Below are 57,287 nucleotides of genomic sequence, written 5' to 3'. Positions count from 1 at the left end.
TTGGTCATCTGGTGGGCATGATCAGCGGCAGCAGCGTGTACCGCAAATCGACCTTCCTGCTTGATTCGCTCGGTAAGCAGATTTTGCCAGAGTGGCTGACCATTGAAGAGCATCCGCACCTGCTGAAAGGCCTGGCATCCACGCCGTTCGACAGCGAAGGCGTGCGCACCCAATCGCGTGACATCATTAAAGATGGCGTGCTGCAGAACTGGCTGTTGACCAGCTACTCGGCGCGCAAGCTCGGCTTGCAGAGCACCGGCCACGCAGGCGGCATCCACAACTGGCGTATTGCCGGTCAGGGCCACAGCTTTGACGACCTGCTGAAGCAGATGGGCACCGGTTTAGTGGTAACCGAGATGATGGGCTCCAGCATCAACGGCATGACCGGCGACTATTCACGCGGCGCATCCGGTTTCTGGGTGGAAAACGGTGAGATTCAATATCCTGTGAGCGAGATCACAATCGCTGGTAACCTCAAGGAGATGTGGCTCAATATGGTAACCGTCGGTAACGACATTGAAACCCGCAGCAATATACAATGCGGATCGGTGCTGCTGCCGGAGATGAAAATCGCCGGACAATAAGAGTCATCGCTTTCTGAAAGCAGCCCGCAAGGCTGCTTTTTTTTGGCCCGACAATAATAAAAGGACATACCAATGCGTAATAATCATGTGATTGCAGTGTTGTCGTTATCGCTGTTGTTCTCCTCGGCTAGCGTGTTTGCAGCCGATTTAGAAAAAGATATGGATACGCTCAAGGATGGTCTGAGCGTGGTGAAGAAAACCTCTGACGCGCAGGAGATGCATACCGCGTTGGGCAAAATGCGTCAGGCGGCAACGGATGCTAAGCAATCCACGCCGGAAAAACTGGAAGGTCAGGCGGCCGATAGCGCGCAGATCAAGGATTATCACGCCGGTCTGGATTCGCTGATTGCCCAGATCGATGTGGTCGATCAGCTGGCGCAAGCCAACAAGCTGGACGAAGCCAAGGCCGAAGCGAAGAAACTGGAAGATATTCGCAACGCCAACCATAAGAAATTCCGTTGATAACCCGGCCAGCCCAGCGGCTGGCCTTATTCCTCTTTGCCTTATCTCCGCTTTAATCCGCATAACTCCATCAATTCTCGCATTTTGTGACCGCTTTCGCACACTTCGTGCGTCCTGAGATCTGGCGCACACTCGCCCGCAGGATTTCCACTTTGAGGTGGAAAAGTTGCGACTCAACAGCCTCAAGGCGAAAGCGTACTTTCTTATCAACGAGAAATATCTGTAATTGTCCGCTGTAAACAGGAGTAACAAGGTGAGGAGTGAAGCTGTCCCGCTGAAACAGAGCACGCCGGAAGCGATCCAGGCGCTGGCGGATAAGGTGTTAAGCCAAATTGCAGCGATCTACGCCGCACATCACATCGAAGCCAACGCCGTGCAGCAGCAGATGCTGGCTTCGCATGTCCGGGCGATGGCATCGCGCTCTTTAACGGGTGAAGCGCTACCGGAAGTAGAAGCTGAGCTGTTTGAAGATATCTCGCCGGAAACCATGGCGCTGGCGCAGCAGGTGGTGGATCTGTTTGGCAATCTGCCCAAAGAGGAAGCCTGGTTGTTGTCCGTCCATATCGAAGTGGCGAAATCGAACGAAGCATAAATTGCGAGGAATTGAACATGGTAACTGTAGTGATTGGCGATCGTCTGGGTAAAGGTCAGAAAGTAGCAGCGGGCATCGAGAAAGCCGGTGGTCGTGCGGTGGTGGTGCCAGGCGTGGCAGCCGACATGAAGCTGGGTGACGTGATGAAAGCGGAAAATGCCGACTTCGGTATCTCCTTCTGCGGCAGCGGCGGCGCCGGTGCAATTACCGCGCAGAACAAATATGGCTACAAAGCCAAACACGGGATGCGTTCGATTGACGAAGGCGTTACCGCCATCAATGAAGGTGCCACCGTGCTGGGCTTCGGCTTTATGGATAAAGAAGAGCTGGGTGAGCGTCTGGTGCAGGCCTGGACTAAAAAACACGGCAGCTAAGTATGAAACAGCAATACGAGACGCAGGTAACGGTGCAGGGCAAAGGCGACAGTAAAGCAAAAGCCTTTGCCGATGCGCTCAGCAAGGTGCAGCAGCAAGTGCTGCGCACCAGCCAAAAGATTCTGTTGCGCATTGAACCCATAGATGTGCGGGTGCTGCGCGCGCAGGAGAGCGTGCGCAAGGAAAAATTCTTGTTCTTCTTCCTCGCGCGTGAGCGACGGAATTACAGCGTTGAGCTGGACATTACCGTTAGCGTCACTGTGATCGACACCGACAAGGTGGACTTCATAGCGACTTAATAAAAACGACAACAAGGGTACGACGACATGTTTTTAATCATTTTGTTTAAGTCGTTAATCATTGGCGGATTGGTTGGCGTCGGGGTGGGAGCGGGCGCAGCGCGCATGTTCCACGCACCGACCACACAAGGTATGGGCGCGTTCCGTACCTTGGGAGAACTCAATTCCTGTGAAGGCGATCCGGCATCGCACTTCTCCTTTGGTCTCGGCTTCTTCTTTAACGCCTGGGCATCATCCGTGGCAGCGGGTTCCTTCACGCAGGACGTCGATCACCGCATTTTGCCGAACTGGGGCGCGGCGGCACTGATGGTGAAAAACCGCAACGTGGCGGAAACGCTGCACAACCCGAAACGCATGGCGATTGCCTGCGGCATCATCGGCATGATTGTGGTGGCCTTCCTTAACAGCACGGCATCTGCGGTTCCGGCGGCGCTGCAGGTTACCGCAGTAAAAGTGCTGGTGCCGGCGGCTAACCTGCTGGTGAATACCGTGATGCCAGTGATCTTCTGGCTGGCAGCGATTGATGCCGGTAAGAAATCTGGCTTCTGGGCCACCATTTTTGGCGGTCTGGCGCAGCTGATCATGGGTAACGCCGTACCGGGTTTGGTGCTGGGCATCCTGATTGGTAAAGGTGTGGAAGAGAGCGGCTGGAACAAAGTCACCAAGGTGATGATGTTTGCCATCGTGCTGCTGTTTGCCTTGAGCGGCTTCTTCCGCGGTTTCGATCTGAAACTGCTGCAATCCTTCCAGCTGGGTATTCCGGGCTGGCTGGATATGATCCACAACAGCGTCAGCGGCAAATAAGGAGCCATCAGCATGAACGAGAACGAAAACAAAGGGTTCTGGTACGCCGACTGGTCTTTCCCGATTTTTGTTGGCCTGCTCTCCTCCGGCGTATTTGCCGGTACGCACATGTATTACCTGTACGGCATTGGTGCTTTTAACGAAGTGGCATTTGTCTCGATGCTGCGCTCCGGTATGGAAACCGGCGTGTATGGCGCAGTGGCGGCGTTTGGTGCCAGCTTCCTGTTTGCACGCATTATCGAAGGTTCGCTGGTGGGGATTCTCGATATCGGCGGCGCGATCCAGACCGGCGTCGGCCTCGGCGTGCCTGCGCTGCTGCTCGGTGCCGGCATTGTGTTCCCGGTCGCCAACTTTGCCGCATCGCTGGCTACGGGTTTGGTGGTGGGCTTAGCGATAGGTTATCTGATCATCCTGGCGCGTAAGTTCACCATCAACCAGAGCGACTCAACCTACGGCGCAGACGTGATGATGGGCGCGGGTAACGCATCGGGCCGTTTCCTCGGGCCGCTGATTATCCTTTCTGCCATGGCGGCGTCGATTCCTATTGGTATCGGTTCGCTGGTGGGGGCGCTGCTGTTCTACCTGTGGAATAAGCCTATTACCGGCGGCGCGATTTTGGGCGCGATGGTGTTGGGTGCGATGTTCCCAATCTCACTCTGATACTGATGTGCGGCCATATGGCTGCACATATCCGTAGCGGCGTCATTTATTGCGCGATAAATCGCGCCGCTACGAAATGAGCGTTTGTACGTGAGGAGTAAGCATGTTTGATCTGATTCTGCGCCGCGCACGTCTGTGTGACGAACTGCTGGTGGATATTGCCATCCAGCACGGCAAAATTGCCGCCGTCGGCGAGGTGAGTGGCCCGGCACAGCAGGAGCGCGATCTCGCCGGACGTTACTATGTCAGCGCTGGCTGGATTGATAGCCACGTGCACTGTTATCCCCAATCCCCGATTTATCACGACGACGCCGACACCATTGGCATGGCGCAAGGCGTCACCACGGTGGTGGATGCCGGCAGCACCGGCGCTGACGACATCGACGACTTTTATCAGCTCACGCGTTCGGCTACCACCGAAGTACGCGCGCTGATCAACATTTCACGCACCGGCATTGTGACGCAAAACGAGCTGGCCGATATGGCGCAGATTGATGGCGATGCGGTGGTGCAGGCGGTGAAACGCCGTCCCGACTTTATCGTTGGCCTAAAAGCGCGCATGAGCAGCAGCGTGGTGGGTGAGAACGGCATTCAGCCGCTGGTGCGGGCCAAGGCGATTCAGCAGGCAGCCGGCAATTTGCCGCTGATGGTGCACATCGGCAACAATCCGCCGGTGCTGGAAGAGATCGCCGATCTGCTGACCTCCGGCGACATCATTACCCACTGCTTTAACGGCAAGCCGAACCGTATCTTGTCACCGCAGGGCGAACTGAAAGCAGCGGTGAAAAATGCCATCGCGCGCGGCGTGAAGCTGGATATCGGCCACGGCGGCGCCAGCTTCAGTTTTGAGGTGGCGCGTCAGGCGATTGCGCAGGGCATTCTGCCCGACACCATCAGCTCCGACATTTACTGTCGTAACCGCATCAACGGCCCGGTGCATAGCCTGGCGCACGTGATGTCGAAATTCTTCAGCATTGGCATGACGCTGCCGCAAATCGTCGAGTGCGTCACCGTTAATGCCGCTGCTGGCCTGCGTCTGGCGGGCAAAGGGCGCTTAACCGCCGGTTATGACGCCGACCTGACCATTTTTACCGTCAAAGAGGAAGCCTGCCCGTTCGTTGATGCTGAAGGCGAACGGGTATTAGGTGAACAACATATTCTGCCGCTGGCCGTGGTTATCGCCGGTCACTGGCATCTGACTGATGAAGGGAAAGCGAATCATGTCTTCGATTTATGAAAAATATGACCTGAAACAGGTCATCAACGCCTCGGGACGCATGACCATTCTCGGCGTCTCCACGCCGTCTGCAGATGTGGTGGATACCGTCAGCTACGGTCTGAATCACTATTTCGAGATGAAAGATCTGGTCAACAAGACCGGCGCTTACATCGCCAAACTGCTGGACGTGGAGAGCGCGGTGGTGGTGTCGTGCGCCTCAGCGGGCATTGCGCAGAGCGTGGCGGCGGTGATTGTTAAAGATAACGACTGGCTGCTGGAGAACCTGCACGCCGCGCCGCTCAGCGTGCCGCACGATATCGTGGTGCCAAAAGGGCACAACGTGAACTTCGGTGCGCCGGTTGGCACGATGGTGGCGCTGGGCGGCGGGCGTTTGATCGAAGCCGGTTACAGCAATGAATGTTCGCCAGAGCAGTTGGCGGCGGCAATCACGCCGACCACGGCGGCGCTGATGTACATCAAATCGCACCACTGCGTGCAGAAAAGCCATCTTAGCGTGGAGCAGGCAGCGGTAGTGGCGCGCAAGCACGGCATTCCACTGATCGTTGATGCGGCAGCGGAAGAAGATTTGCAGTGCTACTACCAAATGGGCGCGGATCTGGTGATTTACAGCGGCGCCAAGGCGATTGAAGGGCCGACCAGCGGCTTAGTGATTGGTCGTACGCAATACGTTGAGTGGGTGAAACGCCAGAGCAATGGCATTGGTCGCGCGATGAAAGTCGGCAAAGAGGGCATTCTCGGGTTGACGCAGGCGATTGAAAACTATCTGGTGCAGCCAAAAACCACCGGCGCCGAGATGGTGGCCAACATGACGCCGTTTATCGACAACCTCAACACGCTGAACGGCGTCACCGCCCGCGTGGTGTGGGATGCCGCCGGACGCGATATTGCGCGTGCCGAGATCAAGTTTGATGAAGCGGTCACCGGCTGGCCGACTGGCGAACTGGTGCAGGCGTTGAAAACTGGCGACATCGCCATCTATTTCCGTGGCTACAAAGCCAACGAAGGCATTATCGAAGCCGATGTGCGCAGCGTTAGCGCCGATCAGCTGCACATCATCTTTAGCGCTATTCAGGCGTTGATCAGCGGAGGAAAACGCGCATGAGTCTGAACCCGAATTTCTATCAGGATCGCCTGTGCCTTAACGTGCTGGCCGGTTCGAAGCAGAACGCCAAAGCGATCTGGCAGGCGGCTGAAGGTCATGTGCTGGTGGGCGTGCTGTCAAAAAACTACGCCAGCAATGAAGAAGCCATTGCCGATATGCGCGAGTATGCGGCGCTGATCGACAATGCGTTATCCGTGGGTTTGGGCGCGGGCGATCCGAACCAGTCGGCGATGGTGAGTGAGATCTCGGCGGTGCTGCAACCGCAGCACGTCAATCAGGTCTTCACCGGCGTGGCGACCAGCCGTGCGCTGCTCGGCCAGAATCAAACCGTGGTAAATGGTTTGATTTCACCGACCGGCACGCCGGGCCTGGTGAAAATCTCCACCGGACCGCGCAGCTCGAAGAACGCCGACGCGATTGTACCGATCGACAGCGCCATCGCCATGTTGCAGGACATGAGCGGCAGCTCGGTGAAATACTTTCCGATGGGCGGCCTGAAAGCGGTAAATGAGTATCGCGCGGTGGCGGAAGCCTGCGCGCGTCACGACTTCTGGCTGGAACCCACCGGCGGCATCGATCTCAATAACTTCGAAGAGATTGTGCGTATTGCGCTCGATGCAGGCGTTAGCAAAGTGATCCCGCACGTTTACAGTTCGATTATCGATAGCGCAAGCGGCGACACGCGCATTGACGATGTACGTCAGCTTCTGGCAACGTGCAAGAAACTGCTGTAACAAATGAGTAACAGGTGAGGCTCCGTGAGATTTCCCAACCAGCGTCTGACTCAGCTTTTCGCTGCGCTGCAAAATGAAACGCTGCCGCAGGATGAGCTGGCACGTCGCTTTTCCGTTTCAACGCGCACGGTGCGCACCGATATCACCGCGCTGAATGCGCTGCTGGAACAGCATGGCGCGCAGTTTGTGCTGGCGCGCGGCGCGGGATATCAACTCAAAATTGACGATGCGGCGCGCTTTGGCCGCTTACAGCAAGAGAGCGCGACGCCACTGCGCGTGCCGCGTACCTCACAGGAGCGCGTGCGCTATCTGCTGACGCGCTTTCTGACGGCGGCGTATTCGATCAAGCTGGAAGATCTGTCCGAAGAGTGGTTTGTCAGCCGCGCCACGCTGCAAAGCGATATGGCAGAAGTGCGCGAATGGTTGGGCCGCTATCACCTTAATATCGAAACCAAACCGCATTACGGCATGAAGCTGTTTGGCAGCGAGGCGGCGATCCGCACCTGCTTAACCGACCTGCTGTGGCAGATCGATCAGGAGACGCCGGACAGCCCGCTGCTGACGGTGGAAGCGCTGCACAGCGGCATTCTGGCGCAGCTCGAACCTTTGCTGCAACAGTGCTTCGCCCAGCACGCCATTCGCCTCAGCGATGAAGGCGACCGCTATCTGCAAATCTACTGCGCGGTGGCGGTGCGACGCATCAGCGAAGGTTTCCCGCTCAACGATCCGGGTGCGGAAGATGTGGGCGAGGAAGTGCGCGAGGCGGCGCACGATCTGATTAACATGATGCGTCCGCTGGTCGGCAAACCGATTTCACAGGCGGAAGAGAACTGGCTGCGGGTCAACATCGCCGCACGCCAGATTCAGGCGCTGGCACCGAGCACCATTAACGCTGACGACGCCGATGCGCTGGTCGATTACCTGCTAAATTACATCAACACCCATTACAACTATCGGCTGCAGCACGATGAGCAGCTGCGTGCCGATCTGCTCACCCATATCAAAACCATGATCACGCGGGTGCGCTACCAAATCCATATCCCCAATCCGCTGTTGAGCAACATCAAACAGCACTATCCAATGGCCTACGATGTGACGCTGGCGGCGGTGACCAGCTGGGGTAAATACACCCCTTACACTATCAGTGAGAACGAGATCGGTTTCCTGGTGCTGCACATTGGTGTTGGGCTGGAGAGGCATTACGACGTCGGCTATCAGCGCCATCCACAGGTGCTGCTGGTGTGCGACAGCGGCAACTCCACGCTGCGCATGATTGAGGCGCTGCTGCTGCGCAAATACCCGCAATTGGTGGTGACGGCGCGGCTGTCACAGCGCGACTATGAACTGCGCGAGCATATCGATGAAGACTTCGTGATCTCCACCGCGCGGCTCAGCGAGAAGAATAAGCCGATTGCGGTGATGTCGCCATTCCCAACCGAGTTCCAGCTGGAGCAGCTCGGCAAGCTGGTGCTAGTGGATCGCACGCGCCCGTACATGCTGGAGAAGTACTTCGACGCGCAGCACTTTATGGTGCTGGATAAGCCGATGGCGCAGTCAGAGTTGTTCCGCCTGCTGTGCGATCAGTTGGAGAGCGAAGGTTTTGTCGATGCGGATTTTTATCCGTCGGTTGAGGAGCGCGAAGCGATTGTCAGCACCCTGCTCGGCGAAGGCATCGCGCTGCCGCATTCACTCGGACTGCTGGCGCAGAAAACCGTGGTCTACACGGTGCTGGCGCCGCATGGCGTGAGCTGGGGCGAGGAGACAGCATCGGTGATTTTCCTGCTGGCGATCAGCAAGAGTGAATACGAAGAGGCGATGGCGATTTACGATCTGTTCGTCACCTTCCTGCGCGAAAGAGCGATGACGCGGCTGCGTGATTGCGCGGATTTTGTCAGTTTCAAAGCGGTGGCGATCGATTGTTTGAGTCGGATGTAAGGGTTGTGCGTGCTGTCCCCCATCCCGGCCTTCCCCCGCAAGCGGGGGAAGGAGATGCAGCTTCATCACTAACATGTGGCAGCATCTTCCTCCCCATGCAGCTTCATCACTAACATGTGGCAGCATCTTCCTCCCCCATTTATGGGGGAGGACCGAGGAGGGGGACTGCGTGCACAATCTACCCGCGTTTCGCCAGCAACCTCGGAATCTCACGCAAACACCAGGCTTTGGCTTCGCCCATGCTGTCGCGGCGCCACGCCATAATAATGTCCACTTCGCGCGTATACTCGGCGCTCACCACGCGTAAACGACCTTCGGCGATATCCTGCTCCACCATCGGATACGGCATGGTCGCCACACCCAAACCGGCCAGCAGCGCGCGGCGTTTATCATCCATGCTGCTTACCGTCAGACGCTGCTGCTTATCCAGCAACTGCACCGTCAGCACTGGGCGCTCGCGCGCGGTGTCCGCCACCGCGATGCCGCGATACTTCACGCGCGTCACTTCTGACAGCGGCTCAGCTTCCTGATGAATCGGATGATCCGGGCTGGCAACGTAGACGCTCATCGTGCTGTACAGCTTGCGGGTGTTGATTTCGGTTGAGGCGCGGAAGTGCATATCCGGGGCAATCACGATATCGGCGCGGCCCTGTTCCAGCCTTTCCCAGGCACCGGCTAATACTTCCGTGATCAGCGAAATCTGCGTATTGGCTTTTTCTGACAGCTTCTCAACCAGCGGGAATAAACGCTCGGAAGGCACCAGCGCCTCGGCAACAATGGTGAGATGCGTTTCCCAACCGCGTGCCAGCGCTTCGGCATCGGTGGTGAGCTTGTCGGCGGCTTCCAGCAGCACGCGGCCCCGTTCCAGCAGCATACGGCCCACGTTGGTGAACTTGGTGCGGTGGCCGGAACGGTCAAACAGCACCACATCCAGCTCCTCTTCCAGCTTCTGCATGGTGTAACTCAGCGCGGAAGGGACGCGACCCAGTTCATCGGCCGCAGCGGCAAAGCTGCCACGACGGTCAATAGCATCCATCACACGTAAAGCTTCAAGGGTTAACGCGCGGTCTTTTGCCATGCCGATTCTCTGTCAGTAAATTTGAACATGCCAGGCAGATTAACTGGCTTACAATCCGGCGTCCAGACTTTTACCATAATCCCATCAAGCCTGCGGTCGGTTCTCACCGCAGCGCGTCGGAGGATTATCATGATGACAACCCGCTGCGCGTCCGCATGTGGCCAGGCCGATTTCGGTTGGTTGCAGGCGCGCTACAGCTTCTCATTTGGCCACTATTTCGATCCAAAATTAATGGGCTATGCGTCGCTGCGCGTACTCAACCAGGAAATTCTGGCCCCGGGCGCCGCATTCCAGCCGCGCAGTTATCCGCAGGTCGATGTGCTGAATCTGGTGCTGCAAGGTGAAGCCGAGTATCGCGACAGCGAAGGCAATCATCTGGTGGCGCGTGAAGGCGAGGCGATGCTGCTTTCTGCGCGTCAGGGCGTGAATTACAGTGAAATTAACATCAGCAAAGATCGCCCGTTAACCCGCATGCAACTGTGGCTGGCGGCCTGTCCGGAACGTGAAAACCCGCTGTTGCAGAAGCTCGACCTGCCGCAACAAACCAGCGTACTGATCGCCTCGCCCAATGGCGCGCAGGGCAGCCTGCAGCTGCGCCAGCAGGTTTGGGTGCATCAGGTGACGCTAGCGCCGGGCGAGCAGTACACGGTGAAATTGCACGGACCGCGCGCTTACCTGCAATCGATCCATGGTTCGCTGGATGTGCAGGCCAGCAGCGCCAACCAGCAGCCGCTAGGCTGCGGCGACGGCGCGTTTCTCAGCGATGAGAACCAGATTAGCCTGCAGGCCAGAACGCCGCTGCGCGCGCTGGTGATTGACCTTCCCGCCTAACCCTCACGCACAAAAAAGGGCGACCGAAGTCGCCCTGATGCTTTGCTGTAACGCTTATTTGAGAATGGTGAAGGCCGTAGTCACGTGCTTCACGCCGCTCACCCGGCTGGCAACATCGGCCGCCGCCTTCGCTTCTTCTGCAGTAACCAGTCCCAACAGGAACACTTCACCGTTTTCGGTGGTCACTTTGACGTTGGAGGATTTCACCTGATCGCTGCCCAGCAGCTGCGAGCGGATTTTGGTGGTGATCCAGGTATCCGATGAAGAGGTGCCGAGGCTGACTTTCTGTCCATTACGGATTTCGTTATACACCTCGGTGGCCCCATCAACGCCCATGGCGATCTGTTTGGCACGGCTTGCCAGATCCGGGGTTGGCGACTGGCCGGTTAGCAGTACTTTGCCCTGATAAGCGGTGACAACCACGCGCGCCTGGTTTTTGATCTGTTCATCTTTTGCCAGTGCGTTCGAGACGCGCAGCTCCAGCGTACCGTCATCGACCTGCGTGCCCACGGTGCGCGGATCAGTGGCGGTTTTGGTGGCGACGGCAGCGCCGCCGGCAACCACGGCAACACAACCTTGCAGCAGCATGGCGGTTAAGAGAATGGCGACAGCGTTCAATGCTTTCATTTGAGCTCCTTCAGTCATTCCTGGTGTGGGAATAAAGTGTTATCAATCAAATCGCACAGGCAGTTCAGCGTCAGCATATGCATTTCCTGAATGCGCGCACTGCGATGAGATGGAATGCGAATTTCCACATCATGCGGACCGAGCAGGCCCGCCAGCTCACCGCCGTCGTGGCCGGTTAACGCAACGATGGTCATATCGCGGGTAACCGCAGCTTCAACCGCTTTGACGATATCGCGGGTGTTGCCACGGGTGGAAATGGCCAGCAGCACATCACCAGCCTGACCAAGCGCTCGAACCTGCTTGGCGTAGATTTCATCGTGCAGACGATCGTTACCAATCGCCGTCAGCATCACATTATCAGCGCTCAACGCCAGCGCAGGCAGGCTAGGGCGCTCTGTCTCGAAACGGTTAATCATGCTGGCGGCAAAATGCTGGGCATTCGCCGACGACGCACCGTTACCGCAGCTAAGGATTTTGTTACCGTTCAGCAGCGACTGCACCAGCGTCATCGCGGCGCGGGAAATCGCATCGGGCAGCGCTTCGGCTGCAGCGATTTGGGTCTGAATACTTTCGGTAAAACACGCTTTAATTCTGTCCTGCACAAGACCACCTGGTTCTATCCATCGGCATTAAAGGCATCGGGCAGCCACTCCAGCTCACGCCCGGTAATGGCAATGATGTCAAAACGGCAATTCACCGTATCAAAACTGCCGCCACGCGCCAGCAACCAGAGCGCGGCGGCACGCAGCAGCTTTTGTTGTTTCTGGCGCGTTACGCTGGCGGCGGCACCGCCGTAGCGCGCATCGCGTCGATAGCGCACTTCAACAAATACCCAGCAATCGGCGTCGCGCATAATCAGGTCAATTTCCCCGCTGCGACAGCGTACATTGCTGGCAAACCACTGCAGCCCGGCGCGCTCCAGATAGCGACGCGCCAGTTGTTCCTGCTCAGCGCCAATGCGCTGGCGGTTTACTGCACCGGAACGATCTGTCCCTGACGATACTGGTTCCATGCCAACTTCCTGTTGATCACGCAATCCGTGTCGGCGTTCAGCTTGCCGGTGTTGCCATCAATGGCAAAGCCAGGCACCTGACGCATCTGGTTAAAGTTATTCGCCAGCGTCCAGGCGTCAATGCCCATCGCGTAGAGGCGAACCAGCGAATAATCGTTGTTGAACGACTTCGCCGCCTGCTGCATTAAGCCCGGATTGCTACCGGACAGCAGCGGAATATCGCTGAACTGCAGGCCATCCATCTCCAGACGGAAGTCCGGGCCTGCACCCGCCTGCGCACTGCGTGAGCTGGCGTACAGCGCGGTATTGTTGCGGCTGCTGGTGCGCATCGCAATCATCGGCTTGATCAGCTGCAGCTCATCCTGGCTGGCGACGATGTACACCGCATCAACGCTACCGCTGCTGGCATCGGCCGTTGGCGCCGGTGCGCTGGTTTGCGGTGCAGGAATCGTCAGGCCAGCAATCGCCACGCTCTGCGATTGTGCAGGCTCAACGTTGAGCGGCGTGCCGCTTAACGCGATACCCGCACCGCTGTTGATGCCTTGCTTGAGTTCGCCGACGCCGCCAAAACGCTGCTGCAGCACGGTTGAGCCACCCAGCGTTTGCCACTCTTGCGCGAACGCTTTGCTGATACGGTCGCCATAACTGCTGCGTGGCACCAGCAATAATGGCTGGCGTTTGCCTTGCTCGTAGATATGGTGCGCGGCATCGCGTGCTTCGTCTTCAGGAGAAAGCGCAAAGTAACAAATATTCGGATGGTTCTGGATCTGTTCTGGCTCGTTCAGGGCCAACACGTTAAGCGGCGTGTTGCTATTGGCGACGGTTTCAACGTCATTTTTTAGAAGCGGGCCGACCACCAGCGTGGCGCCATCTTGCTGCGCCTGCTGCATCACCTGCGCAATCGGCTGGCTACTGGTGTCATACACTTTCACCTGCGCATTGCTGTTGCCCTGTGGGGCGGCGGGTTGTGCGGCTGGCTGTGACTGCTCGGTTTGCGGCGGTGTGTTACCTGCAACGGCGGGGCTGACCACGCTATTGGCATCCGCTGGCGGCTGTGCGCTGGCATCGGCTGTATTAGCCTCAGGAGCGGCTTGCGGTGCCGGTGCATTGAGCACGCCATTGCGCGCATCGGTGAAGCCTTTCTGAATCGCATTGGCAAACACCTGCGCCTGGCCGTTAAGCGGCAGCAGCAGCGCGATGGTATTGGTCGACGCTTTGGTGAAGTTCTGCACCTGGCTGAGCTGGGTTGGCAGTGTCTTCGCGCCTGGGTTCTGCGGATAACGCGTCTGCCAGTCCTGAATCGCCGCTTTCAACATTTGTGGGTCCTGGCTGTTTGCGCGCCAGGTATTCAGCAGATCGAGCCAGCCCTGCAGGGTATTTTCATCAGCATTGATCACCAGGCTGTTGATCTGATCCTGGGTCATCTGCGTCAGCGCTTGCCAGGTTGCATCGATATTGCTTTGGTGATCGGCACCTTTCAGCAGCGGCTCCTGCGCTATATAGGCACGCAGCAGCGAGAGTGAAGGGCGATTCTGTGCCGCCGCGATTTGCAGCGCGTAGTAACGCACCTGCTGGTCCTGCGACAAGCCGCCGCTTTTCACCTGGCCCAGCAGCTGTTGCGCACCGGTGTAATCCTGCTGCCCAATCTGCATCTGCGCGCGCAGCAGCAGCAGTTCTTGCTGTTGCACTTCGCTTAACTGCTGCGGCAATTGATTGAGCTGATTCGCCGCCTGCGGATACTTTCCTTCCTTCAACAGGGCACGGATGGCAAGTAATTGCCAGTCGGTCTTGCTATCATCGCTGCTTTGCTGCACCTGCTGCAGATAATAGTCAGACCGGCCAGTCGCAGGACCCTGAATATTGACGTTAGAGGTTTGTTGCGGTCCCTGACCACTACAGGCGGCTAAAATCAGCCCAGCGAGAAGAACAGGTACTAAGCGTCCTGCTTTATGACGTACGACTTTTGAAGGAAGCATACTGTATCCAGTGATGTTTTTTTCAAGATGCTCAATATTAAATCGGCAATTCGGATGAAACAATGAAACAACTCGATCGGGCAGAGATTTCTGCCAGCACGCTCTATATCGTTCCTACCCCGATCGGTAACCTGGGTGATATCACTCAACGAGCGTTGACGGTGCTCTCAAGCGTCGATCTAGTCGCAGCGGAAGATACACGTCATACCGGGCTGTTGCTACAACATTTCGCCATCAATGCGCGACTCTTCGCACTTCACGACCACAACGAACAGCAGAAAGCTGAGGTGCTATTAGCTAAGCTGCAAGAGGGCCAGAGCATCGCGCTGGTCTCCGATGCCGGCACGCCGTTAATTAACGATCCCGGCTACCATTTGGTGCGTCGCTGCCGTGAAGCTGGTGTGCGCGTGGTGCCGTTGCCAGGTGCTTGTGCAGCGATTACAGCATTAAGCGCGGCGGGGTTACCGTCCGATCGTTTCTGTTACGAAGGGTTTCTACCGGCCAAAAGCAAAGGACGTTGCGATGTGCTGCGTGCGCTGGGTGAAGAGCCGCGTACGCTGATTTTCTATGAATCGACCCATCGCCTGATCGATAGCCTGCAGGATATGGTCAGCGTGTGGGGCGGCGAGCGCTACGTGGTGCTGGCGCGTGAGATCACCAAAACGTGGGAATCTATTCAGGGCGCACCGGTCGGCGAGTTGCTGGCGTGGGTGCAGGAAGATGAAAATCGTCGTAAAGGCGAGATGGTGCTGATTGTTGAAGGCCATAAAGCGGATGAAGAAGCGCTGCCGGCGGAGGCGTTGCGCACGCTGGCGCTGCTGCAAAAAGAGCTGCCATTGAAGAAAGCCGCTGCGCTGACGGCGGAAATTCATGGGGTGAAGAAGAACGCGCTTTATAAGTACGCGCTGGAGCAGCAAGAGGCGTGACAAACGCTGGCAAATCGCCTATTATCCCGCGCCGAAGCTGACCAGACAGTCGCCGCTTTGTCGTCGTCCTCTTTCGGGGGGAGACGGGCAAAGGGGAGGAAAGTCCGGGCTCCATAGGGCAGGGTGCCAGGTAACGCCTGGGGGGCGCAAGCCTACGACCAGTGCAACAGAGAGCAAACCGCCGATGGCCCAGTAATGGGATCAGGTAAGGGTGAAAGGGTGCGGTAAGAGCGCACCGCGCGGCTGGCAACAGTTCGTGGCACGGTAAACTCCACCCGGAGCAAGGCCAAATAGGGGTTCACAAGGTACGGCCCGTACTGAACCCGGGTAGGCTGCTTGAGCCAGTGAGCGATTGCTGGCCTAGATGAATGACTGTCCACGACAGAACCCGGCTTATCGGTCAGTTTCGACTTTTTTAAACACAAAACCCGCTTCGGCGGGTTTTGTGTTTTCTGAGGCTTGTGCGTGCTGGTCCTCAGCCTAACCTTCTCCCGCCTGCGGGAGAGGGGACCAATCGAGCGATCTTTCAAACCGCAATAAACAGTTCCCTCTTCCTCTGGGAGAGGGTTAGGGTGAGGGAATACACACACTTTTAATTAAACGCCTCCACGTAAAGAAATGAAAATCCCTGAAAACATTACTGCCGCTATGCCAGAATAAGCGCGTGTTTAACTACTGAGGACAAATTTAATCCACACTGACGAGAAGCAACAACGTGGATAAGTTGTAATTTTATGGACAAAATGTTTGCGTCAAATAAGGCTCCACTCTCCTCCTCTCTCTCTGAATCAAACTGCTCAATCTGCGATCAGCACTGGCGCTTCGCGCTTTAGTTCCGTTCTCTCCTATTCTGACTTTTTAATTTAACTTTGCTAACACGCCTATTTTCGCGTGGGTGGCGTTTATTTCTCGTTCAGGAGAGAAATCATGCTGTATTGGATTTTATTAGCGCTGGCGATCGCCGCGGAAATTATTGGCACCGTCTCAATGAAATGGGCCAGCGTAAACGGTGGCAACGCCGGTTATATTTTTATGCTGGTGATGATCGCACTTTCTTATATTTGTTTATCCTTCGCCATTAAACGTATTGCCCTTGGCGTGGCGTATGCCATGTGGGAAGGCATTGGCATTCTGTTTATTACGCTGTTTAGCGTGCTGTTGTTCGATGAAGCCTTATCCGCCATCAAAGTAGCCGGCCTGCTGACGCTGATCCTCGGCATTGTCCTGATCAAATCCGGCACGCTGAGCCGCAAGGAGCTGCGCCATGGCAACGTTTAACTGGCTGCATATCGCGTGGCTGGCGCTGGCCATTGGCCTGGAGATCGTCGCCAATATCTTCCTGAAATACTCCAACGGTTTCCGCCGTCCACTGTTTGGCGTGTTATCGCTGGTGGCGGTGCTGGCGGCGTTCAGTGCGCTGGCGCAGGCGGTGAAAGGCATCGATTTGACGGTAGCCTACGCGTTATGGGGCGGGCTGGGATTGGTCGCCACCGTGGCGGCAGGCTGGATTCTGTTTGGCCAGCGTCTGAGTCGGGTTGGCTGGCTGGGCGTGGGGTTGTTGTTGATAGGTATGGTGCTGATTAAGTTTGCCTAAAGTACCCTCTCCACGTTGGGAGAGGGTAAGAACATCAACCCCGGCCGTGTGGCTCATCCCAGTCAAAGGCTGGACCCAGCGAGATCACGCCGCTTGGGTTGATGGTTTTGTGGCTGCAGTAGTAGTGATGGCGAATGTGCGGCAAATTAACCGTGTCAGCGATGCCTGGCATCTGATAGATGTCGCGCAGGAAGCCGCTCAGATTACGGTAATCACTGATGCGGTGACGATCGCACTTAAAGTGGGTGACGTAGACCGGATCGAAGCGCACCAGTGTGGTCCACAAGCGCAAATCGGCTTCGGTAAGTTGGTTGCCAGTGAGATAGCGGTGTTGGCCAAGAATCTGTTCGAGACGCGCTAACGAATGGAACAGCGCCGTTACCGATTCATCGTACGCCGCCTGCGAAGTAGCAAAACCGCTTTTATACACGCCATTGTTGACCGTGTCGTAAACCCAGCTGTTCACTTCATCAATTTTGTCGCGTAGCTGCGCCGGATAATAGTCACCCGCGCGGGCACCTTGCGCATCAAAAGCGCTGTTGAGCATGCGCATGATGTCGGCAGATTCATTACTAACGATGGTTTGCTGGGTTTTATCCCACAGCACTGGCACGGTCACACGGCCGGAATAGTGCGCATCGGCGTGCAGATAGATTTGATAGAGAAACTCTTTTTGATACAACGCATCGCCGGTGGCGTCAGGGAAGCTGGCGTCAAAGGTCCAGCCGTTCTCCAGCATCAGCGGATGCACCACCGAAACTGAAATCATCTCCTCCAATCCCTTGAGTTTAAGCATTAACAGCGTGCGATGCGCCCACGGGCAGGCAAGCGAGACGTAAAGATGATAGCGACCACGCTCAGCGGCGAAGCCCGCTTTGCCGGTTGGACCGGCGCTGCCATCGGCGGTAACCCAGTTACGCCAGACGGCTTCTGTGCGCTTGAAGCGGCCACCGGTTGACTTCGTATCGTACCAGGTATCATGCCAGACACCGTCAATCAGCTGTCCCATAAGCCCTCCATAATAAAAAGGGGCGAGGAAAATCCCCACCCCTGCAATTCAGTATATGTGTTCTCTAACGCTTGTGCTGCTTAGCGTGCGGTCGCTGGCTGAACGCGCTGACGAATCAGTCGGTCAATGCTGTAAGCGCCTGGACCTACCAGACCCAACACCAGGAAGCCACCGGCGATGGAGAGGTTTTTCATGAACATCAGCTGGTTAACACCTTCCGCGAAGTTGCTGTGGAACAGGAACGCGGTCAGCAGAGTAAAGCCAGCGGTGAACAGGGCGGTAAAGCGCGTCAGGAAACCGAACAGAATCGCCAGGCCGCCACCGAACTCCAGCAGAATAACCAGCGGCAGCAGGAAGCCTGGGACGCCCATTGCCTGCATGTATTGTGCGGTACCGGCGTAACCGGTGATTTTGCCCCAGCCTGCGGTGATAAACAGAATGGTCATTAGTACGCGTGCTACCAGCAGGCCTGAGTCTTCGAATTTTTTCATCATCTACTCCAACAAGGTTTTTGTTGCAGGTTGTTGGCCTGCGGGTTTTGAATCCCCTTGAACCGGTTGTTTCAGTTCACTGGGCTGATGGAGGAAGATGATAATCGCAGGTTGAAAGAGTTGTAAGCGAGATAAACTGTCAATGTTGTTCAGTAAATTTGAGGGGGAGTGAAACCGAATCAATTCGATCCGGTTTTAGAGAGAGAGAAGCTAGCGGGTATTTAAAGTCGATTTGATCATGCGCCAGGTGCTCCAGACGCCGAAACCGCGCTTGGCCCAGCGCAGCAGACGATTGGGGCTGCGAATCGACCAAATGGCCAATGCACTGCTGCCAATCGCCAGATAACGACGCATGCCAATGATGGTTAACCAGCCGCGATCGTACTGCGCGGTGCTGGTCAGCCAGTCGCGGCTGTCGGCGCTGAGGTCAAGCCGCTGCTGCTGCACCTGATTGAGCAGTTCGTGAATGCGTGCTTCACGTTCGCGGCGGCTCATGAGCGATGCTCCTCCAGCAGTTTACGATCGGTATCCAGCTCTTTACGCGTATGGCGCAACAACGTTGACTGACGCGATTTGTATAACGTCCACAAACCGAAGATGAGCGCCAGAGCAAATAGCACCGCCGTAGTGATGGCAATCGCCATCAAGCGATATTGTGCGTCCACCGCCCAGATGATCAACACCATCAGGCTCATGAGACCGAAAGCGGTAAACAGCATAGTAAGGCCCACCATCATCAGCATCTGAATCAGGTTGGCCTTTTCCTCTTCCAGTTCCACAATTGCCAGTCTGACGCGCGTCTCGACCATGCTAACCAGCGTGGTAACTACCCGTTGACCGATGTTAAAGACCCCTTTGCCGGGGCCGTGGCTTTGCTGACTATCACTCATCATTAACGCCGTGAGATTAAAATGCCGATGAGAATACCTACCGCTGCACCGATACCCACGCCGTGCCACGGATTGTCGCGCACGTATTCGTCCGCTTTTTCCGCTGCTTCACGCGTGGTTTGTGCAATACGTTCGCCGGAATCGCCGAGACGTTCACGGGAGCTTTCAATAGCGCCGCGCGCTTTATGACGCAGTTTATCCAGCTCACCTTTGGATTTATCTGCTGAGCTGCTCAGCACTTCTTCCAGGGTATCAGCCAGATTTTTCAATTCAGCGCGCAGATGTTCAGATGTTGTTTCTTTAGCCATGGAAATCTCCTTTTACAGCATTGAGTTAAGTCCGATTAATAAGGTTCAGCTTCAAGCTTTTTCAGTTCGTGCTGCGCATCGAGCAGCTTACGTTCGCGCTTCTCAATTTTGTCCTTGTCGCCATCCTGACGCTCTTCTTTCAGCTCACGCTCACGTTCGGCGATTTTGTGCTTCTGCTCAGCGATGCGTTCGCTATGTGCAGATTTCAGCTTCTCATCGGTGCAGCCTGCGCGGACTTCGGTCAACGCGCGCTCCAGCCCGGTAACGCGGCGCTGGTTGTCGTGCTGTTTCGCCATATCGATCTCGCGTTGAATATCCTGCTCTTTTTGTTGGCAGAGCGATTCAGCCGCCAGCAGCGAACCCGAGAGTGAAAAAAGAATAGCACCTAGCAGTAATTGATGTTTCATCAGGTTGTGACCTTCCATTGTTGATGACCTGCCCGAGAGCAGACAGGAGAAGCTTCCCAGCATGTCTTAGGCTTACGCTATCTCTAAGGATAGACAGCAGACGAAAAAATTCAAAGAAGACGCGGGGATAGCGAGGATTAGCTCACCGCCTGGCTTAACGTCAGGCGGTGAAATTTAGCTAAAAATTGGGCGACTGGCGTCAGGATATTGCTGCGAAGCCTGCGGGCCAGCGGCGACGACAAAGCCTTGTGGCAACAGGCGCTTCAACACTTTTTGCGCCGCCAGGCTCTGTTCTTCATTCTCAAAATGAATTACCAGCGCATCGCCGGAGGGCGTAATACTTTTGATACGCACGCCCTGCGCAGAAAGTTGCTGATAAAGATAAAAACCATCGGGCAGATTGGTGCCGCTGTTGGCGACGCGGATCTGCACCACGGTTTCATGCTGCATCAAGGTCGGAATGAAACAGATCGCCAGCAGCGCCAACGCGCCACCCAGCGCCCAAGGCAGGAAACGCCTTGGGAATCCACGGAATGTGATCATGACTGTGAATTCCCGCTACGCGCTGACTGACGTTTACGCCAAATAACCACTAAAGAACCGACCAGGCCAACCACCAGCAGCACCAGCGGCAGCAGCATCAGGCACAACATCAGCTCATCTTCGTAACGACGGAAAATCGGCGTTTTACCCAGCGCGAAGCCCAGCACGGTAAGGATCAGCACCCACAGGAAGCCACTTACCCAGTTGAAGAACTGGAAGCGCGCATTACTCAGGCCAGAAAGCCCGGCGATGGTAGGGAGCAAGGTGCGAACGAAGGCAATAAAGCGACCCACCAGCAGTGCAGACAAGCCATGGCGATGGAACAATCGGTGGGCGCGTTGATGATATTGCGCGGGCAAGTGTGAAAGCCATTTTTGCACGGTAGGCGTATTACCGAGCCAGCGACCCTGAATGTAGCTCACCCAGCAGCCGAGGCTGGCGCCGGTGGTCAGAATCAGCAGCGTCAGCGGGAAACCCATGGTGCCTTTAGCAATCAAAACGCCGACCAAAATCAGTAAACTATCGCCCGGCAGAAAGGCGGCGGGCAGCAATCCATTTTCCAGAAACAGAATCATGAACAACACGCCATAAATGGCCCAAACCAACGTCGGGTCGGAGAGCATTTCGTAATCCTGCTGCCATAAGGCATGCAGCAATGCTTGCAAAATATCCATCAATCATTCCTGAACATCATTGTTAAACGTGCCCGTGAGGGGCTTAGGCGCAGACTGGCGTTGGTTATACATTTTAGATAAGCAGCCTGAGCAGGAGTTTCCGGATCCTTCCAGAATTGATTGTTAAATCAGCGACTTTTTAAAGCCCTGTCGCAAAGGGTAATAAAAGGGCGATAACTGTAACAAAAATAACGTTATCCAGACAGGGGAAAGTGCCTGCCGCACAGGAGTTTTACCTTTAGACGCAGGTGGTCAAAAGGAGCTTTACATGAGCTGACACTATTGCAGACTAACTGACTTTTTCAGCAACAAAACGCCTGAAAAATAAGCAGGATCAGCGTGGGTTTTCGCTACCTTCAGGCAGGATGACCGGATTTTCAGCAAACATGTAACGATCAACGTTAAATTCAAAATCGTCGGTGGTGGCGTTAAACAGCATCTGCTTAGTATTTTCCAGATGTTGCCACATTGCCAGCTTACTGGCGGCGGGATCTTTGCGGATCAGGGCTTTGAGAATCTGGTCGTGATCGTCACACCAGCTGGTGATATTTTTGGCATCAATATGTTCGTGCAGCTTTAACCAGTAAGGATTGTGCAGACGGTGCAGCCACATCTTCTCGACAATCGCTGCTAAGGCGCTGTTCTGCGTCGATTGCGCAATGCGCACGTGAAACTCCATATCCCACGCCGAATCGCGCGAATGATCTTCCTGACGCGCTTTCTCCTGAATTGCCATCAATGCCACGATATCCTGGCGTGTCACCTGCGTGGCGGCAAACTCAGCCACGTTGCTTTCAATCAACTGGCGCGCCTGCAATAACTCGAAGGGGCCGAAATTAGCGAACTCCAGCTGGCTGGACGTTACCACGCGGTTCTGTTGCTGGCTGCTGATGACGTGAATGCCGGAACCTTTCCGCACCTCCACGTAACCTTCCACTTCCAGCATGATGATCGCTTCACGCACCACGGTACGGCTCACCTGCATCTCTTCCGCAATCAGACGCTCGGCAGGCAGTTTGTCGCCGACCCGGTAGTCGGCAGCTTCAATGCGGCGTTTGAGTTCGCTGGCGAGCTGTTGATAGAGGCGTCGTGATTCGGTCAGGTCCATTGCGCGGTCCGCTGTGGGAGAAAGTTGAGTTGTTATACCACTTCAGCCGCACAGAGGAAATGGGCTGGCCGATGCCAGCCCGAGAAGGTTAGGTGCGTACTGCAGCGGACTGCACCGCAGGCTGATCGTCGAGTTCAGAAACCGGCTGGTTTTTCAGCACCGTCCAGATAACCACCGCGCCTAGCAGATCAAACACCGCCAGCGCCGCGAACAGCGGGCTGAAGCCCAGCGTATCGGCCAGCGCACCGACCACCAACGCAAACAGGGTGCTCGCCGTCCAGGCCGCCATGCCGGTTAAGCCGTTGGCGGTAGCCACTTCGTTACGGCCAAATACATCCGAAGAGAGCGTGATCAGCGCGCCTGAAAGCGCCTGATGGGCAAAACCACCGACGCATAACAACCCAATCGCCACATACGGGCTGGTGAACAACCCAATGGTGCCTGGCGCAATCATTAACACCGCGCCCATGGTCACCACCAGTTTGCGTGAGACGATGAGATTGACGCCAAACCAGCGCTGAAACAGCGGCGGCAAGTAGCCACCGACGATGCAGCCGAGATCGGCGAACAACATCGGCATCCAGGCAAACATGGCGATCTCTTTCAAATTGAAGCCGTACACCTTAAACATAAATAACGGAATCCACGCGTTAAACGTTCCCCACGCGGGTTCGGCGAGGAAACGCGGCAGCGCAATGCCCCAGAACTGGCGATTGCGCAGGATCTGGCGTGCCGACATCTTCTTATTATTACCGGTTTGATGCTGCAACTCCTGGCCGGCAATGATGTAGTGACGCTCCTCATCGCTCAGCTTGGTTTGTTGTTTAGGATGCTTATAAAACACCAGCCAGCAGAGGGCCCACACCATGCTCAGCACGCCAGTAATAATGAACGCCATTTGCCAGCTGTGCGCCATGATCGCCCACACCACCAGCGGCGGCGCCAGCATTGCGCCAATTGACGAGCCCACGTTGAAATAGCCCACCGCCACCGAACGCTCTTTGGCAGGGAACCATTCGCTACTGGCTTTCAGGCCTGCGGGAATCATTGCTGCTTCAGCGGCACCCACCGCGCCGCGTGCCAGCGCAAAGCCGCCCCAGCTGCCCGCCATCGCGGTTGCCGCACAGAAGATTGCCCACAGCACGGCAAACACTGCATAACCAATTTTGGTGCCGAGCATGTCCAGCACATAACCGGCTACCGGCTGCATGATGGTGTAGCACGCCGAGTAGGCGGCGACGATATAAGAATATTGTTGCGTGGTGATACCCAACTGCGTTTCCAGCGTGGGCGCAGCGACGGCAATGGTATTGCGCGTCAGGTAACCGAGCACGGTGCCCAGCGTCACCAGCCCAATCATGTACCAGCGTAGCCCTTTGATCTTACGCATTATTAACCTCGTCCAGTCTGTCGTTGCGGTTTTACCGCTGTAGTTATCTGGAGCGGGAAGACGTGAACAGTGCTGTTCACTCCCGCAGTTCCTTGCCTGTGCCATTAATCCCGTTAGCAACGGAGCGAGAGGTTAACTTGTTATACCGCTTTAAAAGTTGAATGCCATCACATAAACCTTGCGGCCAGTGTGTGTTAGGGCGAAAGATCGTTAATACAGCCATTTAACGCATTATCCGCAACATAATCGTCCATATACCCACAGTGAAACTGTCATTATTGTGAGTCGGATCGCAAACAATTTTGCCGCCCGTTTAAATTGGTATGATAACTTTTAGTTAAAAGCCATCTGGCTACAAAATGAGGAAGCAGGTATGTCGCGTTTTATGAGTGAGGATTTTCTACTCGACACCGAGTTCGCCCGTCGTCTGTACCACAACTACGCTAAAGATCAGCCGATTTTCGACTATCACTGTCACTTACCGCCGCAGCAGATTGCCGATAATTACCGCTTCACCAACCTCTATGACATCTGGCTGAAAGGCGATCACTACAAATGGCGTGCGATGCGCGCTAACGGCGTGCCGGAAGCGTTATGCACCGGCGATGCCAGCGATCGTGAGAAATTTAACGCCTGGGCACGTACCGTGCCGCATACCATCGGCAATCCGCTCTATCACTGGACGCACCTCGAATTGCGCCGCCCTTTTGGCATTACCGATGTGCTGCTGAATGAGCAGAGCGCAGATCGCATCTGGCAGCAGTGCAATGAACTGCTGGCGCAGGACGCCTTCAGCGCGCGCGGCATCATGCAGCAGATGAAGGTGAAAATGGTCGGCACCACCGACGATCCGCTCGACGATTTACAGCATCACCGCAAGCTGGCGCAGGACAGCAGCTTTGACGTCAAAGTGCTGCCGAGCTGGCGTCCGGACAAAGCCTTTAACATTGAGCTGGAGAGTTTCCTGCCGTGGATTCAGCGCTTAGCGCAGGTCGCGGATGTTAACGTGCAGCGCTTTGACGATCTGCGCCGCGCCTTAAGCCAGCGACTCGATCACTTCGCCGCGCATGGCTGCAAAATTTCCGATCACGCGCTGGATGTGGTGGTGTTTGCGGAAGCGGATGACGCCACGCTGGATGGCATTCTGGCGCGCCGACTGCAAGGTGCAGCGCCTTCCGCTGAAGAGGCGGCCCAGTTTAAAACCGCCGTGCTGGTGTGGCTCGGCAGCGAATATGCGCGTCGCGGCTGGGCGCAGCAGTATCACATTGGCGCGCTGCGCAACGCCAATCGCCGCCAGTTCGATAACCTCGGGCCGGATGTGGGCTTCGATTCGATTAACGATGCGCCGCTGGCGATTCCGCTGGCGCGTCTGCTGGATGCGCAGAACCGCAATAACGCGCTGCCCAAAACCATTCTTTACTGCCTCAACCCGCGCGACAACGAAGTGCTGGCGACCATGGCAGGCAATTTTCAGGGTGAAGGCGAACCCGGCAAGATGCAGTTTGGTTCGGCGTGGTGGTTTAACGATCAGCTGGATGGCATGCAGCGGCAGATGACGCAGCTGGCGCAAATCGGCCTGCTGAGCCGCTTTGTCGGCATGCTAACCGACAGCCGCAGCTTCCTCTCTTACACGCGTCATGAATATTTCCGTCGTCTGCTGTGCCAGATGATCGGCAATTGGGTGGCGCGGGGCGAAGCGCCTGAAGACGAGGCGTTGTTAGGACAGATGGTACAGAACATCAGTTTCAACAATGCGCGCGATTACTTCGGCATTGAGCTGGGAGCCTGATAATGCAGCGACTCAACCGTCACGATTTTCCTGGCGCGCACTACAGCGAGCGCGTTATCCAGTTTGGTGAAGGCAACTTCCTGCGCGCCTTTATCGGCTGGCAGCTCGACTGGCTTAATCAGCATCACAATACCGATGCGGGCGTGGTGGTGGTGCGGCCGCGCAACCGCGTGGTGGAAGAGACGCTGAATCAGCAAGATGGCTTATACACCACGCTGATTCGCGGACTCAATGCGGCGGGCGAGCAGGTGAGTGAAGCCCGCCTGATCCGCAGCGTGAATCGTGAAATCCAGCCGTATCAGCAGTTTGATGCGTTTCTCGCGCTGGCACGCGCACCGCAGATGCGCTTTGTCTTCTCCAATACCACAGAAGCCGGCATTGCCTTTGCGGAGCAGGATCGGCTGGACGACACGCCCGCCTCATCCTTCCCCGGCAAGCTGACGCAGCTGCTGTGGGCGCGCTTCAACCATTTTTCCGGTGCCAGCGATAAAGGTTGGCTGGTGGTGCCCTGTGAACTGATCGATTACAACGGCGACACGCTGCGTGAGCTGGTGCTGCGCTACAGCCAGCATTGGCAGCTGCCGCCGGCGTTTGCCCGCTGGGTGCAGGATCACTGCGCGTTCTACAACACGCTGGTGGATCGTATTGTCACCGGTTATCCCGCGGATAGCGCGGCGATCGAAGCGTCATTAGGCTACGAAGATCGCTATCTGGTGGCGGGCGAAGTCTATTACCAGTTTGTGATTCAGGGACCAAATGCACTGGCGCAGGAGCTGCAGCTGCACGCGCTGGCACCGGAAGTGAAGCTGGTGGAGGACATCACACCGTACAAAGCGCAAAAGGTGGCGATCCTTAACGGCGCGCACACCGCGCTGGTGCCGGTGGCATTTCAGGGCGGGCTGGAGAGCGTGGGAGAGGCGATGGATGATGCGCAGATGGCTGGCTTTGTCGATGCGCTGCTGCGCGATGAGGTCATCCCCACGCTGGATCTGCCGCGTGACGAGCTGCACGCCTTTGCCGACGCGGTGCAGCGTCGCTTCCGCAATCCCTTTATCCGCCATGCGTTGCTCTCCATCGCCCTTAACGGCATGACCAAATTCCGCACCCGTTTGCTGCCGCAATTGTTGTTGTCGCAGCAGCAAAACGGGCAATGGCCTGTGCGGCTGACTTTTGCCTTTGCCGCGCTGCTGGCCTTTTATCGCGGTGCAGAGGGCAAACGTCACTGGCCGCTGCAGGACGACGAACAGTGGCTGCAGCGTTTCGCTGAACTGTGGTCAGCAGTAAATAACGATAAACAGACTCCAGAACAGTTGGTGCGTGCGGTACTCAGCGACGCCAATCACTGGGGCGAAGATCTCACTCAGCAGCCCGGATTAGTGGCTGTGGTCAGCCAACACCTGCAAAACATCATCGTCCAAGGGATGCGGACGGCGTTGACACAACTGAGATAACGCTATGCAAGATGCCATTAGAATCCATTCACGCGACAACGTTGCTGTGGCGTTGCGCGATTTGCCAGCCAATACCCAGGTCGAAATCAATCAACAGGCGATCACCTTGCAGCAGGAGGTTGGACGCGGCCATAAGTTTGCGCTGCAGCCTTTAGCCACCGACGCGCTGGTGATCAAATACGGTTTGCCGATCGCGCACGCCACTCAACCGATTGCGGCCGGCGAAATCATTCACTCCAGCAATGCGCGCACCAACCTGAGCGACGTGGATGAGTACGACTATCAACCCGATTTTCTCGATCTGCCGCCGCAAGCTGGCGATCGCGACGTGCAGATCTATCGTCGCGCCAGCGGGGAAGTGGGCATCCGTAATGAGTTGTGGATCCTGCCCACAGTGGGCTGCGTCAACGGCATCGCGCGGCAAATCCTGACGCGCTTTATGAAAGAGACCAATGACGCCGAAGGCATTGATGGCGTGCATCTGTTCAGCCATCCGTTTGGCTGTTCGCAGCTTGGGCAGGATCACGAGAACACCCGCACCATGTTGCAGAACATGGTGCGCCATCCCAATGCCGGCGCGGTGTTGGTGATTGGGCTTGGCTGCGAGAACAATCAGGTTGATGTGTTTCGTGAAACGCTTGGTGGCTTCGATAGCGATCGCGTGCAGTTCATGGAGTGCCAGAAGCAGGATGATGAAGTGGAAGCGGGGCTGGAACGTCTGCACGAACTCTATGGTGCCATGCGCGCGGATCAGCGTCAGCCGGGCAAACTCAGCGAGCTAAAGTTTGGTCTGGAGTGCGGCGGTTCGGATGGTTTTTCCGGCATCACCGCCAATCCTATGCTGGGCTGTTTCTCCGACCAGATGATTGCCAACGGCGGTACCACGGTGCTGACCGAAGTGCCGGAGATGTTTGGCGCAGAGCGCATTTTGATGAGTCGCTGCCGCGATGAAGCCACCTTTGAAAAAACCGTGGCGATGATTAACGACTTCAAGCGCTACTTTATCGATCACCAGCAGCCGATCTATGAAAATCCATCACCCGGCAACAAAGCGGGCGGCATCACCACGCTGGAGGAGAAGTCGCTCGGCTGTACGCAGAAGGCCGGACAAAGTCAGGTGGTGGATGTGCTGAAGTACGGTGAGCGCCTGCATACACCGGGACTGAATCTGTTAAGTGCGCCGGGCAACGATGCGGTTGCAACCAGCGCGCTGGCGGGCGCCGGCTGTCATATGGTGCTGTTTACCACCGGACGCGGCACGCCGTACGGCGGTTTTGTGCCGACGGTGAAGATCGCCACCAATACGCAGCTCGCCGAGAAGAAGCCGCACTGGATCGATTTTAATGCCGGGCGTTTGCTTGAAGGAATGAGTATGGCGGAGATGCTGGAGGACTTCGTCGATATGATTGTGGCGATTGCCAATGGCCAACCCGCGCGCAACGAAACTAATGATTTTCGCGAGTTAGCCATCTTTAAAAGCGGTGTGACCTTGTAAAACCAGGTCGCCATGAATGGCGACCCATATTCAAAAACCTTACCTTACTCCGATTCTGACACCGTGCGACGCGGCTGCCGCTCGGCTTCGGCCTGGCATACGGCCGCGGTAAACAGAATATCCGTCGAGGAGTTCAGCGCGGTCTCGGCGGAATCCTGCAGCACGCCAATAATAAAGCCCACCGCCACTACCTGCATCGCCAAATCATTCGGAATACCAAACATGTTGCAGGCTACCGGGATCAGCAGCAGCGAACCGCCGGCCACACCGGATGCGCCACAAGCACACAGTGACGCCACCAGACTCAACAAAATGGCGGTTGGAACATCCACCGCAATACCCAGCGTATGTACTGCCGCCAGCGTCAACACCGTGATGGTGATGGATGCGCCAGCCATGCTGATGGTGGCACCCAGCGGGATCGACACGGAATACGTGTCTTCATCCAGATTGAGACGTTTCGCCAGCGCCATATTGACCGGAATGTTGGCCGCTGAACTGCGGGTGAAGAACGCGGTGACGCCACTTTCACGCATGCAGGTAAACACCAGCGGATACGGGTTGCGGCGAATCTTCTGGAACACCAGCATTGGGTTGATTACCAGCGCCATAATCAGCATGCAGCCGAGCAGCAGCGCCAGCAGATTGGCGTATTCCCACAGCGCGTCAAAGCCGGTTGAGGCGAGAATAGAGGCCACCAGACCAAAAATTCCCAGCGGCGCACAGCGGATCACACAGCGCACGACCCAGGTCGCGGCATTGGACGCGTCATTAAGAAACGCTTTGCTGCTTGGGCTGGCATGACGAAACGCCAGCCCCAATCCCAGCGCCCACACCAAAATACCGATGTAGTTGGCGTTCATCAGTGCTTCAATCGGGTTCGACACCATGCTCATCAGCAAACCGTGCAGCACTTCGGTAATACCCGACGGCGGCGTAATTTGCGTGGCGCCGACGTTCATCGACAGCGTCTGAGGGAACAGATGGCTGAAGATCACCGCCACAACCGCAGCAAAGAACGTGCTGAGCAGATACAGCATGATAATCGGGCGGATATTGGTTTTCTGTCCCTGCTGATGGTTAGCAATCGAAGAGATTACCAGCACCAAAACCAACAGCGGCGCGACGGCTTTTAGCGCACGCACGAACAGCTCACCCAGCAAGCCAACGGCCAGTGCGGCATCGCGTGAGAACCACGCCAGCGCCACGCCCGCCACCAGGCCGATCATGATTTGTTTTACCAGGCTTCCTGCGAACAGTGCGCCCAGACGTCCAATAAAGTTGTTTTGCATATCACAGTCTTTTTATATTCGCGGTCATGAGTATTGTGCGCGGTTCCACCACGCACAACGGTTTGCCCGGCGGAGTATAAGGAAAAGAGCTTATGAGGAAAGAGATAATTCTGTGCATGCGCAGCAGATCGGTTTTTTGATCTGCTGATGATGGGAAGTGTGACAGATATATAAAAGGTGAAGGTTGCCACTGGCGAAACAAAGCAGGGGCGATTAGCGCCCCTGCAGAAGATTATGGTGAGATCTTCTTTTGGTCGTTTCTGTGGTTTACCCAGGCGTTGATCAGCAGCGTACCGCCGAGAATTACACCCACCACCGTCAGCGAGATGCCGACGGGAATGTGATAGAACTCGACAATCAGCATTTTGATACCGATAAACACCAGCACAATCGCCAGGCCATATTTCAGCATCGAGAAACGCTCCGCGACGTTAGCCAGCAGGAAGTACATGGCGCGCAGGCCAAGAATCGCGAACAGGTTGGAAGTCAGCACAATGAACGGATCGGTGGTCACCGCGAAGATCGCGGGAATGCTGTCCACGGCGAAAATCACATCGCTCAGTTCAACCATGATCAGCACCAGCAGCAGCGGCGTAGCAAACAGCACACCGTTTTTGCGGGTGAAGAACTTCTCGCCGTCCAGACTATCGGTCATGCGCAGATGTTTGCGCAGCCAGCGCACCACCGGTTTGTCGCCCACCGTGCTGTCATCTTCCTCTTTCGCCAACGCCATTTTCAGGCCGGTGAACAGCAGGAAGGCGCCGAACACGTAAAGGATCCAGCTGAACTGAGTAACCAAATAGCTGCCAGCGAAGATCATGATGGTACGCAGCACAATCGCGCCCAATACGCCATAAATCAGCACGCGGCGCTGTAGGTTGGCCGGTACAGCGAAGTAACTAAACAGCATCAGCCAGACAAAAACGTTATCCACCGCCAGCGCTTTCTCTAAAACGTAGCCAGTGAGGAAAGCGAGGGTTTGCGCGGTGGCGACTTCACGTCCGGCGGTGCCGTCGAGATACCACCAGAAGGCGGCGCTGAACAGCAGTGAAACTGACACCCAAATCAGCGACCAGACCGCTGCTTGTTTGAATGACATGGTTTGTGCGCCGCGTCGGCCCTGTAATAGCAGGTCGATCGCCAGCATGATGAGCACTACGACAGCGAAGCTGCCCCAAAGTAACGGTGTGCCAACTGAGTGCATAGTCGTATCCTTTTCCAGAAATAAAAAAAGCGGCTGAAGTCAGAAGACGTCAGCCGCTTTGATCGTGCTGCAAGCAAACCTCGCCTTCCGGCAAGGTCTCACTTACAACTCAGAATAGATTCCGGGTTGCCTGACGACCGGATGCGTAACGCATATTGCGTGGCGCATCGTAATGACGATCAATCAGCGTAGAAGTTACTCCCCTTTGCAGCGCTAAACATACGGAGTTCGATAATCGCTTTCAAGAGGGCTTTGGAAATGTTTTGCAATATTTACACTTCAGTCTGATCCGCCGGGAATACCACGCCGGTCTGGCGACGGATTTCCGTGAGCAACTGTGCCGTGATGCGCGAGTTTTCTAAGGCCGCATGCTCAACTTCACCGGCTTCCACCAATTTGGCGAAGGTTTCGGCTTCATACAGCATGGTATTGATGTGCTGCGGCTGCGTCAGGTTTTGGCTCTCGCCACCGCGCGGGATAAAGCGCAGTTGCTGGCACTCGGAGATCTTTTCAATCACCAGCGATCCCGCTTCGCCCTGAATTTCACTCGGGATCAGTGAATCGCTGACCTTTGAGTGCAGCAGCGTGACATCAAAATCGCCGTAGCCCAGCACCACCACGCCATGCGCATCAACGCCACTTTCCAGCAGGGAAGCTTGCGCCTTGACCTGCTGTGGCGCACCCCACAAGGTGACAGCGGCGGCAAGGCAGTAAAAGCCGATATCCATCATCGAGCCATTCGACCAGCGAGGATTAAAGGTATTCGGGTTCTCACCATCCAGATAGCGCTGATAACGCGAGGAATACTGGCAATAGTTGATCAAGGCTTTACGCAGTTTGCCCAATTGCGGCAGCGTTTTTTGCAGTTGCAGGAAGGTGGGCAGGCTGGCGGTTTTAAAGGCTTCGAACAGCACTACCTGATGCTGGCGCGCGCAGGCAATCATCGCCTCGGCTTCACGCAGGTTAGACGCCATCGGCTTCTCGCAAATCACATGCTTGCCATGTGACATAAACAGTATCGCCTGCTCACTGTGCAGCGCATTCGGACTGGCGATATACACCGCATCGATCTCACTGCTGGCGGCAAGCTCATCCAGAGAGGTGAAGGTCAGCTTACAGGGATAATCCACCACAAACGCGTCTGCCTGCTGCTGATTACGCGAATAGACGCCGCTCAACTTCATTTTGCCGGTTTCATGCGCGGCGTCGATAAACTGGCGGGTAATCCAGTTGGTTCCCACGATGGCGAAACGAATCACGTGCTGCTCTCCTGCTAAAGTAAAACGGCAGAGTAACATGTTCATCTGAGCGCCAGGCAGGCGAAATTTGATCCTGAGATCCGCATTCCAATATGATGATGCCGCACAACTTTTTAACCGACTTAGCGGGGACGCGCGGGTGAGTGGAAGTAAACATGCTCTGAACTGGACCACATTACTGATCGCCATCCCCGTTGGATGTGTGGCCTCGCTGGTGACGCTGGCCTTTCGCGGCGTAATTGAATTGATCAACCATCTGCTGTTCAACAGTGACAGTGAAATCACCGTGGCGATGCATGCCTGGCCGTGGATCTTCTGGCCGCTGCTGGTGGGCGCCGGCGGCGTATTAGCCGGTTTTTTCCTGCGCTATGCGGTGGCGATTGAGAAACAGGAAACGGTGCAGACCGATTATCTGGAGGTGATCAACGCGCGGCTCGATGCGGTACCAACCAAAACCTCGCTGTTCCGTGCGCTGTCATCGATGGCCAGCATCGGCAGCGGCGCGTCGATAGGTAAAGAGGGGCCGATGGTGCAGCTATCGGCGCTGAGCGGCAGTTTAATCGGGCGCTGGCTGCCCAAATCGCTGAATCTGCGTAACAGCGATATCGTGGCGATGGCCGCTGCTGCCGGGCTTTCATCGGTGTATCACGCCCCTTTGGCGTCGGCGATATTTGTCGCGGAGATCGCTTTTGGCATCTCGGCGCTACAACGCTTGATTCCGCTAATTGTCTCGTCGGCGGTGGCGGTGATGACCATGTGGTCGCTGGGTTTTCGCAGCGCGCTATATCCGTTATCCGAAGCGCTATTCCAGATGGATATCAGCAGTTTGCTGATGACGTTGCTGATTGGTTTTGTCGCCGGTATCGCCGGCTGGCTGCTGATCAAACTGATTGCGCGTAGCAAGGCGCTGTTTGGCCGCGTGCGTTCGCTGCCGCTGCGGCTCGGCGCCGGTGGATTAGCAGTGGGCTTTTTGGCGCTGATCTCCACCGATATTCTCGGTAACGGTTACGAAGTGATCGTGAAAATCATTGATGGCCAATATCTACTGATGGGATTACTGGGATTGCTGGTGCTAAAAACGCTGGCGACCACGCTGTCGGTGGGTTCCAACGCGGTGGGCGGGCTGTTTACCCCTTCCTTATTGATCGGCGCACTGCTCGGCGTGGCGCTGGCGCAGATAGGTGTGATGCTGCATTTACCGGTCGGCAATACTTTGCTGTATGCGGCCATCGGCATGGCGGCGGTGCTGGCGGCGGTCAGCCAGGCACCGTTAATGGCGATGCTGATGGTGCTTGAGATGACGCTGAATAGCAGCCTGTTGTTCCCGATTATGATCGCGTCAGTGCTGGCCTCGATGGTGGTGTATCGCCTGCAATCGTCCAGCACTTATCCAGTGGTGAGCAGCCATTTCAGTCGTTCCGAAGCCAAGTATGATTTCGATAACATGCGTGTCGATCAGTTGATCATTCCCGGCGCGGCGTTGCAGCCAGAAGAGTCAGTAGGGCAGGCGCTGGCGGTGAGCTCGCTCAAGCGGGAACGTTATGTCTATGTGATTAATAGTGAAGGGCAATTTCTCGGTGTGGTGTCGATACACGATATCTCACGCAAGGTGTTGTCGCAGGAGATCACGCTGCATTCGCCAGTCAGTAGCGTGATGGACAATAACTTTCCCTGCATTTATCAGAATCAAAGCATGCGCGAAGGTTGGGAAGCCTTTGCCCGCGTCACGCTTGAACGCCTGCCGGTGCTAAATAATCCGCAGGAGCGCCGTTTTATGGGCGCACTGACCAAAACCAGCCTGATCCAAAAAGCGCAGGAGTTTCTTTAAGCTGCGTTGCCGCGCATCGCCTGATCGGTCATCCACAAGCGGGCGTCAAATTCCAGCTGGTGATAATCCGGTTCCATGTGGCAGCAGAGTTGGTAAAACGCTTTGTCGTGCTCTTTCTCTTTCAGGTGCGCCAGCTCGTGCACCACGATCATGCGCAAAAACGCTTCCGGTGCGAGGCGGAAGAAAGTGGAGATGCGAATCTCCGCTTTGGCTTTTAGATTGCCGCCTTGCACGCGCGAAATCGCCGTGTGCAGTCCCAACGCGTGCTTCATCACCTTGATCTTATTGTCCCAAATCACTTTGCTCACTGGAGGCGCGCTGCGCATATAGCGGTTTTTCAGCGCCTGTGTGTAATCATAGAGCGCGCGGTCGCTGACGATATTGTGCGTATCGGGATAGCGTTGCTGGAGAAAGGCACCTAAGCGCTCATGTTCGATCAGCGTCTGAACCTGCTCGAGGATGTTTTCAGGGTAGCCCTGCAGATAGATTAATGACATTGGGATTCCCGGCGAAAGACAGTATACTGCGCCCCCTTTTTAGGGCGAAAATCGCGCAAAGTGTACCACGCCGGAGATTCCATGAGCCAACTTGAACTGACCAATCGCACGCTGACGCTGCACCGCTTCCCGCCAATGCGTGAGGAAAGCCCGCTACAGGCGTGGGATTCCGCCGATGAATACCTGTTGCAGCAAGCGCTGCCCGAGGGACCGGTTTTGGTGTTCAACGACAGCTTTGGCGCGCTGACTTGCGGGTTGGGTGCACGTCCGGTGTGGCACGTCAGCGATTCACTGCTGAGCGAACAGGCGGCAAAACAGAACCTGCGACTCAATGAGATGGATGAAGATCAGGTGCATTTTCTCGATAGCCTGGCGCCATTGCCGGCCGCACCGGCGGTGGTGATGATCAAAATCCCCAAAGCGCTGGCGCTGCTCGAGCATCAACTGCGTGCACTGCGCGAAGTGGTGACGCCAGACACGCTGATTCTGGCGGCGGCGAAAGCCAAAGATATTCACAACTCCACGCTGCAACTGTTCGAGCGCATCCTCGGCGAGAGCAAAACCTCGCTGGCGTGGAAAAAAGCGCGTCTGATTTACAGCCGCTTCACTGCGCCGCAATTAGCGGATCAGCCCGCCACCACCGTTTGGCCGCTGGATGATTCTGAGTACCAGATCCACAATCACGCCAACGTGTTTTCCCGCGCGTCGCTGGATGTGGGCGCACGCTTCTTTATGCAGCATCTGCCTTTTGACATTGAAGGTGAGATTCTCGACCTGGGTTGTGGCAACGGCGTGATTGGCTTGCTGGCACTGGAACAGAACCCAAACGCGGACGTGCTGTTTTATGATGAATCCTACATGGCGGTGGCATCAAGCAAACTGAACGTGGAAGTGAACCGTCCGCAGGATATGGCGCGCTGTCAGTTTCGCGTTAACAACGTGCTGAGTGGCTTCCCGTCCGATCGCCTACACGCGGTGCTGTGCAATCCGCCATTCCATCAGCAGCACGCGGTAACCGATCATCTGGCATGGCAAATGCTGCGTGATGCGAAACGCTGCCTGCAGTATGGCGGCGAGTTGCGCATCGTCGGCAACCGCCACCTCGGTTATCACGTCAAAATGAAAAAGCTGTTTGGCAACTGCGAGCTGGTGGCGTCCAACGCCAAGTTCGTGGTACTGCGTTCGGTCAAACTGCGCTAATTACACACTCAGCGCCAGTTCGGTCGCCTGAGCGATGGCGCGGCGAGCATCCAGCTCCTGCGCCACATCCGCACCCCCAATCACACGTACGGATTTGCCACGCGCGCTGAGCTGATCCGCCAGCAGGCGCAGCGGTTCCTGTCCGGCACAAATCACCACGTTATCCACCGCCAGCGTCATCGCTTCGCCCTGATGACGCAGATGCAGTCCTGCATCATCAATCTGCAAATATTCGACATCGCCCCACATCTGCACGCCGTGCGCCTGCAAGCTGGCGCGGTGGATCCAGCCGGTGGTTTTCGCTAAGCCTGCGCCCGGCTTGCCGGATTTACGTTGCAGCAGCCAGATTTGCCGATCGGCGGGCTGTAGCTGTGGCGCCATCAAACCACCTCGCGCCTGCAGGCTGCGATCGATGCCCCAGCTTTGGTAAAAATCGTCATGGCTGGTTTGATGCAGCAGAAACTCGGCGGTATCAAAACCAATGCCGCCCGCGCCGATAATCGCCACGCGTTTTCCCACCGGTTTTTTATCGCGTATTACATCGAGATAGCTCAGCACGCTGGGATGATCGATGCCAGGAATCGTCAGCTGGCGCGGCAAGATACCGGTTGCGATGATCACTTCGTCAGCGGCTGCCAGTTCGTCAGCGCTGACGCGATGTTCCGTTTTAATAGTTACGCCTGCGGCAGAAAGTTGGTGACGGAAATAGCGCAGCGTTTCACTGAATTCGGCTTTGCCGGGAATCTGCCGGGCGATATTAAATTGTCCGCCAATTTGCGCATCGGCTTCGTAAAGCGTGACCTGATGGCCGCGCTGCGCCGCCTGCAGCGCGAACGCCATACCCGCGGGTCCCGCGCCCACCACCGCCAGCTGTTTCGGTTGCTTGGTGGCGATCACCGGCATCAGCGTTTCGTGGCAGGCGCGCGGATTCACCAGACAAGAGGTGATTTTGCCAACAAAGATTTGATCGAGGCAGGCCTGATTACAGGCAATGCAGGTGTTGATGGCATCGGGCTGGCCGGTTTCGGCTTTACGGACAAAAGCCGCATCGGCGAGGAAAGGGCGCGCCATCGAGACCATATCAGCGATGCCATCACGCAAAAGCTGTTCAGCTACATCGGGATGGTTGATGCGATTGGTGGCGATGACCGGCACCGATACGCGCTCGCGCAGGTGCTGCGTGACCCAGGCAAAACCAGCACGCGGCACGCAGGTGGCGATGGTGGGAATGCGCGCTTCATGCCAGCCAATGCCGCTGTTAAACAGCGTAACGCCGCACTGCTCCAACGCTTGCGCCAGTGAAAGCGTCTCTTCCAGCGAGCTGCCGTTATTGACCAAATCGAGCATCGACAGGCGGAAGATAATGATGAAGTCGCTGCCGACGGCATCACGAACCGCTTGCGTCACCGCTAACGCAAAGCGCTGGCGTCGCGTCACATCGCCGCCCCAGTCATCCTCACGCTGATTGGTGTGCGCCACCAGAAACTGGTTAATCAGATAACCTTCCGAGCCCATGATCTCCACGCCGTCATAGCCGGCCTGTTGCGCCAGTTTGGCGCAGTGCGCGAAGTCCTGAATGGTTTGCTGAATATCCGCATCGCTGAGCGCTTGTGGCGTAAAAGGATTGATCGGCGCCTGTAATGCCGATGGGGCAACCAGGTCACGCTGATAGCTGTAGCGCCCGGCATGCAGAATTTGCAGCGCGATTTTCCCGCCTTCTGCACGTACCGCATCGGTGATGATACGGTGCCAGTTGCACTGACTTTCCTGGTTGAGGATCGCTCCGCCTTGTGCCACCACGCCTTGCGGATTGGGCGCGATACCGCCAGTGACAATCAGCGCCACGCCTTCACGCGCGCGCTCAGCGTAAAAAGCGGCCAGACGCTCTGCGCCCTCGGCGTGTTCTTCCAGTCCGGTATGCATCGAACCCATCAGGAAACGATTTTTAAGCTGGGTGAAACCCAAATCCAGCGGGGCGAACAGGTGGGCATAATGCTCAGACATAATCACATACTCAGAGAGTGGTCGGATGAGTGAACTCTAGCGGGATTTTGCAGGGAAGGAAGTGTGTGGCGTTCAGCCTGTGAGAAGTATCAAAAAAAAGCAGGGCGGTAAGTCGCAGACGAAAGTATCGGACTTCTTTCGGCAGGCACGGGAAGAAACCTACTCGCCCTGTAATAGCATGAAGAAGGGGCTAATAAATTAGCTCTGTGGTTATTAATTCCTTTATAACTCAATCTTTTTAAAAACTGTCCGAGGTTAGGACAAGGCATATCATGCCACGCCATAACGTTATTAATCAGCAAGACTAGTCTTGATTTTTCTTTCAACAAGCCCCATTGCGACGTGCAAGTTCGATGATATCAACCAGGTTTTTTGACTCAAGTTTTTGGAATATCTTTGTTTTATAAGTGCTGATTGTTTTATTATTTAATCCCAATTCGCAAGCGATGGTTTTATTCGACTTCCCCTGTGCGAGCTGTCGCAAAATTAAATTTTCACGGTCAGTCAGGCGAGAAAGCATATCTTGCTCATTTGCATAACGCTGACGTTTGTCCAGAATGTCGCCCGGTAGATAATTCACATTATTAGAAACGCAGCCAATGGCGGCGATCAGTGTTTGAATGGGATCGTAAGTTGACACGAACCCGTTCGCGCCCTGGCTAAGTGACTGTATTGAAAGGTGGTTGTTGCCATCCCGACTAATCAATATGACTTTCATCCACGTCTTTGATTTGACGATATCGCGTAAAAATGCGATGCCATTTTTTTCTTTAAAGTCAGGGTCTAATATTAGTATGTCGATGTGTTGATGAATGATGTCATCAATACCATCGTTAATTGTGTGCGCAGTAGTGACACAATTAAAGCCATTCATTAATAATAAAGCCTGCACGCCGGCGGCAACCAAACGATGCTCATCAACGATGAGAATTTTTGCATTAAACATATCTCTCCCTTTAACGGCACCGTAATGATGACGTTGACGGCCATTATGTCCGCCAGATTAATAGGGCGAACCGAGAAATGTCTCGATAAGATTATGATTCTATAAATCTTGATGATTTTTCAAGCGATGTTTCTCAAATTCTTGCAAGGACTCATTAACACGTTTCATTTCCTCGACAATCTGCTGAATTAACGCTTGCGGATCGAGGGCTTCCTCGCGGTGTTTCTCCAACTTGCGGCCCAGTTCAGTCAAGGTTGGAGCATTTAGCATTGCTGCTCCTCCTTTTAATTTGTGACCCAGCTGTGACAGGGCGCTGGCATCATCGGTTTGCTGAAGTGATATCAACAACTCATCGTGGCTGGTTCGTATGCTGTTGAGTAACACCAGACAACCTTCACTATCCTGTTCGGCCAGTTGTGTTAACAGCTGTGGGAAAGAGGAGATACTCGCTGCCGGCGGGGCCTGGATTTCTGGTTTTATGGCGCTGCGCCGGGTACAACGTGCAACCTGAGCAAGTAAGCTCTCTAAATCCAGCGGCTTGAAAAGACAATCGTTCATTCCCGCCTGAAGGCAGCGTTGCATAATATGCTGCTCAGCCGATGCAGTCAGGCCGAAGAGCATGATCGGTGTTAACTGATGCTCATGCTCGTATAGACGCAGCGCTTCAGCGAACTCAAAGCCGTTCATGCCCGGCATATTACAGTCTGTGATGATGAGGTCGAAACGTAATGGATCCTGCTGCCATAATGTCAGTGCTTCTGCCGCACTTTCACTCACCATGACTTGATGGCCGGCCAGTTCAAGCTGTTTCCCAAGCAGTAATCGGTTGGGTGCGTGATCGTCGATGATCATCACGGAGAGCTTGTCGGAGATCAGCGGCTGCGACAAATGAGGCTGTGTTTGATCCTGCGGTTCACCGGCCAAGGCACGGAAATAAAAAGAGAACACCGCGCCTTCCCCTGGCGCACTTTCCACAATCAGCTCACCATCCAGTAAATGCGCCAGATTACGACAAATGCTTAATCCTAATCCGGTGCCAATTTGCTGCTGCTGGCGATCGCCCACCTGCACAAAAGGTTCGAAGATGGCGTGCTGTTGGTCTTCCGTCATGCCACAACCTTGATCGCTAACTTCGATCACGAATTCACAACCGTCCTCCTCCTGCGCAATGCCCTGCATGAGCACGACAGTGACAGTGCCGTAATCGGAAAACTTAATGGCGTTGCTCAATAGGTTGGAGAGAATTTGATTCAGCATCAATGGGTCTGTCTTCACCCAGTAAGCAGCAATATCCATCTCTACCCGCAGTTCAAGTCCCTTAATCTCTGCTTTATTACGGAATAGCGTAACCGCTTGATCGAGAACATCAGGAAGGTAGACCGTTTCTAACGTTGGTTGATAAAGGCCGGACTCGATTTTCGACAAATCGAGAATATCGCCAATCAATGACAGCAACGCGCGTGCCGAATGGTACGCAACACGGATGTTCTCTGAGAGAGAATCAGCCGGTTGCAAGCGAGTTTCGAGCTCCAGTAAGCCAATCATGGCATGCAATGGCGTGCGGATTTCATGGCTCATGCTGGCAAGAAATTCACTTTTGGAGCGGTTGGCTTTATCAGCCACATCTTTGGCGAGCTGTAACTCCTGCAGCAGCGCATTGCGTTCAGTGACATCCAGCCAGCCCCCAATAACACCTGCGACATCACCGTGCCGATCGCGAAACGGCAGCGTCCAGTGATAAAGCTGGAATGTCCGCTGTTCAAAATCCATGTGTATATCGCGCATGACGGCTTCGCCATCCAGTAAGGTTTTTTGATAGCCATCTTCAATACTGTGAATGCTGGCGTTATTGCCAGTGAGAACGTCCGACAGTCGTTTACCGATGACATCTTCTCGCTGGAAATCCATAAAACGTAGGTAGGCATTGTTGCAATCCACTAATCGGGTTTGTTTATCGCGGATATACATGGCAACGGGCGAGTCATTGAAGAGTGTATGAGTGAAATTGAGCTGATTTTTCAATGCATTTTCAGCCTGAATACGCTGCTGAATAACCTTCCGCAGATGACGGTTCCACAGCAAAATAAGGGCTATCAATCCGGCCGAGACGGACACGATCAGCAAGATAACTTGTTTGTAACTCTGCCATGAAGCACTGAGGAACGGCATCTCTGACTGACGCCAATGTGCCAGCAACTTGAACATGGTTTCGGGAGGAATCGCGATCAAGGCTTTATTGAGAATGCTAATCAGCGTTTCATTACCGGGTTCAACACGCATAACAAAACGTGCCGGGTCTGCACCCAACGTGGTTTCAATAATCAGGTCATCTGCATAATGGTTGTGGAGCAGATAATCCACAAAAATTTTTGGCAGCACTACCGCATCGATTTCATGCGCCTGCAGTTCGCGCAAGGCCTGCAAAGGATCGTTGATATAGGCGAGGTTCAGATGGGGATAATGCAGAAGCATCCAATCCTTCATCTGCCGATTGTTCAGCATGAGAGCCGAGCCAAAGGGAAAAGGATCCCGAGCCATAATATTCCGAGGGCGTTTATGGCGAATAATGACCCAGTGTGAAACCAGCCATGGGCGGGTTATTAACTGAGGTGGCATATCCGGGGTAAGCATCTCAAGCGCATACAGATGTGGAAAATGCTTATCGGTTTGGTTACGTCCACTTTCTTCCTGAACTTCTGAATTAAATGTAATGCCACTTTGGTTGGCTATCAGATCTAAAACATCAATGATCATGCCGCGAAACGACATGCTTCCGTTGCGACTGCTGAGTGGAGCGAGGGTTTGCGGTAGTGCGGTGTTAATACGCGGGTGTGCCTGTAGCCATTTCTCCTCTTCATGCTTGAGTGCAAGCGGATTACGCTGCAGCACATGGTACGTATCCAGTTGCCAGCGCTTCGCTATCTGCATGCGAATAGAGAGAGGAATTTGTGTTAAGGAAAAATTAATCGCTTCGGCAAGTTGTGGATAACGCGGGCTAATGCCAAAGCTGAAATTCATTGGAATAGCGTGGTCATCTTTGGTTATATCCAGCGCATTTGCGAACATGAAGCGATTAAGGTGCGTAAGTGTGGCGGCATTGCCCCATACACGCTCTGTTTGGCCAAATACTGTTGCTGCGACAGCATCGTAGTAACCAGGAAAGCGAACTAAAAGGTCGCTCTTAAAAGTCTCTTCTAAATGTGCACGCATCAACGCTGAACCAGACCAGGCCATGCGATTGGGTTCATCAATTTTTAATGGAGCGTTCTGCCCAGACTTAAAACCGATCGCTGCATAATCCAGCATCCAGGGGTCGCTGGCGATCAAGGTTTGCGGCTTTGATACTGAGGGGGGTTCCACATAGATCGCTAATAGTTGCATTTCTCCGCTGGTTACGGCTTCCTGGGCCGCGCTATGGCTGGCGTAATAATGGATTTCTATTGTGGTATCCAGCATATTCTGAATCAGAGAGAGATAATCCGCACTCACGCCTTCGAATCGTCGCGTATCTACATCCATAAAAAGGGGCGGTTGTGGTTGCCCAGCGACAGCAACTTTGAGAACGTGATGACGAAACTCCGAAGAGATTGGTTCAGCCAGTTGTAAAGCAGGTTGAGCTACATCATATCGCGCCAGTAATTGCAGTTTTTTCTCTGATGCTATTAATGAACATGAAACTAAAGCCAGAAAAAATAATGCCAACAAGCGAAAAGTATTAAGATTAATTAGCACGCTGCCTTCTTAAGGTATCCATTAATGTCTATCAGGACCAGGGATTATAAAGATATTATTATCTTTCGCTCGCTCTATTCTTTTATTGTTAATATTTTGCGACCATTCTCAAATATTTGATTTTTAGCGAAAGAGAGTGGGTGATGACGATGTCACTATATGATGTTCATTTCTTAGCTTATTCAGTTAGTTAGATTACCCCTTTTCTTTCAAGACAATTCTTATGTGGTCTTGTTAAGGAGTTAAGTCAGACTTTTCCCACTTTTACGTGAGCAGGAAAGTAAGAATCTATCACGGAAAAATATAAACCTAAAAGGGGTATATAAAAATGACCGCTATTAGGGTGACGCTATCGATTTAGAATTCTGATGTTGTGAAGGCTATTTTTTCACAGCTGTTGTAATCGACACCATTTATTCATTGAAGCGGGTGTGACAGTCAGAATTGGACAAAGTTAATGCTGTAATAAAGGAATAAACAAATGGTATATGCACACAATAAACAAGTGCGTGTGGCTGTCCTTGATGATCACCCCATGGTCCGTACCGTTTTCGAGTTGTGTTTGAAACATGAGCCCGATATTCATTTGGTGGGTACCTGGGCTTCAAGTAATGAATTATTTAATCAGCTGAGAAGTACCGTAGTCGATGTGCTGGTACTGGATTTCCTGCTGGGTGAACGTGAACTGGATGGTTTGGCGCTGGTGAAGCAACTGCGTAATCACCATCCCCAGCAAAAAATTCTGATCTCTTCTTCAATGGAGAGTCCGGCCATCGTCAAAATGGTGCTAAGTGCAGGCGTGAAAGGCTTTATTGGCAAAAGCCACAATATGCAGGAAATTACCCATGCGATTCGTCAGGTGGCGCAGGGACGTTTGTTCTTGTCTAAAGAAGTCGCCTACGAGGTTGAAAATCTCTATGTCATGAGCGAAGAGTCGCTGGATGACAGCCTCGATTTCAGCAGCAAAGGCAATATGTATGAGAAGGTGAAAACCCTCAGCCCGCGTGAAGTTGAAGTGGTGCGTTGTTTTCTCGATGGTTTGAGCGTGTCACAAATTGCCGTGAAGTTTAAGCGCAGTCGTAAAACCGTGAGCGGGCAGAAACAATCGGCGCTGAAAAAGCTCGGTTTACGTTCGGATTCTGAGCTGTTCAAATACAGCCACGACCTGATGTCAGGCTATTAATTCTCTTCACGGGCGGCCACTTACGGCCGCCTGTTTCCTCTTCGGCATCGCAGACTTCACGTTCCAGGTAACAGCTTTCCGTAACATGTTTTTAGGTGATGTTCATCACAGTTTTAAGCCGCATAACCCGGTCTGATGGCCCCCATTGCTACAGCTCTTATGGGGACGTTATGAATATCGAAACGCAATCCGGCGTAATCACTGGAAAAAAACAAGTCAGCGTTGCGCAGCAGCAGGTGAAATGGGACGGCAAAGGTACGCTAGTGCGTATCACGCGTGGCGGCATTTGTGGATCCGATCTGCATTACTATCAGGAAGGCAAGGTCGGTAGTTTTGAGATCAAAATGCCGATGATCCTGGGCCACGAAGTGATTGGTTATGTGGTGGAGAGCGACAATCCAGCACTTAAACCCCAACAAAAAGTCGCGGTAAATCCCTCTAAGCCTTGCGGCGCGTGCAAATATTGCCAGCGCGATCAGGAAAACCAGTGCACCACCATGCGCTTCTTCGGCAGCGCCATGTATGTGCCGCACGTTGACGGCGGTTTTACCCAATACAAAGTGGTGGATAGCGCGCAATGCGTGCCGTTCCCGCAGGATGCTGATGAAACGGTCATGGTGTTCGCTGAGCCGCTGGCGGTGTGTATTCACGCCACGCAGCAGGCAGGTGATCTCACCGGTAAGCACGTGTTTATCTCAGGCGTGGGTCCGATTGGCTGCCTGATTGCGGCGGCGGCCAAAGCGCGCGGCGCGGCCTCCATTGTGTGCAGCGATATCAGCGAGCGTTCACTGGAGATGGCGCAGCAGATGGGCGCAAGCGAGGTGATTCATGCCGCCGACGGCGATTTCGCGCCCTATCTTGCCGACAAAGGCTATTTCGATGTGGCGTTTGAAGCCTCCGGCCATCCTTCTTCGCTGCAGCGCTGCCTCGATGTGGTGTGCGCCAAAGGTACGCTGGTGCAGGTTGGCATGGGCGGCACCATTCCCAATTTCCCGATCATGGCGCTGATTGCCAAAGAGATTAATCTGGTTGGTTCCTTCCGCTTTACTCATGAATTCAACACCGCCGTCGAATGGCTGGCTACCGGCGTGGTAAACCCGTTGCCGCTGTTCAGCGGTGAGTATGCCTTGCAGGATATCGATGCCGCGCTGCAGTTTGCCGGCGATAAAACCCGTGCCGCTAAAGTCCAGTTAACTTTTTAAGGAGCAGTGATGAGCCAGTTATTTTCCCTCGAAGGCAAGCGTGTGCTGCTGACCGGTTCGGCGCGCGGCATTGGATATCTGCTGGCGCGCGGCCTGGCGGAAGCCGGTGCTGAAGTGATCGTCAACGCCACCACGCACGAAGGCGCAGAGAAGGGCGCGGCGCAGCTGCGTGAGTTGGGCTTACGCGCGCACGCCAAAGCGTTTGATGTCACGCAATCGGCGCAGGTGAAACAGGCGGTAGATGAGATCGAAGCGGAGTGGGGCGCGATTGATGTGCTGGTGAATAATGCTGGCATCCAGCGTCGTCGGCCGTTCCTTGAATTCCCGGAGCAGGACTGGAATGACGTTATCGCGGTCAACCAGACCGCCGTATTCCTGGTTTCGCAAACCGTGGCGAAAAAAATGGTCGAGCGTCAGCAGGGTAAAATCATCAATATCGGTTCGATGCAGAGCGAATTAGGGCGCGACACCATCACGCCTTACGCGGCCTCCAAAGGCGCGGTGACTATGTTGACGCGCGGCATGTGCGTGGAGCTGGCGCGTCACAATATTCAGGTGAACGCCATTGCGCCGGGCTATTTCGTCACGGAGATGACTCAGGCGCTGGCTGACGATCCTGCCTTTACCGGCTGGCTAACCAAGCGCACGCCAGCCGCTCGCTGGGGCAAACCGGAAGAGCTGATTGGCGCGGCAGTGTTCCTCGCTTCCGGTGCATCGAACTTCGTTAACGGGCATCTGCTGTTCGTTGACGGTGGTATGCGCGTCGCCGTGTGATGACCGGGCGCGGCTGGCATTATCATCGGGCCGCGCCTAAACCTTAATCACCCCTCTGTATTCCTAAGGATAATAAAAATGCCAATAACCATCATTGTGCTGGGTGTGATACTGCTGCTGGTGTTGATGATTGTATTTAAGGTCAATGGCTTCATTGCTTTGGTATTTGTCTCGGCGGTGGTCGGTATTGCCGAAGGCATGACGCCACTGAATGTAATGGCCTCGATCCAGAAAGGTATCGGCTCGACGCTGGGCGGATTAGCCATGATCCTCGGCTTCGGCGCCATGCTCGGGCGGCTGGTTTCCGATACCGGTGCTGCACAACGCGTGGCTACCACGCTGATCGCCGCTTTTGGTAAAGAGCGGCTGCAATGGGCGCTGGTGGTAACCGGACTGATCGTCGGCCTGGCGATGTTCTATGAAGTTGGCTTCGTGCTGTTGCTGCCGCTGGTGTTCACTATCGTGGCGGCTGCCGGGTTGCCGCTGCTGTACGTCGGCGTGCCGATGGTCGCCGCGCTCTCGGTCACTCACTGCTTCCTGCCGCCGCATCCTGGCCCAACGGCGATTGCCACCATCTTTGGCGCCAATCTCGGTACCACGTTGCTCTACGGCATGATCATCACCATTCCAACGGTGATTATTGCCGGACCGGTTTTCTCGAAGTTCCTTAAAAGCTTTGAGAAGTCACCGCCGGAAGGGCTCTACAACCCAAAAATCTTCACGGAAGAGGAGATGCCAGGCTTCGGCATCAGTATTTTTGCCGCAGTGATTCCGGTGGTGCTGATGGCGATTGCCGCCGTCTTCGAGTTGACCACGCCGAAAGAGAACGCGCTGCGTCAGTTCTTCGAATTCATCGGTAATCCGGCAGTGGCGCTGTTTATCGCGGTGGTGATAGCGGTGCTGACGTTGGGGCTGCGCAATGGCCGTAAGATGGAAGAAGTGATGGATATGTGCGGCGAGTCGATTGCCGCCATCGCCATGATCATCTTTATCATCGCGGGCGGCGGTGCATTTAAACAGGTGCTGGTGGATAGCGGCGTAGGTAACTACATCGCCGATATGATGAAGGGATCGTCACTGTCACCGCTGCTGATGTGCTGGACGGTTGCGGCAATGCTGCGCGTGGCGCTGGGTTCAGCCACGGTGGCGGCGATCACCACCGCCGGTATTGTGACGCCAATTATCGCGGCCACGCATGCCGATCCGGCCTTGATGGTACTGGCGGTGGGTTCCGGCAGCGTGATCGCTTCACACGTGAACGATCCCGGCTTCTGGCTATTTAAGGGCTACTTCAACCTGAGCGTGGTGGAAACCCTGAAAACCTGGACGGTGATGGAGACGCTGATCTCAATTCTCGGTTTAGCCGGCGTACTGGCGCTCAATGCCATAATTCACTGATCGATAAAGCTTCACAAGGATGTGAAGCCCTTAACCGCGCGTGCGGATCCACGAGAAACGTGACTGATAGCCGCTGTCAAAATGGGTGTTGTAGCGATAGCTGGAACCCGCTTCCGCCATGCAGTAGGTACAGACGTTCAGCACTTCAATATGTTCCGCCACCACTCCCCGCTGTAACAACAAGCCTCGCGCTAGGTTAGGCAGATCAAACCAGATTCCATCCTGCTGGGCCCGCGCCTGCGGACGGATCGCTTGTGCGTTGTGCGGCTGCTGGGTGGAGTAGGGTAACGGCGGAAGATCGTGACGATCCTGCATCTGTGTCACCAGATCGTTACCCAGTTCATAGCAGCACGGCCCGATCGCTGGACCGATTACCACACGCAGCGTTTCACGGCTGGCGCCGCGCTCTAGCAGACGATCAATCGCGTTGTTCAATACACCACCGAGCGTGCCTTTTAATCCGGCGTGCACCGCCGCAACCTGCTGTTGTTGCGGATCGGCAAATAACACCGGCAGACAGTCGGCGGTATACACCGCGACCGGCAGATGATCTTCGCCAATCAAGCCATCTGATTCGCAACGTTTAGGCGGGATGTTTTGGCTTGCCAGCAACACATTGGCGCTGTGACGCTGTTGACCATAAGCCGCCTCTGCCGGAACGGGCTGGCCAGCCGGCTGAAAGGCGTATTCCAGCCAGGAAAAGTCATCCAATAGTCTTGATCGTGGACCGCTGTGGGGGTGCTGTACCATAAGTGTCTCCTCTCACCAAACCGCTGTTTTCTGCTGCTCACAGCTTACGTTAACTGCTACATTTTTAAAGCTTTACAAAAACTGACCCTAATCACTTAAGGATGAAATGATGAAGAAAACCACCTTGCTGGCGGCATCCGGCTTAATGGCGCTGGCATTAACCGGTTGTGCGCAGCCTTCTAAACAGCAGGCTCAGCAGCAGCTCGGCCAGCAATCGGTGCTGGCAGTAAACTGGTTCCAGCAATCCGGCGAATATCAGGCATTGAGTTGGCAGGCATTTAACAGCGCGCGCATGGCCTTCGATCAGGCGCCATCGCTGGCGGGTAAACCGAAAGCGGTTATCGTCGATTTAGATGAAACGATGATTGATAACAGCGCCTACAGCGCGTGGCAGGCGAAAAACGGCCAGCCCTTCTCGGGTAAAACCTGGTCAGCGTGGACGCAGGCGCGTCAGGCAACGGCCGTTCCGGGCGCAGTGGAGTTTGCCAACTACGTCAACAGCCACGGCGGCACTATGTTCTATATCTCCAACCGCGACCAAAAAGATTTTGCCGCAACGGTGGAGAACCTAAATAAGCTGGGCTTCAGCGGCGTGAGCGAGAAAACGGTGCGCTTGAGTACCGGCAATTCTAACAAGCAAGAGCGCTTCGACGCGGTGAAGAATGCCGGTTACAACGTGGTGCTGTATGTGGGCGACAACCTGAATGACTTTGGCGGTTCAACCTGGCATCAGGGAAATGCGCAGCGTCAGCAGTTCGTTAGCCTTAATCATCAGCGTTTTGGCACCCAATTTATCGTGTTACCGAACCCGCTGTATGGCGACTGGGAAAGTGGCATGGCGGAAAACTACAACAAACTCACGCCTGAGCAGCAACTGCAGGTGCGTGAAGCGCGTATGAAAGCGTGGAACGGTAAATAAATCGTCAGGTAAAATAGCGTCTGCTTAGGCAGGCGCATTCATGTCCTTTTCAGGTCCATCAATATTTACATAACTCCGTAACTATTATTCCCCTCACTGTTTTCCTGATCTCTTACTAAATTCATGGCAACTGAATAGCGAAATATCTCGTCTTATTTGCTGAATGGCAGTGAATCGCACTAATCATAAATTTTTTAATTAGGAATTCTCCCAGCTCATAAGGATTAAATTATAGCGTCGCTAAAATGGCATATAATTTTTGCGTGTATTGTTTTGTAATTGCACCGAAAATATCACATTTAAAATCGCTCTTATTTAATTGTTAATAATGCTTTTTATCGATCCTGCTCATCATTCCGCTCCTTGCATAAACTTACCTGATTCATACGTTTATTGAAGTTTTGTTTACAAAAAGATTCGTTTTGTCGACGTCAGAAATATTCATGATGCAAGGTAATGCTTAAGCGTCTATAAACTATTTTTGTGAGGAAGTTCTGCTTTCATCCTCAATGGTTCTCCATAGCCGCGTTTAATGACGTCGCTATCTGCCTGAAAGCGATCTTTTTAAATGTTGAGAGAAGATTATTGTGATGACCCTGAAACCCTTATTAGTGATAAATCGTACTCTGGCTTTGCGGCGCCGCGCGCGGTTAATTCAGCCATCTGCAGAGGAATCAACGCCATGAATTTAAGCACGCTTCGTCAGGATATTCCGGCTGGTTTGGTGGTGTTTCTGGTCGCGCTGCCGCTCTGTCTTGGCATCGCGCAGGCGAGTGGATTGCCGCCCTTTGCGGGTCTGCTCACCGGCGTGATTGGTGGGTTGCTGGTGACTGCGCTGAGCCCCTCGCGTTTTGCGGTTAGTGGTCCGGCGGCGGGATTGGTAACGATTGTGGTCGCGTCGATCGCCACGCTAGGCAGCTTTTCCGCCTTTCTCACCGCGCTGATTCTGGCGGGTGTGTTGCAGTGCCTGTTTGGCTTACTGCGTGCAGGACGTTTTATCGCCTTAGTGCCGAGCAGCGTGATTAAAGGTATGCTGGCGGCGATTGGTATTTTACTGATTATGCAGCAAATTCCGGTAGCATTCGGCGCGGCGGGCGATGTTGAGCTGTTGTCGCTGGTAAACGGGGAATTTCACTTTTCCAGCAGCGCGATGCTGGTTGCTGGCGTGGGATTGGCTATTTTATGGCTGTGGACCACGCCAGTAATCAAGTCAGTTAAAGTGCTGAGCTGGATGCCCGGTCCGCTGGTAGCGGTGCTGGTGGGCTGTGCGGCGACGGTGTTTGGCGATCGCCTGTTTCCAGCGTTAGCTGAAGGCTTGCCGCGTATCGCGCTGCCCGCGTTCGACAGCATGTCGGCGCTGGTGGCTGAACTGGAAACGCCAGACTGGCAAGCGTGGCAGAATCCTGCAGTGTGGATGGTGGCGATCACGCTGGCGCTGGTCGCGAGCCTTGAAACGCTGCTCAGCCAGGAAGCGCTGAAGAAACTGCGTCCGCAACATCCTGCACCTTCACCCAACAAAGAGATGTTTGCGCAGGGTATTGGTAACTTGACCGCCGGTTTCCTTGGCGCGATGCCGATTACTGCAGTGATTGTGCGCAGTTCGGTGAACGTCAGCGTTGGCGCGCAAACCAAACTGTCGATTCTGATTCATGGTGTGCTGCTGTTAATCTGCGGCCTGTGGTTCAGTAATCTGCTTAACGCGATTCCCCTTGCCAGCCTTGCGGCGGTGCTGCTTTATACCGGCTATAAGCTGGCCACGCCGCGCCTGTTCATTGAGCAGATGCGCATGGGACCGCAGCAATATGTGCCATTCCTTGCCACTATCGGCGGCATTATTGTGTTTGGCATGCTGGCCGGCATCGGAATTGGCATCGCTACGCAAATCCTCTACAGCATCTATAAAAGCCATCGCAACGCCTTGCAGCTTACGCGACATGACGATCACTACGTTTTACGCCTGCAGCAAAATCTGACCTTTATGCACAATCCAAAGCTGCAGGGATTGCTGGCAGAGATCCCGGAAAACAGCGTGGTGATTGCTGAGCACGGCAATGCCCAATATATGGATCCCGACGTTAAAGCGGTGCTAAAAGACTTTGGTGAAAACGCACGTAAACGTGGCATTCGTCTGAGTCAATGGCCTGTTGCGGTGAAATAGCCATAAGTCTGTGCTGGAACAACCGCTTTAAAACTAAAAAATCGGATATCTCGGATAGCCGATTTTTTTATTTACAGGGCATAATTGCCACAAGTTTTATCCTTTGTCTCTGGCGTTTCCACAATGCCATTTGGCGCGTCGCTGCTTTTTATGGCAGGTGAGCGCCGTCCAGCCGCAGAGTAGGATGACGAACACTTGCTTAATTACCGAATCATCGCACGGGTATTTCCGGTTTAATGCTTGCAGATGCTTAGGGTTGATGCCGGCACTTTCCAGGTTACAGGGTTCAGACGTATGCGCGTTATGCTGTTTGAAGAGAATAATTTTAAAAAGAATGCCCTCACGCTGTTCTTCATTACGCTGTTTTTCTGCTTTATCGGCAGCCATTTACGCATCCCCGAAGAGTTCTCACTATTCTGGCCGGTGAATGCGCTGGTGGCGGGATTAATAGTGCGGAATCCGTTTTTGCACACTACCTCCAGCTATCTGGTGTGCTTCAGTGCGATGATTTTTAACGACACGGTATTTTCCGGCTGGGCGCTGCCAGCGTTTACCGTCAATTTTGCCAACATTCTGTTTATTCTCGTCGCGGTCAGCATGCTGATCAAACATCTGCAACGTCCTTCCGCCCACAGCCAGGTGTTCAATGCCATGCGCATTTTTCCCGCCTGTTTTCTTGGCGCGGCGGCTTGTGCAACCTGGGGCGCGTGGGCACAGGATATTGATTTCAATGCGCGCTTTATTGTGGCGTGGAGCGACTGGTTCAGCGAACAGTTCTCTACTTCGCTGATGCTGCTGCCGGTGATGCTGGCACGCCCGTTGCGAACGGTTGCACCGCGCACCTTGCTGCATCCTGGCAAATTGCTGCCGCTGGCGGCGGTGATTCTATCGCTGACTGTTGGGGCACTAATTGGCGGGGCCGGTAGCCTGACATTCCCGGTTCCTGCGCTGATCTGGTGCGCCATTGTGTTACCGATTCCATTGACTAGTTTAGTGATCCTGATAACCGGTATCACGGAGATTGTGCTGGTGTCGCATGGTGTGATGAACATCCAGGGAGACGATGCACTGCTACCGATTAGCCATCTCACCTCGGCACGGCTTGGCGTCGCCACCGTTGCGCTCAGCCCGCTGCTGGTGGCGGTGAGCATGGATGCGATCCGCCAGTTAAATCATCGCCTTGCACTCCGCGCTAATTTTGATTTTCTCACCCAGTTGCTGTCCCGTTCCGGTCTGTATGAAAGCTTAAGAAATGAACCTTTCTCGCTACAACGGGAAGCAGGCGTTATTATGCTTGATGTCGACTATTTCAAAGCCATTAACGACAATTTTGGCCACGATGCCGGTGATTGCGTGCTGGAAGAGATTGCGCGGCGCATTCAGCGCGTGATTGGCAATCGTGGCATGGTGTGTCGCTTTGGTGGCGAAGAGTTTGTGATGGTGATGTTCGATTGTAGCCATAGCCAGCTTTACCAACTCGCCGAAACGGTACGTCAGGCGATGGTCAAAGAGAAGTTCTGGATTCAGGGCAACACGGTGACGGTAACTGCCAGTTTAGGTCTGGCGCGCGGCAGTGCGCAGAACGAACGTGAATGGCCAAGCGTGATCAATCGCTTAGTGTCAGCGGCGGATAAGAATCTTTATCTTTCCAAACGCAATGGCCGTAATCAAACCTCACCGGCGATGGAGCCGCGCAGCATGATGAATGACGTGGCCTGAGCCACGTCATGGCGATTCAAACGCTACTTTTCAGTTGGCTGGTTTGCTGGTGACGCTGCTGAGCCAGCTCAATCAGACGGGAAATCAGATCGCTGTAGCTCAAACCCGCTGCCTGCCATAACTTCGGATACATGCTGATATTGGTAAAACCCGGCAAGGTATTCACTTCATTGACAATGATCTCGCCGCTTTCCGTCAGGAACACGTCAACACGCGCCATGCCAAAACACTCCAGCGCTTGAAACGCAGTAATTGCCACCTGACGAATTGCCTCGCTGGCTTCATCGCTGATTGCCGCTGGCACCACCACTTGCGCACCGCTTTCGCTGATGTATTTGGTGTCGTATGAGTAGAAGGCATCATGCACCACCACTTCGCCGCACGGGCTGGCTTCTGGCGTATCGTTGCCCAGCACGGCACATTCAATCTCGCGCCCCTTAATCCCTTGCTCGATCAAGACCTTGCGATCAAACGTAAAGGCGAGATCCAGCGCGGCATCGAACGCTTCAGGGCTCTCGACTTTGCTCACGCCAACGGACGATCCCTGGTTAGCCGGTTTGATAAACAGCGGCAGGCCAAAGCGTGCAATCACGGCCTCAGCATCAATGTTCGCGCGCTGTGCCTGCGTCACGCTCAGCCAGGGTGCAACGTTCAGTCCGGCATCACGCAGCAGCCGCTTGGTAAAATCTTTGTCCATGCTGACGGCAGACCCGAGCACGTCAGAGCCGACAAACGGCAGATTCGCCATACGCAATAAGCCCTGTAGCGAGCCATCTTCACCCAGCGTGCCGTGCACGATGGGAAAAATGACATCCAGCTGTGACAACGGCTGCGCCTGCTGACGGGTAATCAGCTGCTGGGAAGAACTGCCCGGAACCAGCGCGACATTTTCACCTGAACGATTAAGCGCAATCAGCTTCGGGTTCTCTGCGTTGAGCAAGAATCCCGAAGCATCATTGAGATGCCATTCACCCTGTTTATCAATTCCCAGCAACACCACCTCGTACTTGCTCTTATCGATGGCTTCGAGGATGTTTTTGGCCGATTGTAATGACACTTCATGCTCGGCCGATTTGCCGCCAAACACGATCCCTACGCGCTGTTTTACCATTGCTATTTGTCCGATTGCGATAAAGCGAGCCAGTAAGATAACACGCCCAGGACGAGCATCAACAGCCTTGCATTTTTCTGCGCCAGGCAGTGCAAAAAGCCCGCCTCCGTGCCTGCAATCACGAGTTTAAACAATTATTCCTAACCGTTTGAGACAAGTCTTGGACTGCTCAAAACCTGCCTTCTGTCAGAATTTTCCCAATTCAAACAGGTGCAACGGTGGGCAATGTGCTCACCGTTTTTTTGTCAGGTTTACAGGAGTCGGGAAATGGTCGACCAGAAGCAGGATGCTGTGGAGCAGGATGCGCGTTCTGTTGCTCGTATTGAAACCACGGTAGATGACACGCTGTTAAAAAGCGTGGCTTGGATCTGCAAACACTACAAACGCGAGAAAAGTGAAGAAGCGCTGGTGGCAGGTTTGCCAAAAGCGACATTGCTCTCACCATCACAGGCCATGACAGCGCTCGAAAACGCCGGCATTACCGGCGGCATGGTTGAGCGTCGTCTGCAGGATCTGCCGGAGCAGTTGATGCCGATGATTCTGCTGCGCAAAGGGGGCGGCGGTTGCATTGTGCTGTCGCGCCGCATTCACACTAATGAGGAAAATCAACGCGAATTGCGCTTCCAGCTGGTGATGCCAGAAGTCAGCGCTTCAGCCGTTGAGATGAATCTGGCCGAGCTGAATGAGATCTACGCGGGCTTCGCCGTCATGGCGAAACCCACTGCTGTGGTCGATGAGCGTGCCAGTGAAATGCTGCCGGAAGTCAAAGGCCATTGGCTGTTCACCACACTGTGGCGCTATCGCCGCTATTACCGCAGTGCCGCGATTGCGGCGGTATTGATCAACGTTCTCGGTCTTTCCAGCATCTTCTTCACCATGAACGTCTATGACCGTGTGGTGCCGAACCAGGCATTCGTGACACTGTGGTCACTGGCGATTGGCGTGACCATTGCGATGATCTTCGAAGCCGTTACCCGCTTCGTACGCGCGCATCTGCTGGATATGGCTGGTAAAAAGGCCGATTTAGTGCTCGGCAGTATGCTGTTCCGTCAGGCACTTTCTATCCAGATGGAACACAAACCCGCTTCCTCCGGTACCTTCGCCAACCAGATTCGTGAGTATGAATCGGTACGTGACTTCGTGGCATCTGCCACGCTGGCGGCGATTTCCGATCTGCCCTTCATTCTGATGTTTGTGGGTGTGATCTTCTTTATCAGCGGTCCGCTGGCGATCATTCCACTGATGATGATCCCATTGATCATCATCGTCAGTGCCGCGATCCAGTGGCCGCTGGCGCGCATCATGAAAGAGAATCTGCGCGACGCCTCACTCAAGCAAGGTGTACTGATTGAGTCGGTTGAAGGTATGGAAACGCTGAAAGCGGTGGGCGGTGAAGCACACATGCAGCGTCGCTGGGAAAATTTCAGCGCACTGCAATCCGCTAACTCGATGAAATCAAAACGCTACTCAACGCTGGCAACCGGCGTGGTGACGTTCCTGCAGCAGTTTCAGACGGTGATGTTGGTGGTGGCCGGTGTTTATCTGATCAATGAAGGCACGTTCACCATGGGTGCGATGATCGCCACCGTGATGCTTGCCAGCCGCGCGACTGGCCCGCTCGGTCAGGTTATTGGCCTGGCTGTACGTTATCAGCAGGCAAAAGCGGCGCTAACGTCACTCAACAAGCTGATGGAGATGCCTATTGATCGTGACAGCAGCAAAACCTATCTCACCGATCCGCCGTTGAGTGGTGAGATCACGCTGACCAACGTCAACTTCTCCTATCCGGCACCGCCAATGAAGCCCAACCCGGAGATCCTTAAAGATATCTCGTTGAGCATTAAAGCCGGGGAACGCGTCGCGATTCTTGGCCGCATCGGTAGCGGCAAATCCACCTTATTACGTGTGATGGCGCGCCTTTACCAACCGGTGAAAGGTCAGCTTTCGGCCGATGGTCTGGATGTTAACCAGATTGATCCGGCGGACTGGCGCAAGGCTGTTGGCTTTGTCGGTCAGGATGCGCGTCTGTTCTACGGCACGCTGCGCGAAAACGTAATGATTGGGCGCCCGGACGCCACCGCCAATGAGCTGCTGCGCGTGCTGAATCTGACCGGTTTGGACCACGTTGCGGCACGCCATCCAAGTGGTATCAATTTAACGGTTGGCGAGGGCGGCGAAGGCTTGTCTGGCGGTCAGCGTCAGCTGGTTTCTCTGGCGCGAACGCTGCTCACCCGTCCTAAAGTGCTGCTGATGGATGAGCCAACCAGCGCCATGGATAGCATGACGGAAAACCAATTCCTCGCGCATTTACGTCGCGCCAGTGAAGGACACACGCTGATTGTGGTGACGCATCGTCCATCCATTCTGGCATTGGTCGATCGCATCATCGTGGTGGAAGAAGGCAAAGTGGTGGCGGATGGCCCGAAAGATCAGGTGCTTGCCGCTTTAGAAGGAAAAAATAAAGCCCGCAAACAGCCGCGTCAGGCGGTTGAACCGGCGGTACGTGCGCCAGCTCCCGCTAACGATTCAGCGCCGACGCAAGCAGCAGCAGAGGAGGCCGCAGTATGAGCAAGTTAATGTCATGGCGTAAGAGCGAGAAAGGTATGTCCGCTGCTGATGCCGAATTTATGAATGACGTGCAGGCTTCTCTGCTGTCGCAGACCACGCCGGGTTCCAAGCTAGTGATGTGGATCATCATTGCGGTGTTAGTTGGTGGCCTTACCTGGGCCAATTACGCACGAGTCGAAGAGATCACTAAAGGCGATGGCAAGGTCATCTCACGCAGCCGTGAGCAGGTTATTCAAAGCCTGGAAGGCGGCATTCTGGCAGAGATGAATGTGCGTGAAGGTACGGTTGTAGATCGCGGTGATGTGTTACTGAAAATTGACCCAACGCGTGCGCAATCCAGCTATCGCGAAGTACTGAGTAAAGTGGTGGGTCTGAAGGGCAGCATTGCACGCTTACGTGCTGAAGCTTATTCATTGCCACTGGCGTTTGATGAGCAGGTACAGAGCGATCCCGCCGTTGTGGCGCAGGAAACTAAAGCTTATGAATCGCGCAAACGTGCGCTAAGTGACAGCATCAACTCATTGCAACGCAGTTACGCACTTTCGATGCGCGAGATTCATCTGGCTGAGCCGTTAGCGGCCAAAGGTCTCTTGTCAGAAGTCGAACTGCTGCGTATGCAGCGTCAGGCCAATGACATTCAGGCGCAAATCGTCGAACGTCGTAACCGCTATCAATCAGATGCCCACACCGAGCTGGGACGTCTGGAATTAGAACTGAGCCAGGTTAGCGAAAACCTGATTGGTCGTGCCGATATTGTTGATCGTACCACGATCGTCGCACCGGTGCGCGGCACGGTGAAAAACGTACGCGTTAACACCATTGGCGGGGTTATTCAGCCGGGTGAGCATATTCTCGAAATCGTTCCGCTGGAAGAGCAGTTGCTGGTGGAGGGAAAAATCCGTCCGTCGGATGTCGCCTTCCTACGTCCAGGCTTACCGGCCAAGGTGAAAATCACCGCCTATGACTTTGCCATTTACGGCGGGCTTGATGGGCACGTGGAGTATATCAGTCCGGATACCTTAAAAGACGATCAGAAAGCCGCCAGTGGACGCCCGGATGATACCTACTATCGCGTACTGATCCTGACGGATAAAAGCACGCTGCACGCAGGTAACAAAGATCTGCCGATCATTCCCGGCATGATCGCTACCGTCGAGG

53 protein-coding genes and 1 other RNA gene (2 of these 54 running past the window's edge) are annotated in these 57,287 nt (G+C 54.7%); 30 read left to right on the top strand and 24 right to left on the bottom strand.

Annotated elements, in window-relative coordinates; all coding sequences use genetic code 11:
• The 11 genes from pmbA to K5Y33_RS19145 all read left to right on the top strand — a co-directional run.
• Positions 1–584: the end of a metalloprotease PmbA gene (pmbA, locus tag K5Y33_RS19195; RefSeq protein WP_222234919.1), read on the top strand. 757 nt of this gene lie to the left of the window's left edge; 584 of the gene's 1,341 nt are visible here — the last part of the coding sequence; its start codon lies beyond the left edge, outside the window; it ends in the stop codon at positions 582–584.
• Between the two features lie 72 nt (positions 585–656).
• Positions 657–1,046 carry a cytochrome b562 gene (cybC, locus tag K5Y33_RS19190; RefSeq protein ID WP_222234918.1) on the top strand — a complete coding sequence of 130 codons (390 nt, stop codon included), beginning with the start codon at positions 657–659 and terminating at the stop codon, positions 1,044–1,046.
• Between the two features lie 253 nt (positions 1,047–1,299).
• Positions 1,300–1,638 carry a glycine dehydrogenase gene (locus tag K5Y33_RS19185; protein ID WP_007892186.1) on the top strand — a complete coding sequence of 113 codons (339 nt, stop codon included), beginning with the start codon at positions 1,300–1,302 and terminating at the stop codon, positions 1,636–1,638.
• A gap of 17 nt (positions 1,639–1,655) precedes the next feature.
• The gene (locus K5Y33_RS19180; protein WP_008103553.1) at positions 1,656–2,012 is read left to right on the top strand and encodes an SFCGS family glycine-rich protein; all 357 of its coding nucleotides are present in this window, start codon (positions 1,656–1,658) and stop codon (positions 2,010–2,012) included.
• A gap of 2 nt (positions 2,013–2,014) precedes the next feature.
• Positions 2,015–2,311, top strand: a complete 297-nt coding sequence (locus tag K5Y33_RS19175) for a DUF4312 family protein (RefSeq protein ID WP_137386587.1) — start codon at positions 2,015–2,017, stop codon at positions 2,309–2,311.
• 27 nt (positions 2,312–2,338) lie between these two features.
• Positions 2,339–3,115, top strand: a complete 777-nt coding sequence (locus K5Y33_RS19170; RefSeq protein ID WP_101762892.1) for a DUF4311 domain-containing protein — start codon at positions 2,339–2,341, stop codon at positions 3,113–3,115.
• A 12-nt stretch (positions 3,116–3,127) separates the two neighbouring features.
• Positions 3,128–3,775 (top strand): DUF4310 family protein, encoded by a 648-nt coding sequence (locus K5Y33_RS19165; RefSeq protein ID WP_222234917.1) that lies wholly within the window; start codon positions 3,128–3,130, stop codon positions 3,773–3,775.
• 103 nt (positions 3,776–3,878) lie between these two features.
• A complete protein-coding gene (locus tag K5Y33_RS19160; RefSeq protein WP_192236157.1) occupies positions 3,879–5,012 on the top strand; it encodes an amidohydrolase/deacetylase family metallohydrolase in 1,134 nt (377 codons plus the stop codon).
• The gene (locus K5Y33_RS19155) at positions 4,996–6,117 is read left to right on the top strand and encodes a DgaE family pyridoxal phosphate-dependent ammonia lyase (RefSeq protein WP_101762894.1); all 1,122 of its coding nucleotides are present in this window, start codon (positions 4,996–4,998) and stop codon (positions 6,115–6,117) included. The genes K5Y33_RS19160 and K5Y33_RS19155 overlap by 17 nt, the downstream gene beginning before the upstream one ends.
• Positions 6,114–6,851 (top strand): KDGP aldolase family protein, encoded by a 738-nt coding sequence (locus K5Y33_RS19150; protein WP_222234916.1) that lies wholly within the window; start codon positions 6,114–6,116, stop codon positions 6,849–6,851. The genes K5Y33_RS19155 and K5Y33_RS19150 overlap by 4 nt, the downstream gene beginning before the upstream one ends.
• A 24-nt stretch (positions 6,852–6,875) precedes the next feature.
• Complete coding sequence (locus K5Y33_RS19145; protein WP_110867408.1) at positions 6,876–8,786, top strand: transcription antiterminator; 1,911 nt, start codon at positions 6,876–6,878, stop codon at positions 8,784–8,786.
• Positions 8,787–8,964: 178 nt separating this feature from the next.
• On the opposite strand, the gene K5Y33_RS19140 is transcribed toward K5Y33_RS19145, so the two are convergent.
• Positions 8,965–9,864, bottom strand: a complete 900-nt coding sequence (locus K5Y33_RS19140) for a LysR family transcriptional regulator (RefSeq protein WP_101762897.1) — start codon at positions 9,862–9,864, stop codon at positions 8,965–8,967.
• Between the two features lie 129 nt (positions 9,865–9,993).
• Here K5Y33_RS19140 and K5Y33_RS19135 point away from each other — a divergent pair, with 129 nt between their 5' ends.
• The gene (locus K5Y33_RS19135; protein WP_222234915.1) at positions 9,994–10,695 is read left to right on the top strand and encodes a pirin family protein; all 702 of its coding nucleotides are present in this window, start codon (positions 9,994–9,996) and stop codon (positions 10,693–10,695) included.
• Between the two features lie 54 nt (positions 10,696–10,749).
• On the opposite strand, the gene dolP is transcribed toward K5Y33_RS19135, so the two are convergent.
• From dolP to K5Y33_RS19115, 4 genes are read right to left on the bottom strand one after another with little or no spacing between them, the layout of a single operon-like run.
• Entirely contained in the window at positions 10,750–11,322 is a 573-nt protein-coding gene (gene dolP, locus K5Y33_RS19130) for a division/outer membrane stress-associated lipid-binding lipoprotein (RefSeq protein ID WP_101762899.1), read from the bottom strand.
• Between the two features lie 14 nt (positions 11,323–11,336).
• On the bottom strand, positions 11,337–11,924 hold the full coding sequence (gene diaA / locus K5Y33_RS19125) for a DnaA initiator-associating protein DiaA (protein ID WP_007890352.1): 588 nt from the start codon (positions 11,922–11,924) through the stop codon (positions 11,337–11,339).
• 14 nt (positions 11,925–11,938) lie between these two features.
• The gene (locus K5Y33_RS19120) at positions 11,939–12,334 is read right to left on the bottom strand and encodes a YraN family protein (RefSeq protein WP_008103534.1); all 396 of its coding nucleotides are present in this window, start codon (positions 12,332–12,334) and stop codon (positions 11,939–11,941) included.
• The gene (locus K5Y33_RS19115; protein ID WP_101762900.1) at positions 12,292–14,310 is read right to left on the bottom strand and encodes a penicillin-binding protein activator; all 2,019 of its coding nucleotides are present in this window, start codon (positions 14,308–14,310) and stop codon (positions 12,292–12,294) included. Before K5Y33_RS19115 ends, K5Y33_RS19120 begins: the two co-directional genes overlap by 43 nt.
• A 62-nt stretch (positions 14,311–14,372) precedes the next feature.
• On the opposite strand from K5Y33_RS19115, the gene rsmI reads away from it, so the two are divergent.
• The 4 genes from rsmI (at position 14,373) to mdtI (ending at position 16,830) form a co-directional block, all read left to right on the top strand.
• Positions 14,373–15,236, top strand: a complete 864-nt coding sequence (rsmI, locus tag K5Y33_RS19110) for a 16S rRNA (cytidine(1402)-2'-O)-methyltransferase (RefSeq protein WP_101762901.1) — start codon at positions 14,373–14,375, stop codon at positions 15,234–15,236.
• A 33-nt stretch (positions 15,237–15,269) separates the two neighbouring features.
• An RNA gene (rnpB, locus tag K5Y33_RS19105) (RNase P RNA component class A) lies at positions 15,270–15,648 on the top strand.
• 515 nt (positions 15,649–16,163) lie between these two features.
• Complete coding sequence (gene mdtJ / locus K5Y33_RS19100; RefSeq protein ID WP_101762902.1) at positions 16,164–16,514, top strand: multidrug/spermidine efflux SMR transporter subunit MdtJ; 351 nt, start codon at positions 16,164–16,166, stop codon at positions 16,512–16,514.
• The gene (gene mdtI / locus K5Y33_RS19095) at positions 16,501–16,830 is read left to right on the top strand and encodes a multidrug/spermidine efflux SMR transporter subunit MdtI (RefSeq protein ID WP_222185357.1); all 330 of its coding nucleotides are present in this window, start codon (positions 16,501–16,503) and stop codon (positions 16,828–16,830) included. Before mdtJ ends, mdtI begins: the two co-directional genes overlap by 14 nt.
• Before the next feature lie 34 nt (positions 16,831–16,864).
• Here mdtI and K5Y33_RS19090 read toward each other — a convergent pair whose 3' ends face one another.
• The 10 genes from K5Y33_RS19090 to K5Y33_RS19045 all read right to left on the bottom strand — a co-directional run bounded on the left by K5Y33_RS19090 (position 16,865) and on the right by K5Y33_RS19045 (position 23,650).
• A complete protein-coding gene (locus K5Y33_RS19090; protein ID WP_101762904.1) occupies positions 16,865–17,839 on the bottom strand; it encodes a glutathione S-transferase family protein in 975 nt (324 codons plus the stop codon).
• Between the two features lie 80 nt (positions 17,840–17,919).
• Positions 17,920–18,330: a DoxX family protein gene (locus K5Y33_RS19085; protein ID WP_008103518.1), complete on the bottom strand. Its 411-nt coding sequence runs from the start codon at positions 18,328–18,330 to the stop codon at positions 17,920–17,922.
• A 210-nt stretch (positions 18,331–18,540) separates the two neighbouring features.
• Positions 18,541–18,825 (bottom strand): YqjK-like family protein, encoded by a 285-nt coding sequence (locus K5Y33_RS19080; RefSeq protein WP_008103516.1) that lies wholly within the window; start codon positions 18,823–18,825, stop codon positions 18,541–18,543.
• The gene (locus K5Y33_RS19075; RefSeq protein ID WP_192236531.1) at positions 18,822–19,220 is read right to left on the bottom strand and encodes a phage holin family protein; all 399 of its coding nucleotides are present in this window, start codon (positions 19,218–19,220) and stop codon (positions 18,822–18,824) included. Before K5Y33_RS19075 ends, K5Y33_RS19080 begins: the two co-directional genes overlap by 4 nt.
• 2 nt (positions 19,221–19,222) lie before the next feature.
• Positions 19,223–19,528 (bottom strand): YqjD family protein, encoded by a 306-nt coding sequence (locus K5Y33_RS19070; protein ID WP_007890363.1) that lies wholly within the window; start codon positions 19,526–19,528, stop codon positions 19,223–19,225.
• A gap of 35 nt (positions 19,529–19,563) precedes the next feature.
• Positions 19,564–19,935, bottom strand: a complete 372-nt coding sequence (locus K5Y33_RS19065; protein ID WP_146001298.1) for a DUF1090 domain-containing protein — start codon at positions 19,933–19,935, stop codon at positions 19,564–19,566.
• Between the two features lie 174 nt (positions 19,936–20,109).
• Entirely contained in the window at positions 20,110–20,478 is a 369-nt protein-coding gene (mzrA, locus tag K5Y33_RS19060) for an EnvZ/OmpR regulon moderator MzrA (protein WP_222211333.1), read from the bottom strand.
• Complete coding sequence (locus K5Y33_RS19055) at positions 20,475–21,152, bottom strand: DedA family protein (RefSeq protein WP_101762908.1); 678 nt, start codon at positions 21,150–21,152, stop codon at positions 20,475–20,477. The genes mzrA and K5Y33_RS19055 overlap by 4 nt, the downstream gene beginning before the upstream one ends.
• Before the next feature lie 334 nt (positions 21,153–21,486).
• Positions 21,487–22,260: a transcriptional regulator ExuR gene (gene exuR / locus K5Y33_RS19050; RefSeq protein WP_008103503.1), complete on the bottom strand. Its 774-nt coding sequence runs from the start codon at positions 22,258–22,260 to the stop codon at positions 21,487–21,489.
• An 88-nt stretch (positions 22,261–22,348) separates the two neighbouring features.
• A complete protein-coding gene (locus tag K5Y33_RS19045) occupies positions 22,349–23,650 on the bottom strand; it encodes an MFS transporter (protein ID WP_101762910.1) in 1,302 nt (433 codons plus the stop codon).
• Between the two features lie 373 nt (positions 23,651–24,023).
• On the opposite strand from K5Y33_RS19045, the gene uxaC reads away from it, so the two are divergent.
• The 3 genes from uxaC to K5Y33_RS19030 are packed head-to-tail and all read left to right on the top strand — an operon-like array spanning position 24,024 to position 28,385.
• Positions 24,024–25,439 carry a glucuronate isomerase gene (uxaC, locus tag K5Y33_RS19040; RefSeq protein ID WP_222234914.1) on the top strand — a complete coding sequence of 472 codons (1,416 nt, stop codon included), beginning with the start codon at positions 24,024–24,026 and terminating at the stop codon, positions 25,437–25,439.
• Between the two features lie 2 nt (positions 25,440–25,441).
• The gene (locus K5Y33_RS19035; protein ID WP_222234913.1) at positions 25,442–26,890 is read left to right on the top strand and encodes a tagaturonate reductase; all 1,449 of its coding nucleotides are present in this window, start codon (positions 25,442–25,444) and stop codon (positions 26,888–26,890) included.
• Positions 26,891–26,894: 4 nt separating this feature from the next.
• Positions 26,895–28,385, top strand: a complete 1,491-nt coding sequence (locus K5Y33_RS19030) for a UxaA family hydrolase (RefSeq protein ID WP_222234912.1) — start codon at positions 26,895–26,897, stop codon at positions 28,383–28,385.
• Positions 28,386–28,429: 44 nt separating this feature from the next.
• Here the strand turns inward: K5Y33_RS19030 and sstT are convergent, their stop codons facing one another.
• The 3 genes from sstT to K5Y33_RS19015 all read right to left on the bottom strand — a co-directional run bounded on the left by sstT (position 28,430) and on the right by K5Y33_RS19015 (position 32,140).
• The gene (gene sstT / locus K5Y33_RS19025; protein WP_101762914.1) at positions 28,430–29,677 is read right to left on the bottom strand and encodes a serine/threonine transporter SstT; all 1,248 of its coding nucleotides are present in this window, start codon (positions 29,675–29,677) and stop codon (positions 28,430–28,432) included.
• 232 nt (positions 29,678–29,909) lie between these two features.
• On the bottom strand, positions 29,910–30,881 hold the full coding sequence (locus K5Y33_RS19020) for a TerC family protein (RefSeq protein ID WP_008103489.1): 972 nt from the start codon (positions 30,879–30,881) through the stop codon (positions 29,910–29,912).
• 272 nt (positions 30,882–31,153) lie between these two features.
• Positions 31,154–32,140: a Gfo/Idh/MocA family protein gene (locus K5Y33_RS19015; protein ID WP_192412319.1), complete on the bottom strand. Its 987-nt coding sequence runs from the start codon at positions 32,138–32,140 to the stop codon at positions 31,154–31,156.
• A 139-nt stretch (positions 32,141–32,279) separates the two neighbouring features.
• Between K5Y33_RS19015 and K5Y33_RS19010 the strand changes: the two genes are divergently transcribed.
• Positions 32,280–33,968, top strand: coding sequence for a chloride channel protein (locus K5Y33_RS19010; protein ID WP_222234911.1), 1,689 nt, complete (start codon positions 32,280–32,282; stop codon positions 33,966–33,968).
• On the opposite strand, the gene K5Y33_RS19005 is transcribed toward K5Y33_RS19010, so the two are convergent.
• A complete protein-coding gene (locus K5Y33_RS19005) occupies positions 33,965–34,465 on the bottom strand; it encodes a M48 family metallopeptidase (protein ID WP_101762916.1) in 501 nt (166 codons plus the stop codon). The two genes, K5Y33_RS19010 and K5Y33_RS19005, sit on opposite strands and share 4 nt — an antisense overlap.
• Before the next feature lie 81 nt (positions 34,466–34,546).
• Between K5Y33_RS19005 and rlmG the strand changes: the two genes are divergently transcribed.
• Positions 34,547–35,665, top strand: coding sequence for a 23S rRNA (guanine(1835)-N(2))-methyltransferase RlmG (gene rlmG / locus K5Y33_RS19000; RefSeq protein WP_110867387.1), 1,119 nt, complete (start codon positions 34,547–34,549; stop codon positions 35,663–35,665).
• Here rlmG and K5Y33_RS18995 read toward each other — a convergent pair whose 3' ends face one another.
• The 3 genes from K5Y33_RS18995 to K5Y33_RS18985 form a co-directional block, all read right to left on the bottom strand.
• Entirely contained in the window at positions 35,666–37,669 is a 2,004-nt protein-coding gene (locus K5Y33_RS18995; RefSeq protein WP_222234910.1) for an NADPH-dependent 2,4-dienoyl-CoA reductase, read from the bottom strand.
• 322 nt (positions 37,670–37,991) lie between these two features.
• Positions 37,992–38,615 carry a response regulator transcription factor gene (locus K5Y33_RS18990; RefSeq protein ID WP_222234909.1) on the bottom strand — a complete coding sequence of 208 codons (624 nt, stop codon included), beginning with the start codon at positions 38,613–38,615 and terminating at the stop codon, positions 37,992–37,994.
• Positions 38,616–38,714: 99 nt separating this feature from the next.
• Positions 38,715–42,347, bottom strand: coding sequence for an ATP-binding protein (locus K5Y33_RS18985; RefSeq protein WP_222234908.1), 3,633 nt, complete (start codon positions 42,345–42,347; stop codon positions 38,715–38,717).
• A 481-nt stretch (positions 42,348–42,828) separates the two neighbouring features.
• On the opposite strand from K5Y33_RS18985, the gene K5Y33_RS18980 reads away from it, so the two are divergent.
• From K5Y33_RS18980 to K5Y33_RS18965, 4 genes are all read left to right on the top strand, one after another.
• Positions 42,829–43,530: a response regulator transcription factor gene (locus K5Y33_RS18980; protein WP_101762921.1), complete on the top strand. Its 702-nt coding sequence runs from the start codon at positions 42,829–42,831 to the stop codon at positions 43,528–43,530.
• 170 nt (positions 43,531–43,700) lie between these two features.
• A complete protein-coding gene (gene idnD, locus K5Y33_RS18975; protein ID WP_110867381.1) occupies positions 43,701–44,732 on the top strand; it encodes an L-idonate 5-dehydrogenase in 1,032 nt (343 codons plus the stop codon).
• A 9-nt stretch (positions 44,733–44,741) separates the two neighbouring features.
• Positions 44,742–45,506: a gluconate 5-dehydrogenase gene (gene idnO / locus K5Y33_RS18970; RefSeq protein ID WP_137386569.1), complete on the top strand. Its 765-nt coding sequence runs from the start codon at positions 44,742–44,744 to the stop codon at positions 45,504–45,506.
• Positions 45,507–45,584: 78 nt separating this feature from the next.
• Entirely contained in the window at positions 45,585–46,904 is a 1,320-nt protein-coding gene (locus tag K5Y33_RS18965) for a gluconate:H+ symporter (RefSeq protein WP_008103467.1), read from the top strand.
• Positions 46,905–46,934: 30 nt separating this feature from the next.
• Here the strand turns inward: K5Y33_RS18965 and K5Y33_RS18960 are convergent, their stop codons facing one another.
• A complete protein-coding gene (locus K5Y33_RS18960; RefSeq protein WP_222185367.1) occupies positions 46,935–47,654 on the bottom strand; it encodes a polyphenol oxidase family protein in 720 nt (239 codons plus the stop codon).
• Positions 47,655–47,763: 109 nt separating this feature from the next.
• Here K5Y33_RS18960 and K5Y33_RS18955 point away from each other — a divergent pair, with 109 nt between their 5' ends.
• From K5Y33_RS18955 to K5Y33_RS18945, 3 genes are all read left to right on the top strand, one after another.
• Positions 47,764–48,573 (top strand): 5'-nucleotidase, lipoprotein e(P4) family, encoded by an 810-nt coding sequence (locus K5Y33_RS18955; RefSeq protein WP_101762925.1) that lies wholly within the window; start codon positions 47,764–47,766, stop codon positions 48,571–48,573.
• 682 nt (positions 48,574–49,255) lie between these two features.
• Entirely contained in the window at positions 49,256–50,731 is a 1,476-nt protein-coding gene (locus K5Y33_RS18950) for a SulP family inorganic anion transporter (protein WP_222234907.1), read from the top strand.
• A 294-nt stretch (positions 50,732–51,025) separates the two neighbouring features.
• Complete coding sequence (locus K5Y33_RS18945; RefSeq protein WP_222234906.1) at positions 51,026–52,450, top strand: GGDEF domain-containing protein; 1,425 nt, start codon at positions 51,026–51,028, stop codon at positions 52,448–52,450.
• 16 nt (positions 52,451–52,466) lie between these two features.
• Here K5Y33_RS18945 and ddlA read toward each other — a convergent pair whose 3' ends face one another.
• On the bottom strand, positions 52,467–53,561 hold the full coding sequence (gene ddlA / locus K5Y33_RS18940) for a D-alanine--D-alanine ligase (protein WP_222234905.1): 1,095 nt from the start codon (positions 53,559–53,561) through the stop codon (positions 52,467–52,469).
• Between the two features lie 267 nt (positions 53,562–53,828).
• On the opposite strand from ddlA, the gene K5Y33_RS18935 reads away from it, so the two are divergent.
• Together K5Y33_RS18935 and K5Y33_RS18930 are read left to right on the top strand one after the other, a co-directional pair.
• Complete coding sequence (locus K5Y33_RS18935; RefSeq protein WP_222234904.1) at positions 53,829–56,129, top strand: type I secretion system permease/ATPase; 2,301 nt, start codon at positions 53,829–53,831, stop codon at positions 56,127–56,129.
• On the top strand, positions 56,126–57,287 hold the 5' portion of the coding sequence (locus K5Y33_RS18930) for an HlyD family type I secretion periplasmic adaptor subunit (protein WP_137386563.1). Its footprint extends 80 nt past the window's final position; 1,162 of the gene's 1,242 nt are visible here — the first part of the coding sequence; it begins with the start codon at positions 56,126–56,128; the stop codon falls past the right edge of the window. The genes K5Y33_RS18935 and K5Y33_RS18930 overlap by 4 nt, the downstream gene beginning before the upstream one ends.

Source organism: Pantoea sp. DY-17 (genome assembly GCF_019795975.1).
Classification (GTDB): domain Bacteria; phylum Pseudomonadota; class Gammaproteobacteria; order Enterobacterales; family Enterobacteriaceae; genus Pantoea; species Pantoea leporis.
Note: the sequence above shows the minus strand (reverse complement) of the source record. Positions and strands in the feature narration are given on the sequence as shown.

Excerpts from the sequence above, each read along its gene's own strand:
- cybC (WP_222234918.1), top strand. The coding sequence starts at position 657 with ATGCGTAATAATCATGTGATTGCAGTGTTGTCGTTATCGCTGTTGTTC.
- K5Y33_RS19180 (WP_008103553.1), top strand. The coding sequence starts at position 1,656 with ATGGTAACTGTAGTGATTGGCGATCGTCTGGGTAAAGGTCAGAAAGTA.
- K5Y33_RS19175 (WP_137386587.1), top strand. The coding sequence starts at position 2,015 with ATGAAACAGCAATACGAGACGCAGGTAACGGTGCAGGGCAAAGGCGAC.
- K5Y33_RS19170 (WP_101762892.1), top strand. The coding sequence starts at position 2,339 with ATGTTTTTAATCATTTTGTTTAAGTCGTTAATCATTGGCGGATTGGTT.
- K5Y33_RS19165 (WP_222234917.1), top strand. The coding sequence starts at position 3,128 with ATGAACGAGAACGAAAACAAAGGGTTCTGGTACGCCGACTGGTCTTTC.
- K5Y33_RS19160 (WP_192236157.1), top strand. The coding sequence starts at position 3,879 with ATGTTTGATCTGATTCTGCGCCGCGCACGTCTGTGTGACGAACTGCTG.
- K5Y33_RS19155 (WP_101762894.1), top strand. The coding sequence starts at position 4,996 with ATGTCTTCGATTTATGAAAAATATGACCTGAAACAGGTCATCAACGCC.
- K5Y33_RS19150 (WP_222234916.1), top strand. The coding sequence starts at position 6,114 with ATGAGTCTGAACCCGAATTTCTATCAGGATCGCCTGTGCCTTAACGTG.
- K5Y33_RS19140 (WP_101762897.1), bottom strand. The coding sequence starts at position 9,864 with ATGGCAAAAGACCGCGCGTTAACCCTTGAAGCTTTACGTGTGATGGAT.
- K5Y33_RS19135 (WP_222234915.1), top strand. The coding sequence starts at position 9,994 with ATGATGACAACCCGCTGCGCGTCCGCATGTGGCCAGGCCGATTTCGGT.
- dolP (WP_101762899.1), bottom strand. The coding sequence starts at position 11,322 with ATGAAAGCATTGAACGCTGTCGCCATTCTCTTAACCGCCATGCTGCTG.
- K5Y33_RS19120 (WP_008103534.1), bottom strand. The coding sequence starts at position 12,334 with ATGGAACCAGTATCGTCAGGGACAGATCGTTCCGGTGCAGTAAACCGC.
- K5Y33_RS19115 (WP_101762900.1), bottom strand. The coding sequence starts at position 14,310 with ATGCTTCCTTCAAAAGTCGTACGTCATAAAGCAGGACGCTTAGTACCT.
- rsmI (WP_101762901.1), top strand. The coding sequence starts at position 14,373 with ATGAAACAACTCGATCGGGCAGAGATTTCTGCCAGCACGCTCTATATC.
- mdtJ (WP_101762902.1), top strand. The coding sequence starts at position 16,164 with ATGCTGTATTGGATTTTATTAGCGCTGGCGATCGCCGCGGAAATTATT.
- mdtI (WP_222185357.1), top strand. The coding sequence starts at position 16,501 with ATGGCAACGTTTAACTGGCTGCATATCGCGTGGCTGGCGCTGGCCATT.
- K5Y33_RS19090 (WP_101762904.1), bottom strand. The coding sequence starts at position 17,839 with ATGGGACAGCTGATTGACGGTGTCTGGCATGATACCTGGTACGATACG.
- K5Y33_RS19085 (WP_008103518.1), bottom strand. The coding sequence starts at position 18,330 with ATGAAAAAATTCGAAGACTCAGGCCTGCTGGTAGCACGCGTACTAATG.
- K5Y33_RS19080 (WP_008103516.1), bottom strand. The coding sequence starts at position 18,825 with ATGAGCCGCCGCGAACGTGAAGCACGCATTCACGAACTGCTCAATCAG.
- K5Y33_RS19075 (WP_192236531.1), bottom strand. The coding sequence starts at position 19,220 with ATGAGTGATAGTCAGCAAAGCCACGGCCCCGGCAAAGGGGTCTTTAAC.
- K5Y33_RS19070 (WP_007890363.1), bottom strand. The coding sequence starts at position 19,528 with ATGGCTAAAGAAACAACATCTGAACATCTGCGCGCTGAATTGAAAAAT.
- K5Y33_RS19065 (WP_146001298.1), bottom strand. The coding sequence starts at position 19,935 with ATGAAACATCAATTACTGCTAGGTGCTATTCTTTTTTCACTCTCGGGT.
- mzrA (WP_222211333.1), bottom strand. The coding sequence starts at position 20,478 with ATGATCACATTCCGTGGATTCCCAAGGCGTTTCCTGCCTTGGGCGCTG.
- K5Y33_RS19055 (WP_101762908.1), bottom strand. The coding sequence starts at position 21,152 with ATGGATATTTTGCAAGCATTGCTGCATGCCTTATGGCAGCAGGATTAC.
- exuR (WP_008103503.1), bottom strand. The coding sequence starts at position 22,260 with ATGGACCTGACCGAATCACGACGCCTCTATCAACAGCTCGCCAGCGAA.
- K5Y33_RS19045 (WP_101762910.1), bottom strand. The coding sequence starts at position 23,650 with ATGCGTAAGATCAAAGGGCTACGCTGGTACATGATTGGGCTGGTGACG.
- uxaC (WP_222234914.1), top strand. The coding sequence starts at position 24,024 with ATGTCGCGTTTTATGAGTGAGGATTTTCTACTCGACACCGAGTTCGCC.
- K5Y33_RS19035 (WP_222234913.1), top strand. The coding sequence starts at position 25,442 with ATGCAGCGACTCAACCGTCACGATTTTCCTGGCGCGCACTACAGCGAG.
- K5Y33_RS19030 (WP_222234912.1), top strand. The coding sequence starts at position 26,895 with ATGCAAGATGCCATTAGAATCCATTCACGCGACAACGTTGCTGTGGCG.
- sstT (WP_101762914.1), bottom strand. The coding sequence starts at position 29,677 with ATGCAAAACAACTTTATTGGACGTCTGGGCGCACTGTTCGCAGGAAGC.
- K5Y33_RS19020 (WP_008103489.1), bottom strand. The coding sequence starts at position 30,881 with ATGCACTCAGTTGGCACACCGTTACTTTGGGGCAGCTTCGCTGTCGTA.
- K5Y33_RS19005 (WP_101762916.1), bottom strand. The coding sequence starts at position 34,465 with ATGTCATTAATCTATCTGCAGGGCTACCCTGAAAACATCCTCGAGCAG.
- rlmG (WP_110867387.1), top strand. The coding sequence starts at position 34,547 with ATGAGCCAACTTGAACTGACCAATCGCACGCTGACGCTGCACCGCTTC.
- K5Y33_RS18995 (WP_222234910.1), bottom strand. The coding sequence starts at position 37,669 with ATGTCTGAGCATTATGCCCACCTGTTCGCCCCGCTGGATTTGGGTTTC.
- K5Y33_RS18990 (WP_222234909.1), bottom strand. The coding sequence starts at position 38,615 with ATGTTTAATGCAAAAATTCTCATCGTTGATGAGCATCGTTTGGTTGCC.
- K5Y33_RS18980 (WP_101762921.1), top strand. The coding sequence starts at position 42,829 with ATGGTATATGCACACAATAAACAAGTGCGTGTGGCTGTCCTTGATGAT.
- idnD (WP_110867381.1), top strand. The coding sequence starts at position 43,701 with ATGAATATCGAAACGCAATCCGGCGTAATCACTGGAAAAAAACAAGTC.
- idnO (WP_137386569.1), top strand. The coding sequence starts at position 44,742 with ATGAGCCAGTTATTTTCCCTCGAAGGCAAGCGTGTGCTGCTGACCGGT.
- K5Y33_RS18965 (WP_008103467.1), top strand. The coding sequence starts at position 45,585 with ATGCCAATAACCATCATTGTGCTGGGTGTGATACTGCTGCTGGTGTTG.
- K5Y33_RS18960 (WP_222185367.1), bottom strand. The coding sequence starts at position 47,654 with ATGGTACAGCACCCCCACAGCGGTCCACGATCAAGACTATTGGATGAC.
- K5Y33_RS18955 (WP_101762925.1), top strand. The coding sequence starts at position 47,764 with ATGAAGAAAACCACCTTGCTGGCGGCATCCGGCTTAATGGCGCTGGCA.
- K5Y33_RS18950 (WP_222234907.1), top strand. The coding sequence starts at position 49,256 with ATGAATTTAAGCACGCTTCGTCAGGATATTCCGGCTGGTTTGGTGGTG.
- K5Y33_RS18945 (WP_222234906.1), top strand. The coding sequence starts at position 51,026 with ATGCGCGTTATGCTGTTTGAAGAGAATAATTTTAAAAAGAATGCCCTC.
- ddlA (WP_222234905.1), bottom strand. The coding sequence starts at position 53,561 with ATGGTAAAACAGCGCGTAGGGATCGTGTTTGGCGGCAAATCGGCCGAG.
- K5Y33_RS18935 (WP_222234904.1), top strand. The coding sequence starts at position 53,829 with ATGGTCGACCAGAAGCAGGATGCTGTGGAGCAGGATGCGCGTTCTGTT.